General features: G+C 37.7%; 73 protein-coding genes, 5 tRNA genes and 1 pseudogene (1 of these 79 cut by a window edge). 36 read left to right on the forward strand and 43 right to left on the reverse strand.

All coding sequences use genetic code 11. The features are described 5' to 3' along the window. Window positions 1-14: 14 nt before the first annotated feature. Window positions 15-98: a DUF2080 family transposase-associated protein gene (locus AB1467_00005; GenBank protein MEW6294668.1), complete on the forward strand. Its 84-nt coding sequence runs from the start codon at window positions 15-17 to the stop codon at window positions 96-98. 53 nt (window positions 99-151) lie between these two features. Here the strand turns inward: AB1467_00005 and AB1467_00010 are convergent, their stop codons facing one another. The 7 genes from AB1467_00010 to AB1467_00040 form a co-directional block, all read right to left on the reverse strand. Beyond that, window positions 152-298: a hypothetical protein gene (locus AB1467_00010; GenBank protein MEW6294669.1), complete on the reverse strand. Its 147-nt coding sequence runs from the start codon at window positions 296-298 to the stop codon at window positions 152-154. Between the two features lie 33 nt (window positions 299-331). Beyond that, on the reverse strand, window positions 332-1,015 hold the full coding sequence (locus AB1467_00015; GenBank protein ID MEW6294670.1) for an eight-cysteine-cluster domain-containing protein: 684 nt from the start codon (window positions 1,013-1,015) through the stop codon (window positions 332-334). Window positions 1,016-1,067: 52 nt separating this feature from the next. After that, on the reverse strand, window positions 1,068-1,922 hold the full coding sequence (locus AB1467_00020) for an A24 family peptidase (protein ID MEW6294671.1): 855 nt from the start codon (window positions 1,920-1,922) through the stop codon (window positions 1,068-1,070). A 15-nt stretch (window positions 1,923-1,937) separates the two neighbouring features. After that, entirely contained in the window at window positions 1,938-2,678 is a 741-nt protein-coding gene (locus AB1467_00025; GenBank protein MEW6294672.1) for a class I SAM-dependent methyltransferase, read from the reverse strand. Window positions 2,679-2,707: 29 nt separating this feature from the next. Next, window positions 2,708-3,124, reverse strand: coding sequence for a HEPN domain-containing protein (locus tag AB1467_00030; GenBank protein ID MEW6294673.1), 417 nt, complete (start codon window positions 3,122-3,124; stop codon window positions 2,708-2,710). Then, window positions 3,111-3,677 (reverse strand): nucleotidyltransferase domain-containing protein, encoded by a 567-nt coding sequence (locus AB1467_00035; GenBank protein MEW6294674.1) that lies wholly within the window; start codon window positions 3,675-3,677, stop codon window positions 3,111-3,113. The genes AB1467_00030 and AB1467_00035 overlap by 14 nt, the downstream gene beginning before the upstream one ends. A 76-nt stretch (window positions 3,678-3,753) precedes the next feature. Further along, on the reverse strand, window positions 3,754-5,097 hold the full coding sequence (locus AB1467_00040; protein ID MEW6294675.1) for a signal recognition particle receptor subunit alpha: 1,344 nt from the start codon (window positions 5,095-5,097) through the stop codon (window positions 3,754-3,756). An 81-nt stretch (window positions 5,098-5,178) separates the two neighbouring features. Here AB1467_00040 and AB1467_00045 point away from each other — a divergent pair, with 81 nt between their 5' ends. Beyond that, window positions 5,179-5,583, forward strand: coding sequence for a hypothetical protein (locus AB1467_00045; protein MEW6294676.1), 405 nt, complete (start codon window positions 5,179-5,181; stop codon window positions 5,581-5,583). A 51-nt stretch (window positions 5,584-5,634) separates the two neighbouring features. After that, on the forward strand, window positions 5,635-6,171 hold the full coding sequence (locus AB1467_00050) for a hypothetical protein (GenBank protein MEW6294677.1): 537 nt from the start codon (window positions 5,635-5,637) through the stop codon (window positions 6,169-6,171). A 10-nt stretch (window positions 6,172-6,181) separates the two neighbouring features. On the opposite strand, the gene AB1467_00055 is transcribed toward AB1467_00050, so the two are convergent. From AB1467_00055 to coaE, 11 genes and pseudogenes are all read right to left on the reverse strand, one after another. Then, the gene (locus AB1467_00055; GenBank protein ID MEW6294678.1) at window positions 6,182-7,324 is read right to left on the reverse strand and encodes an RHS repeat-associated core domain-containing protein; all 1,143 of its coding nucleotides are present in this window, start codon (window positions 7,322-7,324) and stop codon (window positions 6,182-6,184) included. A gap of 3 nt (window positions 7,325-7,327) precedes the next feature. Further along, a complete protein-coding gene (locus tag AB1467_00060) occupies window positions 7,328-12,604 on the reverse strand; it encodes a DUF6443 domain-containing protein (protein MEW6294679.1) in 5,277 nt (1,758 codons plus the stop codon). Window positions 12,605-12,704: 100 nt separating this feature from the next. Beyond that, window positions 12,705-14,027, reverse strand: a complete 1,323-nt coding sequence (ftsY, locus tag AB1467_00065; GenBank protein MEW6294680.1) for a signal recognition particle-docking protein FtsY — start codon at window positions 14,025-14,027, stop codon at window positions 12,705-12,707. Between the two features lie 45 nt (window positions 14,028-14,072). Continuing rightward, window positions 14,073-14,534, reverse strand: a complete 462-nt coding sequence (locus tag AB1467_00070; protein MEW6294681.1) for a hypothetical protein — start codon at window positions 14,532-14,534, stop codon at window positions 14,073-14,075. Further along, the gene (rpl18a, locus tag AB1467_00075; GenBank protein ID MEW6294682.1) at window positions 14,531-14,743 is read right to left on the reverse strand and encodes a 50S ribosomal protein L18Ae; all 213 of its coding nucleotides are present in this window, start codon (window positions 14,741-14,743) and stop codon (window positions 14,531-14,533) included. Before rpl18a ends, AB1467_00070 begins: the two co-directional genes overlap by 4 nt. Then, the gene (locus AB1467_00080) at window positions 14,744-15,409 is read right to left on the reverse strand and encodes a translation initiation factor IF-6 (protein MEW6294683.1); all 666 of its coding nucleotides are present in this window, start codon (window positions 15,407-15,409) and stop codon (window positions 14,744-14,746) included. It lies immediately after the preceding gene. Window positions 15,410-15,415: 6 nt separating this feature from the next. Beyond that, entirely contained in the window at window positions 15,416-15,961 is a 546-nt protein-coding gene (locus AB1467_00085) for a 50S ribosomal protein L31e (GenBank protein ID MEW6294684.1), read from the reverse strand. Window positions 15,962-15,967: 6 nt separating this feature from the next. After that, window positions 15,968-16,192: a hypothetical protein gene (locus AB1467_00090; GenBank protein MEW6294685.1), complete on the reverse strand. Its 225-nt coding sequence runs from the start codon at window positions 16,190-16,192 to the stop codon at window positions 15,968-15,970. Continuing rightward, complete coding sequence (locus AB1467_00095) at window positions 16,189-16,509, reverse strand: DNA-binding protein (GenBank protein ID MEW6294686.1); 321 nt, start codon at window positions 16,507-16,509, stop codon at window positions 16,189-16,191. Before AB1467_00095 ends, AB1467_00090 begins: the two co-directional genes overlap by 4 nt. Before the next feature lie 76 nt (window positions 16,510-16,585). Further along, window positions 16,586-17,026: pseudogene (locus AB1467_00100) on the reverse strand (30S ribosomal protein S19e). A gap of 97 nt (window positions 17,027-17,123) precedes the next feature. After that, window positions 17,124-18,014, reverse strand: coding sequence for a dephospho-CoA kinase (gene coaE / locus AB1467_00105; protein MEW6294687.1), 891 nt, complete (start codon window positions 18,012-18,014; stop codon window positions 17,124-17,126). A 64-nt stretch (window positions 18,015-18,078) separates the two neighbouring features. Between coaE and AB1467_00110 the strand changes: the two genes are divergently transcribed. Then, window positions 18,079-18,270, forward strand: coding sequence for a hypothetical protein (locus AB1467_00110; protein MEW6294688.1), 192 nt, complete (start codon window positions 18,079-18,081; stop codon window positions 18,268-18,270). Beyond that, on the forward strand, window positions 18,267-18,593 hold the full coding sequence (locus AB1467_00115; protein MEW6294689.1) for a hypothetical protein: 327 nt from the start codon (window positions 18,267-18,269) through the stop codon (window positions 18,591-18,593). The genes AB1467_00110 and AB1467_00115 overlap by 4 nt, the downstream gene beginning before the upstream one ends. A 9-nt stretch (window positions 18,594-18,602) precedes the next feature. On the opposite strand, the gene AB1467_00120 is transcribed toward AB1467_00115, so the two are convergent. Beyond that, window positions 18,603-18,775 (reverse strand) — tRNA-OTHER (locus tag AB1467_00120). Between the two features lie 5 nt (window positions 18,776-18,780). Further along, a tRNA-Gly gene (locus tag AB1467_00125) sits at window positions 18,781-18,908 on the reverse strand. Window positions 18,909-19,055: 147 nt separating this feature from the next. Here AB1467_00125 and AB1467_00130 point away from each other — a divergent pair. Continuing rightward, window positions 19,056-19,568 carry a hypothetical protein gene (locus AB1467_00130; GenBank protein ID MEW6294690.1) on the forward strand — a complete coding sequence of 171 codons (513 nt, stop codon included), beginning with the start codon at window positions 19,056-19,058 and terminating at the stop codon, window positions 19,566-19,568. A gap of 3 nt (window positions 19,569-19,571) precedes the next feature. Here AB1467_00130 and AB1467_00135 read toward each other — a convergent pair. From AB1467_00135 to AB1467_00150, 4 genes are all read right to left on the reverse strand, one after another. Further along, window positions 19,572-19,643: transfer RNA gene (locus AB1467_00135), tRNA-Gly, on the reverse strand. 49 nt (window positions 19,644-19,692) lie between these two features. After that, window positions 19,693-21,396, reverse strand: a complete 1,704-nt coding sequence (locus AB1467_00140; GenBank protein ID MEW6294691.1) for a transglutaminase family protein — start codon at window positions 21,394-21,396, stop codon at window positions 19,693-19,695. Window positions 21,397-21,450: 54 nt separating this feature from the next. Continuing rightward, complete coding sequence (locus AB1467_00145; GenBank protein ID MEW6294692.1) at window positions 21,451-21,615, reverse strand: hypothetical protein; 165 nt, start codon at window positions 21,613-21,615, stop codon at window positions 21,451-21,453. 20 nt (window positions 21,616-21,635) lie between these two features. Then, window positions 21,636-21,708: transfer RNA gene (locus tag AB1467_00150), tRNA-Val, on the reverse strand. A 98-nt stretch (window positions 21,709-21,806) separates the two neighbouring features. Between AB1467_00150 and AB1467_00155 the strand changes: the two genes are divergently transcribed. Both AB1467_00155 and AB1467_00160 read left to right on the forward strand, forming a co-directional pair. Then, window positions 21,807-22,241: a hypothetical protein gene (locus AB1467_00155; protein ID MEW6294693.1), complete on the forward strand. Its 435-nt coding sequence runs from the start codon at window positions 21,807-21,809 to the stop codon at window positions 22,239-22,241. 41 nt (window positions 22,242-22,282) lie between these two features. Beyond that, entirely contained in the window at window positions 22,283-23,050 is a 768-nt protein-coding gene (locus AB1467_00160; GenBank protein ID MEW6294694.1) for a LamG-like jellyroll fold domain-containing protein, read from the forward strand. A gap of 1 nt (window position 23,051) precedes the next feature. Here AB1467_00160 and dnaG read toward each other — a convergent pair whose 3' ends face one another. After that, on the reverse strand, window positions 23,052-24,365 hold the full coding sequence (gene dnaG, locus AB1467_00165; protein MEW6294695.1) for a DNA primase DnaG: 1,314 nt from the start codon (window positions 24,363-24,365) through the stop codon (window positions 23,052-23,054). 72 nt (window positions 24,366-24,437) lie between these two features. Further along, complete coding sequence (locus AB1467_00170; GenBank protein ID MEW6294696.1) at window positions 24,438-24,719, reverse strand: DUF167 family protein; 282 nt, start codon at window positions 24,717-24,719, stop codon at window positions 24,438-24,440. Between the two features lie 134 nt (window positions 24,720-24,853). On the opposite strand from AB1467_00170, the gene hjc reads away from it, so the two are divergent. Continuing rightward, window positions 24,854-25,258: a Holliday junction resolvase Hjc gene (hjc, locus tag AB1467_00175; protein ID MEW6294697.1), complete on the forward strand. Its 405-nt coding sequence runs from the start codon at window positions 24,854-24,856 to the stop codon at window positions 25,256-25,258. 78 nt (window positions 25,259-25,336) lie between these two features. Further along, window positions 25,337-25,483, forward strand: a complete 147-nt coding sequence (locus AB1467_00180; GenBank protein MEW6294698.1) for a hypothetical protein — start codon at window positions 25,337-25,339, stop codon at window positions 25,481-25,483. Window positions 25,484-25,494: 11 nt separating this feature from the next. On the opposite strand, the gene AB1467_00185 is transcribed toward AB1467_00180, so the two are convergent. Genes AB1467_00185 through AB1467_00210 form a run of 6 tightly spaced genes read right to left on the reverse strand, consistent with a single transcriptional unit; the run spans window position 25,495 to window position 28,877 of the window. Next, on the reverse strand, window positions 25,495-26,199 hold the full coding sequence (locus tag AB1467_00185; GenBank protein ID MEW6294699.1) for a hypothetical protein: 705 nt from the start codon (window positions 26,197-26,199) through the stop codon (window positions 25,495-25,497). Between the two features lies 1 nt (window position 26,200). After that, window positions 26,201-26,689 carry a hypothetical protein gene (locus AB1467_00190; GenBank protein ID MEW6294700.1) on the reverse strand — a complete coding sequence of 163 codons (489 nt, stop codon included), beginning with the start codon at window positions 26,687-26,689 and terminating at the stop codon, window positions 26,201-26,203. Further along, entirely contained in the window at window positions 26,690-27,349 is a 660-nt protein-coding gene (locus AB1467_00195; protein MEW6294701.1) for a hypothetical protein, read from the reverse strand. It abuts the gene before it with no gap. A 54-nt stretch (window positions 27,350-27,403) separates the two neighbouring features. After that, window positions 27,404-28,162, reverse strand: coding sequence for a GTPase (locus tag AB1467_00200; protein ID MEW6294702.1), 759 nt, complete (start codon window positions 28,160-28,162; stop codon window positions 27,404-27,406). 35 nt (window positions 28,163-28,197) lie between these two features. Further along, complete coding sequence (pth2, locus tag AB1467_00205; GenBank protein ID MEW6294703.1) at window positions 28,198-28,551, reverse strand: peptidyl-tRNA hydrolase Pth2; 354 nt, start codon at window positions 28,549-28,551, stop codon at window positions 28,198-28,200. Between the two features lie 5 nt (window positions 28,552-28,556). Beyond that, on the reverse strand, window positions 28,557-28,877 hold the full coding sequence (locus AB1467_00210) for a hypothetical protein (protein MEW6294704.1): 321 nt from the start codon (window positions 28,875-28,877) through the stop codon (window positions 28,557-28,559). 260 nt (window positions 28,878-29,137) lie between these two features. Here AB1467_00210 and AB1467_00215 point away from each other — a divergent pair, with 260 nt between their 5' ends. From AB1467_00215 to AB1467_00255, 9 genes are read left to right on the forward strand one after another with little or no spacing between them, the layout of a single operon-like run. Further along, window positions 29,138-29,452, forward strand: coding sequence for a metalloregulator ArsR/SmtB family transcription factor (locus AB1467_00215; protein ID MEW6294705.1), 315 nt, complete (start codon window positions 29,138-29,140; stop codon window positions 29,450-29,452). 10 nt (window positions 29,453-29,462) lie between these two features. Further along, complete coding sequence (locus AB1467_00220; protein ID MEW6294706.1) at window positions 29,463-30,017, forward strand: hypothetical protein; 555 nt, start codon at window positions 29,463-29,465, stop codon at window positions 30,015-30,017. A gap of 1 nt (window position 30,018) precedes the next feature. Beyond that, window positions 30,019-30,210 (forward strand): hypothetical protein, encoded by a 192-nt coding sequence (locus AB1467_00225; protein MEW6294707.1) that lies wholly within the window; start codon window positions 30,019-30,021, stop codon window positions 30,208-30,210. Window positions 30,211-30,219: 9 nt separating this feature from the next. After that, on the forward strand, window positions 30,220-30,609 hold the full coding sequence (locus AB1467_00230) for a DUF302 domain-containing protein (protein MEW6294708.1): 390 nt from the start codon (window positions 30,220-30,222) through the stop codon (window positions 30,607-30,609). A gap of 4 nt (window positions 30,610-30,613) precedes the next feature. Continuing rightward, window positions 30,614-30,934 carry a hypothetical protein gene (locus AB1467_00235; protein MEW6294709.1) on the forward strand — a complete coding sequence of 107 codons (321 nt, stop codon included), beginning with the start codon at window positions 30,614-30,616 and terminating at the stop codon, window positions 30,932-30,934. After that, window positions 30,925-31,197: a thioredoxin family protein gene (locus AB1467_00240; protein ID MEW6294710.1), complete on the forward strand. Its 273-nt coding sequence runs from the start codon at window positions 30,925-30,927 to the stop codon at window positions 31,195-31,197. The genes AB1467_00235 and AB1467_00240 overlap by 10 nt, the downstream gene beginning before the upstream one ends. Then, the gene (locus AB1467_00245) at window positions 31,194-31,487 is read left to right on the forward strand and encodes a glutaredoxin domain-containing protein (GenBank protein ID MEW6294711.1); all 294 of its coding nucleotides are present in this window, start codon (window positions 31,194-31,196) and stop codon (window positions 31,485-31,487) included. Before AB1467_00240 ends, AB1467_00245 begins: the two co-directional genes overlap by 4 nt. Then, window positions 31,484-31,987, forward strand: coding sequence for a class I SAM-dependent methyltransferase (locus tag AB1467_00250; GenBank protein ID MEW6294712.1), 504 nt, complete (start codon window positions 31,484-31,486; stop codon window positions 31,985-31,987). The genes AB1467_00245 and AB1467_00250 overlap by 4 nt, the downstream gene beginning before the upstream one ends. A 10-nt stretch (window positions 31,988-31,997) precedes the next feature. Further along, window positions 31,998-32,402 carry a CoA-binding protein gene (locus AB1467_00255; GenBank protein ID MEW6294713.1) on the forward strand — a complete coding sequence of 135 codons (405 nt, stop codon included), beginning with the start codon at window positions 31,998-32,000 and terminating at the stop codon, window positions 32,400-32,402. Window positions 32,403-32,472: 70 nt separating this feature from the next. Here the strand turns inward: AB1467_00255 and AB1467_00260 are convergent, their stop codons facing one another. Genes AB1467_00260 through AB1467_00270 form a run of 3 tightly spaced genes read right to left on the reverse strand, consistent with a single transcriptional unit; the run spans window position 32,473 to window position 34,686 of the window. Next, window positions 32,473-33,045, reverse strand: a complete 573-nt coding sequence (locus AB1467_00260) for a DUF1405 domain-containing protein (GenBank protein MEW6294714.1) — start codon at window positions 33,043-33,045, stop codon at window positions 32,473-32,475. A gap of 39 nt (window positions 33,046-33,084) precedes the next feature. After that, window positions 33,085-33,870, reverse strand: coding sequence for a hypothetical protein (locus tag AB1467_00265; GenBank protein ID MEW6294715.1), 786 nt, complete (start codon window positions 33,868-33,870; stop codon window positions 33,085-33,087). A 48-nt stretch (window positions 33,871-33,918) separates the two neighbouring features. Beyond that, a complete protein-coding gene (locus tag AB1467_00270; GenBank protein ID MEW6294716.1) occupies window positions 33,919-34,686 on the reverse strand; it encodes a class I SAM-dependent methyltransferase in 768 nt (255 codons plus the stop codon). Window positions 34,687-34,810: 124 nt separating this feature from the next. Here AB1467_00270 and AB1467_00275 point away from each other — a divergent pair, with 124 nt between their 5' ends. The 8 genes from AB1467_00275 to AB1467_00310 all read left to right on the forward strand — a co-directional run bounded on the left by AB1467_00275 (window position 34,811) and on the right by AB1467_00310 (window position 40,168). Further along, window positions 34,811-35,911, forward strand: a complete 1,101-nt coding sequence (locus tag AB1467_00275; GenBank protein MEW6294717.1) for a DNA double-strand break repair nuclease NurA — start codon at window positions 34,811-34,813, stop codon at window positions 35,909-35,911. Between the two features lie 83 nt (window positions 35,912-35,994). Beyond that, window positions 35,995-36,231 carry a hypothetical protein gene (locus tag AB1467_00280; GenBank protein ID MEW6294718.1) on the forward strand — a complete coding sequence of 79 codons (237 nt, stop codon included), beginning with the start codon at window positions 35,995-35,997 and terminating at the stop codon, window positions 36,229-36,231. Continuing rightward, entirely contained in the window at window positions 36,232-36,606 is a 375-nt protein-coding gene (locus AB1467_00285) for a PIN domain-containing protein (GenBank protein MEW6294719.1), read from the forward strand. 10 nt (window positions 36,607-36,616) lie between these two features. Next, window positions 36,617-37,105, forward strand: a complete 489-nt coding sequence (locus AB1467_00290; GenBank protein ID MEW6294720.1) for a hypothetical protein — start codon at window positions 36,617-36,619, stop codon at window positions 37,103-37,105. Window position 37,106: 1 nt separating this feature from the next. Further along, entirely contained in the window at window positions 37,107-37,787 is a 681-nt protein-coding gene (locus AB1467_00295; protein ID MEW6294721.1) for an HAD family hydrolase, read from the forward strand. Beyond that, window positions 37,784-37,999: a hypothetical protein gene (locus AB1467_00300; GenBank protein ID MEW6294722.1), complete on the forward strand. Its 216-nt coding sequence runs from the start codon at window positions 37,784-37,786 to the stop codon at window positions 37,997-37,999. Before AB1467_00295 ends, AB1467_00300 begins: the two co-directional genes overlap by 4 nt. Before the next feature lie 160 nt (window positions 38,000-38,159). Beyond that, window positions 38,160-39,698: an ATP-binding protein gene (locus AB1467_00305; protein ID MEW6294723.1), complete on the forward strand. Its 1,539-nt coding sequence runs from the start codon at window positions 38,160-38,162 to the stop codon at window positions 39,696-39,698. A gap of 59 nt (window positions 39,699-39,757) precedes the next feature. Beyond that, window positions 39,758-40,168 carry a hypothetical protein gene (locus tag AB1467_00310; GenBank protein ID MEW6294724.1) on the forward strand — a complete coding sequence of 137 codons (411 nt, stop codon included), beginning with the start codon at window positions 39,758-39,760 and terminating at the stop codon, window positions 40,166-40,168. Here AB1467_00310 and AB1467_00315 read toward each other — a convergent pair. The 3 genes from AB1467_00315 to AB1467_00325 all read right to left on the reverse strand — a co-directional run bounded on the left by AB1467_00315 (window position 40,121) and on the right by AB1467_00325 (window position 42,216). Further along, entirely contained in the window at window positions 40,121-40,420 is a 300-nt protein-coding gene (locus tag AB1467_00315; protein MEW6294725.1) for a type VI secretion system contractile sheath small subunit, read from the reverse strand. The genes AB1467_00310 and AB1467_00315 overlap by 48 nt on opposite strands. A 33-nt stretch (window positions 40,421-40,453) precedes the next feature. Then, window positions 40,454-40,717 carry a hypothetical protein gene (locus tag AB1467_00320; GenBank protein MEW6294726.1) on the reverse strand — a complete coding sequence of 88 codons (264 nt, stop codon included), beginning with the start codon at window positions 40,715-40,717 and terminating at the stop codon, window positions 40,454-40,456. A 98-nt stretch (window positions 40,718-40,815) separates the two neighbouring features. Continuing rightward, entirely contained in the window at window positions 40,816-42,216 is a 1,401-nt protein-coding gene (locus AB1467_00325) for a radical SAM protein (protein MEW6294727.1), read from the reverse strand. Between the two features lie 254 nt (window positions 42,217-42,470). Here AB1467_00325 and AB1467_00330 point away from each other — a divergent pair, with 254 nt between their 5' ends. The 5 genes from AB1467_00330 (at window position 42,471) to AB1467_00350 (ending at window position 45,484) form a co-directional block, all read left to right on the forward strand. Next, window positions 42,471-43,979, forward strand: coding sequence for a hypothetical protein (locus AB1467_00330; GenBank protein ID MEW6294728.1), 1,509 nt, complete (start codon window positions 42,471-42,473; stop codon window positions 43,977-43,979). Window positions 43,980-44,014: 35 nt separating this feature from the next. Further along, a complete protein-coding gene (locus tag AB1467_00335) occupies window positions 44,015-44,860 on the forward strand; it encodes a DUF2080 family transposase-associated protein (GenBank protein ID MEW6294729.1) in 846 nt (281 codons plus the stop codon). Next, entirely contained in the window at window positions 44,827-44,994 is a 168-nt protein-coding gene (locus AB1467_00340) for a hypothetical protein (GenBank protein MEW6294730.1), read from the forward strand. Before AB1467_00335 ends, AB1467_00340 begins: the two co-directional genes overlap by 34 nt. Before the next feature lie 82 nt (window positions 44,995-45,076). Beyond that, entirely contained in the window at window positions 45,077-45,292 is a 216-nt protein-coding gene (locus AB1467_00345) for a DNA-directed RNA polymerase subunit K (protein MEW6294731.1), read from the forward strand. Then, window positions 45,293-45,484, forward strand: coding sequence for a 30S ribosomal protein S17e (locus tag AB1467_00350; GenBank protein ID MEW6294732.1), 192 nt, complete (start codon window positions 45,293-45,295; stop codon window positions 45,482-45,484). Between the two features lie 6 nt (window positions 45,485-45,490). Here the strand turns inward: AB1467_00350 and AB1467_00355 are convergent, their stop codons facing one another. The 3 genes from AB1467_00355 to AB1467_00365 are packed head-to-tail and all read right to left on the reverse strand — an operon-like array spanning window position 45,491 to window position 48,376. Continuing rightward, window positions 45,491-47,887, reverse strand: a complete 2,397-nt coding sequence (locus tag AB1467_00355) for an SMC family ATPase (protein ID MEW6294733.1) — start codon at window positions 47,885-47,887, stop codon at window positions 45,491-45,493. 54 nt (window positions 47,888-47,941) lie between these two features. Beyond that, window positions 47,942-48,208: a hypothetical protein gene (locus AB1467_00360; protein MEW6294734.1), complete on the reverse strand. Its 267-nt coding sequence runs from the start codon at window positions 48,206-48,208 to the stop codon at window positions 47,942-47,944. Between the two features lie 12 nt (window positions 48,209-48,220). Then, entirely contained in the window at window positions 48,221-48,376 is a 156-nt protein-coding gene (locus AB1467_00365; GenBank protein ID MEW6294735.1) for a zinc finger domain-containing protein, read from the reverse strand. Between the two features lie 100 nt (window positions 48,377-48,476). Between AB1467_00365 and AB1467_00370 the strand changes: the two genes are divergently transcribed. From AB1467_00370 to AB1467_00380, 3 genes are all read left to right on the forward strand, one after another. Then, a tRNA-Arg gene (locus AB1467_00370) sits at window positions 48,477-48,548 on the forward strand. Between the two features lie 168 nt (window positions 48,549-48,716). Further along, on the forward strand, window positions 48,717-49,397 hold the full coding sequence (locus AB1467_00375; protein MEW6294736.1) for a class I SAM-dependent methyltransferase: 681 nt from the start codon (window positions 48,717-48,719) through the stop codon (window positions 49,395-49,397). 37 nt (window positions 49,398-49,434) lie between these two features. Next, entirely contained in the window at window positions 49,435-49,719 is a 285-nt protein-coding gene (locus AB1467_00380; protein MEW6294737.1) for a DUF5661 family protein, read from the forward strand. Here AB1467_00380 and AB1467_00385 read toward each other — a convergent pair. Together AB1467_00385 and cca are read right to left on the reverse strand one after the other, a co-directional pair. Next, a complete protein-coding gene (locus tag AB1467_00385) occupies window positions 49,711-50,487 on the reverse strand; it encodes a spore photoproduct lyase family protein (GenBank protein ID MEW6294738.1) in 777 nt (258 codons plus the stop codon). The two genes, AB1467_00380 and AB1467_00385, sit on opposite strands and share 9 nt — an antisense overlap. Next, the gene (gene cca / locus AB1467_00390; protein MEW6294739.1) at window positions 50,487-51,851 is read right to left on the reverse strand and encodes a CCA tRNA nucleotidyltransferase; all 1,365 of its coding nucleotides are present in this window, start codon (window positions 51,849-51,851) and stop codon (window positions 50,487-50,489) included. Before cca ends, AB1467_00385 begins: the two co-directional genes overlap by 1 nt. Window positions 51,852-51,920: 69 nt before the next feature. On the opposite strand from cca, the gene AB1467_00395 reads away from it, so the two are divergent. Beyond that, a protein-coding gene (locus AB1467_00395; GenBank protein MEW6294740.1) for an ATPase, T2SS/T4P/T4SS family crosses the window boundary here: on the forward strand, window positions 51,921-52,543 show its beginning. 967 nt of this gene lie beyond the right edge of the window; the window shows 623 of its 1,590 coding nt (coding positions 1-623); it begins with the start codon at window positions 51,921-51,923; the stop codon falls past the right edge of the window.

The raw sequence follows: 52,543 nt of genomic DNA on the forward strand, positions 1-52,543 counted from the left end.
TACTAGAAAGAACCATAACGCCATTCGGAACATCAGCAAAAGCAGACGTTCCCAAAAAATATATTGGAAAAAGAGCCTACATCGTTATCCTAACCTAAAAACACACTAAAATTATGTCCCAAAGCCCTAACAATCGGGTTTTTTAGTAAATTTACCATTTCCCTTTATCGCACGCAAGGGAAGTGAAGGTATATTCTTCCTTCAGCCTGCACCAGTTCCTGTTCTCTTCTTTCCTGTGAGCTCTTCCGGACTGGCTTTCAGTGAAATAAAAGCAGCCTTTACAAGTTCTTGCAACCATTTCCTTTCACCTTCAATTAATTTTAATTTAATTTTATTTGATTTTGTTCAAGCATTCAAGATATGTGGGATTATGCTTCCAGGCACACTTTCCTTCAATGCAACTGCACGCGCTGAACTTCAAGCAGTCAAACTCAGGCTTCCACATGCACGTAGTAAAAACAGGATCTGAATTTTTGACCCTGCAGATTTCCCCTGAACAGCCGTCAGCAACGCAGTCAGCATCAGCCACGCACTCGCTTTTTTCAAAGCAATTCACTCCGCCTGAAAATTCCTTCAAGTAATCTTCAATTCCCTGAACTGCATTCATGTCAGGGCAGTGATAGCTCCTTTCAATTATGTTTTCATCAAAATACTCCATTGAAACAGTAATCCCGCCGGTATCAGTGCAGAAGCCTTCCGATGAAGGATGAGAAAGGATGAATTGCTCTAACTCACTCAATTCACTGCCTTCAATTGCCGCAGTGTAATTTCCGTCCCTTCCGTCTTTTGCATTACTGCAGGAATACTTTGCGATAATAGGCCCTGTGTCAATTCCAGTTTTTCCGCCTTCAATAACCAATTTTTCTGTTCCCTGAAGTCCTGCAATAGTAATTATCCCGTTTTCAATTGAAATTCTCTTTACCGAAATTTTTTCTTCTTTTTTCTGCGTGCAACCGCTCAACGCTATTCCCACGGCCAGCAAAAGCGCAACCGCAAAAAGAATTTTTTTGTGCATGATAATAATTAGAATGCAGGAAAATATAAATTACTGCTTTTATTGCAAGGCTTCAGGCGAAGATAAAAGCCAGGGCATTAGGCCAAATCAATGCAATTAAAACTCCTAAAAAAATGAAGGGCCCAAACCTTGGAAGATTTCTGTAAACAAGAACGCTTTTCACGTTTAATTTCCTTAATTTCTCCTTCTCTTTCTCCCCTATAACGCCCTTGGCACCCAAACCTAATTCCTTCAGCAATTTTTTGTCCATAAATTCTGTTGCAATTACCTCGTCCTCCTCCAATTTGCCCAAAGGAATTTTTTTGAGGAAGAATTCCTTTTTTATTCCCCTCTCAAATGCAACAAACAATAAAGCGCAGTAAATTGGAATCAGCAAAAAGGAATAATTCCTGAAAGGAAAAGAGGTGAAAGAGAAAAGAAAGTAAAAATACGAAGAAAAAATTATTCCGAGGAGCACAGCATTCCTTATCCCCGCATAATTCTCCTTTAATTCAATCCCTTTTTTTGCATACTTAACAAGAAAATAAACTGAAAGAAAGCTAACAGAAATCAAGGCAGAGAAAAATAGGGCCTGCAATATAAAAACATTAAATGGGAACAATTGCTGCCCGTAAAAAGGCAGTACAAGGGAAATTCCCAAAAAGAGCTTTACGTCGCCTCCCCCGAGCTTTCCTGAATAATAAAGGATGTAACCCAAAAACAGGACTACAACTGCAAGTGAGAACAATTCCTCAATTGATGCAACCCAGGTTCTCATCACTAAAACCTCAGTCACATTCAAGAATAAGCCCAACCCAATCATCGAATAAGTAATCTTATCCGGAATCAATCCAGTCCTGAAATCAGTATATGCCCCAATAAGGCATCCAACCAAAACAACCAAAGACCTGAACTCCAAAAAAAGCATTTTTGTTTCACCACTTTATTCTTTTTTTAATTTAAAGTAAGCAAATACAGGCACACCTGTTCTTTCTTTATATTTTTTGTCAATTTTTGCTACCTCTTCAGAAATTGGCACTTCAATCATTTTTTCTAAAAATAAATGGTTTTCCTTAAATTCATTCAAGTAACGGGAGAGGGGCCTTCTATAAACAGTGAATTTGCCGAAGCCAGGAATTGTGCCAACAAGAATTCGCTCTTCTGAAGTATAACGCCTTAATCTTCTTGTAATACTTTCAGTTTTTGCTTTTATGTCATTAAAGAAAAGATTGTACAAGGGGTGAACAATTACTATATGAATTTTGCCTCCTTTTTTGGTCACCCTACTTAACTCTCTGGTTGCCGTCTCAATTCTTGGGAGATCCATAAATACATTATAGCAGATTACACAATCAAACTGCCCTTCCTTGTAAGGTGTTTTTTTTATAAGGTCTGCCCCCCTAAAATCAACAAAATCATATCTTTTTCTTGCAATTTTGATGAGCTGTTGCGATATGTCAAAGGCAAATATTTTTTTAGGTTTTAATTTTGATAAATACTTTATAAAAAAGCCGTTCCCGCAGCCTGCATCAAGGACATTTTTGCCTTTTAAGTTTCCAATCTCTTCCAAAAGAATTAAATTCATCATTCTTGTTCTGAGTATATCTTCATGGGCCCCCAGATATTTATCCCATGCTGCTGCAAATTCCCTGCTTTGATAAATAATACTGCTTTTGCCCGCCACCTATTTTCCCCCGATTTTTCTTTTTGCAATTATCTTGATTTTTTCAATGAATCCTTCAGCTTTATTGTATAGATAATCAATTTTTTTGGGAATTCTGTTTTTATTACATTATATTGGACTTCCTGCCTTAACCCGCGCAATAAGTCGAACATTGAAATATCTTCTCTTGAAAGCATTTTGCTTGAAACATAATGTGTTTCAAGATACTTTTGAAGGCAGTAATGGCTTTTTTCTTTAATTTCATCCAGATAAAGAAGGGCTCTTGCAGCATGAAAGACAGAATTATACAATGCAATTAATGCCATCTCCTTCTTTTTTATTTCAATTAAATCATAAGCCTCATTCAAGAAAAATTCAGCCTGCTTCAAGTCATCTGAAGCAAAAGCCTTGTTTTCAGGAATCTTCTTTAATTCGCCTTTCCTGAAGCACTCTTCAAGTTCTTTCAAGGCGCTCACCATACAAAACAATGCTAGAATAAATTATTTCTTTTAGTATGTTTGAATTGCTTTTTCGCATTTCCTCAATTTTTTTGGGGGTCAAAATAATCAGCTGTACTTCCCTGCCCAAGGCTTTCTCCACATCCATTTTAATTGAATTGACTTTAAGCAAATCAAAGATTTTCTCAAAGTAAATACACAAATCTACATCGCTTTTCTCTGAAAAATTGCCTTCAATACTGCTCCCAAACAGATATGCCCCCCTAGGCTTTAACTCAATTAATTTCTTGAATGCAGCCAAGTGCAGGATCTTGTTCGTGATGGAAAAAGAAACAATCCTTCTGGCCAGCACAGAATCAAAGGAAAGACAAAGCGTTAGCCTGTTCTTTTCCCTCTTAGAAAAAATAACACCTTCCCTAATCAAACTTTTAGCTATTGAGAGGATAGTGCTTGGCGCCATATTTAATTCTTCAGCAAGCTCCCTTACATAGTAAGGCCTTGAACTAAGCTTTTCAACAACCCTTAATGAATTTGCCCCCAAAAAATCAAATTTTTGAACCATGTAATAAAAATAGTTTGTTCGAATTTAAAAACATATTGTTTTATTTAAAAAACATTTTGTTTGATAAATCGAACAGTTACCTTATCTTGAATTTCTTTTTTTTGCCAAACTTCTTCATCAGCTTTTCCATTGCACCTTTTTTTTCCAGGAATTTTGGGTCGTCCAATTTCCTGAAAGACTTCCAGACGCGCTGCATTTGCTTGAAGTGCTTGAGGAGTTCCCTTACTTCTTCTTCCTTTTTGCCTGAGCCCTTTGCAATCCTTGAAATCCTTGAATGACTCAGTAAATCAGGATTGAGTTTTTCTGCTTTGGTCATTGAATCCATTATCACCTTGAATCCATCCAGTTTTGTTTCGCCCACATCCAACTGCTCTTTTGGGATCTGCATGCTCAACCCCATCATTTCTGTCACCTTGCTTAATGGTCCAAGCTTCCTTGCAGCCTTCAATTGCTTGTAGAAGATCTCCAGATTAAATTCCTTTCTCATTAATTCCTCCAAGTCAATTTCTTCTTCCTCTGAAGCCTCCCTTGCTTTTTCAAGCAATGTTTGAAGGTCGCCGTAGCCCATTATCCTTCCCAAAAACCTTTGAGCGTCAAATTCCTCTAGGTCATCCAGCTTCTCCCCTGTTCCAATAAAATACACTGGAGCATTAGTAATAGTGCAGGCAGCAATTGCCCCCCCGCCTTTTGCTGATCCATCCATTTTTGTTAGGAGAACGCCATTCACTCCAACAGCTTCATGGAATGCCTTGGCCTGTTTTCCTGCAATCTGGCCAATGTCTGCGCCCAAAACCAAAAGCGTGAGGTCAGGCTTTAATTCAGAATTAATTTCCTTTATTTCCTTCACTAATTCCTTGTCTAAAGCGCTCCTTCCTGCTGAGTCAATAATAATTAAATCAAAGCCTTTGAAGTATTGAATTCCTTCCCTTGCAACCCTTGCTGCATGCTTTTCTTTTTGGTTGCCATAAAATTGTACGCCTGCTTTTTCTGATACCTGCTGCAATTGCTCGAATGCTGCTGGCCTGAAGGTGTCAGCGCAGATCACTCCAACCTTTTTCCCTCTTTTCGCGTAATACTTTGCCAGCTTTCCAACACTCGTCGTTTTCCCGTGGCCATAGGTTCCAACCATCATAATCCTTTTAGGTTCAGCAATCTTTTTCGGCTTCTCTCCACCCAGCAATTTCACTAATTCGTCATAAGTGCTTTTTATCATGAATTCCCTTCTGTTGATTCCTTCAGGAACTTCCTTGAACGCGTTCTCCTCGATTTTTTTTGAGAGCTGTAAAACTAATTCAATTTCCACGTCAGAGGAAATCAAGGCTCTCTGGATTCCCTTCACTACCTCTTTTACTGTGTCTTTATCCAGAGGGCTTGTCCTAAGCCTTTCAATCGCATTCCTGAGCTTTTCGCCTAAACCCATTTTTATCCCCTATAAAAATACTAAAATAAAAATAATTATAAATGGCGGAGAATCAACATATTAATAAGGCAGGGTAATTGAATGACAGCTAAGAGGAAAGTTCCTTTAAGGAGGCTGAAAAGGATTTCAGAAATAGAAGGCAGAGTAAAAAATTTCCGGGAAAAAATTAAAAGAGAAAAACTAGATAACAGAAAAATAATTGGACTAATAAAACATTATAATAAAATTTTACGGCCCCCAGAAAGATTAAACTTAAGCACGTTGACTGAAAAGCAATTGCTTTCCTTAATCTGGGATGCAAACAAGAAAGCAGCATTTCTTGAAAGAATGCAGAATTTCGTTAAGCCAATAAAATCCCGCAAGACAGGAAAAATCTTGCCCATAAAAGCAGAGCTGAGGAGGCTTGCAAGAATTTATGGTGATAAGGCATTCCAATTAGAAGAATACTACAGGAGAAACTTTAAAGCAAAAAAAAGGAAGAATTAAAAAGAAGGTTTTCCAATTAATTAAATTATAAAATCATAATATTTTTGGAAGGTGAAGAAGATCAACCCTAAAATCAAGCGCGCTGGAAAAATAGGCATAGCAATAGTTGCTGGGGGAATTTTATATTACTTAAACTTAAATAAGCCTCTCACCCCAAGAGAACAAAAGAATGTTTCAGAATACTTAAATAAAGTGGTAATCCCTTCACCTGAATTCAGAAAAAAATTTGATTTAGTTCCGGTTGATACCTCAACGCTTTACGCTAAAGATACTCTTTATGGCAAAGTCCTCAAAAATTCATTGGTTGCTTTAGAAGATACTTTGCCCAGGCAGCCACTAGAAATTCTTTCCAGAAGAAAAGAATTTATTGATTCTTTAACAACCTACCTGGAAGCTAAAATCAGGGAAAATAAACAACTGCCACACCGCATGCGCCTGAAACCAGAAATATATCCATTCCTTCATAAAGGACCGCCGCAAATTTTCCGCGGGAAAAGCTACCCTTACTTAAAGGGGCGGGATGGGGTTGTTTTCACTCAGAAAACAAGATGGCCTTACCAAAAAAAGGTGCCAAGGCACGGAAAATAAAAACCATTGATTATTTTTTTTGCTGTTCCCAATATTTTATTTGGCTCTTGATGTCATTTCTTCTTGCATCCAGAAGCTGATTGACAAAATCATACTGCTCTCTGTTTAATACATTATTTTTATAGTCATTTAATACTTTCTTGGCTAAAAAATTATTAATAAAGGCGAGTTCTGCTTTATGCCCTAAGATTTCAATGTCTGCCTTTGAAATGCTGCCGCCGGTTTTATAGAAGTCGCTTGAGTGGGCATATTCATGGGCGATTGTATAATAACTAGCATAGTAGTAAGCTACATCCAGCATACTCGATGAAGGGCTTATGTTAAATGTTTTTGTTAATGAAGGCAAGAGCGTAATATCACTTTGTATTAATGTGTCCAGTACTGTTACACTTGTTGTTGAATCGCTATTTAAAAGGTCTACTACTCTTCCAATATCTGCAATGCTATACCCTTTCATGTTAAGCAGGGTCTTCTGGTTAGTTGAATTAAAACGCACTTCAAGAAATATTGAGCTCAATGTTGCTCCAAGCGGTTGCAGTGAATCTTTTATGCCACCATAAGAAACCTTGGGAATTTGGCCTTCGTTGAATGAAATGAGCAAATCGCTTTTTAGTGAATCAAAGTTAACGCCCGCAGATTTATAGTAATTTGAAACCTCTTTCTGCTTGTCTTTATAAGTTGAGGTTACCTCTGCGTTCCCGCTTGGGTCAACGAACTTCAAGGGATTATTGCTCACATAAGAATACCTATTCAGTGTCTGCGGTTTCTCTAATTTCCCTGAAACCTTGTCTGCTGTAATGAACCTTCCAATTAATGGGTCATAGTATCTTGCGCCGTAATAATACAAATTGCTTTTTGGGTCCAATTCCTTTCCAGTAAAGCCGTAATTGGTTGAAGAAGTGCCTGAGACCTGCAGTGTGTTGCCGTAAGGGTCATAGGATTCCTGCATTACTGAGGCACCAGAAGAGTTTGTCATCAAAGAAGTGCTTCCCAGCTGATCCGAATGATAGTATTCAACACTGCTTCCATTCACAATTCTTGCAATCCTCTGGCCGTTGGCGTAAAAATAGGTTGTGTTTGTTTCAGTGAATGCTGCAGCTAATTGAATGATTAAAAGAAAAGCAAAAAATGCAATTAATTTTTTATATTTCATTTTTTATTCCACCGTTGTAACTAATCCTGTCTTGGGAACTGTCTTCGTTAATGGTATTGTTGCAGTGTTGCTTGAAATGCTTAAATTGAATTCTAATGCCTTTTCATCTATAACTTCAATTTCATTCAATTTAAGGCTGCTCAAATCAATTGAACTGAAATTTGCAGGCTTTACACTCAGCACAATTATTTCCCCTGAACCTGAAGAAATGCTCTTGCTTCCGTCAGGGCTTATTAACCCTGCAACAAATTTGCCTGAATTGCCAGAGAAAGCCAACTGCATTCCATTCGTCCTTACTGTAGTTGAAGCCCCCTGAATGATTAATTTTTTTGCGTCATAATTCAATGAAATTTCCACTGCAGAGGCATTGGAGTCAAGCTTTGCTGTAATTGGAACAAGGACTGTCTTGTTCAAGGAATCAATCCTTCCAGAGCCAAAGCTTATTCCCGCATTTCCAGCCTTCAATAATGCCTGCCCTTGGCCTGAAATTTCATTGTGACATCCAGGCAAAGGCTGATGGCCTCCTTTGAATAAATATGAAACCAGATAAACAACATCTGCTACAGTTTGCTTGCAGTCTCCATTTGGATCTGCAGCAAGCAGCAAAGCAGGTACATTCCCTCCCTTGAACAGGTAATTCACCATGAAAACTACATCTGCGATAGTGCTTTTGCTGTCATTGTTTGGGTCTCCTGCTGTGTAAGCAATATTCCTTTCATACAATGCATTTCCTTTTAGGTCATATAAATAATAGGTTACATTAAAGGAAATAGAATTATTGCTTCCCTCAATTTTTTCTGCCCTCAAGCCTTTGTAATTGTAAATGAATTCAGAGAAGCTTCCGTCTGAAAAATCAATCCTCTCCAGCCCGTTCTCAGAATCATAAGAGTAAGAGGCACTACTGCATTCAGGGCCTGAACAATTCTTTCCTTCAAGGTTTCCTGCTGCATCATAACTTAAATTAATTAATGGAACTCCTGCCTTTTTTACTTCAAGTAATTCTTGTGATTGCCCAGCTGTTTCATAGGCATAACCGTAAGAATAATCCACCCCTGAATCATTCATTGTCTGCCTGTTTCCGGCCTTGTCATAAGAGTAATTCAATGTTTTATTGACGGGATAATTTATTGTTGCACTCAAAAGCCTGTCAAGGCCATCATAAGAATAGGAAGCACTCAACTGCCCTTGCCCTGGCGCTGCACTCATATAAGTTTTCTCTAAATTCCCTGCTGCATCGTACTCAAAATAGCGCTGGAACAAAGCATTATTACCCGGATCTTTTATGTCAATGCTTTTCATCCAGTCCCTGGGATAATAATCGTAAGAAGCTTTCACTTGGTTGCCGTAATCCACTTCCTTCACTGAATTGTTCGGGTTGTAAGAAAAGGAAGCTAACTGTAAACTTAAAGTCAAATTGTCTGCGTGGTCGATCTGGTTCAATTCATTATAATAAAATTTAAGGGTTGTTCTCTGCGGGTCAGGGTATTTAATTGTTTCAATTCCGTCAGCAGAATTATAAGTGTATTCTGTGACATATGCCTTTCCGTCAATTTTCGCCGTCTCTTTTGTTAGCCTGCCTCTTTCATCGTACTCAAAGCTTGTAATTCCGGATTCATCTGTTACTTGGCATAACTTGCCTTTTCCGTTCAAGCAGGAGTCATAGGCATTTATTACATCCGTTCCTGAGGGATAATCAATTTTAGTCAGCCTGTTTAGTGCATCGTATTCATAATTTATTGTTCCTTTAGGGGTAATCTTTTGAATAAGGTTGCCTTCATCATCGTACTTTAATTCAGTTGTTCCAGTGTCTGGATGCACTTCCTTTACAAGCCTTCCGAGGGTGTCATAATAGTATTCAGTCTTGTGACCTTCTGCGTCAGTAACAGAATTAAGGTCGCCAAAATAATTGTACTCATAGGAATTTGCATTAGTGTAAGTTCCACTGCAGGCGCTGTCATTAGAGCATTCCTCCACTTTAACCAGTTCCCCGAATTCATTGAAGGAACTTCTCTTGTCGTGGCCTTTCTCATCAATTAAGGTAGTATTTCTAATTCCATTGTTTACCCCAAAGTTTGTTGTTATATTGCTGCTTGAGGCAGGCGGAATTATTTTATTGACTCTGTTCAGGGGGTCAGCATAATATTGTGTTTCAGTGAAATAGTTTTGCCCTTCTGATTCCTTGTACGGCTTAAACTGCTTCCAAGCCCTTCCAGCCAGGTCGTATTCAGTTTTCGTGAGGATGTCATTCCCGCTGTTCAAAGTTCTTGTTCCAATGCTTCTCCCTAAGCCGTCAAAGTATTCAATGCCAACAGAATTTTTTGTTTCATCAATCTTTTGGGTTTTTTTTATCCAGTCGCTTTCAGTATTGCTTATTAGATACTCATAATTTACTGAAGGCCCTGCATCAAGAGGCTTTTGTATTGATTTAAGCCTTGAAAAATCGTCATAATAATAATTTGCAGTGAAATTGTTAGGGTCAGTAATTGAAGACAACTGCTGTGTTAATGAGTCATAAGAATACTGTGTCACCAAGTCAATTCCTGCAGGGTTTTTTCGTGTTATTTTCTTCAGGTAAGCGTAATTGAATGCAGGGTCATACTCCATTATTGTTTCATTTCCGTCAGGCGAAACAATCTTTCCAACATTCCCGTAATTGTCATAATTCAGGTACTGTGTGGTAATCCATTCGTCTGCTTCCTTTAAACCGTTTTTGTTCCTGTCAAGCCATTGAAGCCCTTTACTTTTATACCACCTGTTGCCGTACTTCTCGTAAAGGGTCCTTTCCTGCTTGTCAAGCCATTTGCAGGCCTCAGTGCCACTGTTGATTTTGCAATCCAAATACCATGTTTGATAAGGATAGGTATAAATGTGAGCCTGTTTCATCCCGCTAAAATCGTGTTCATCAAATGGAGGTCCCCTGCCAGTGTCCCACGCATAAACAATTTCCTTTTTTCTTATGCTTGAAATAATTGGAGAAGAGTATTTGAATTGTTCTTCCTCGCTTAAAATCCTGATATATTGCCAAGAGTCTTTTGCTGCAGGCCCCATGGCATAATCAAACCTGTTCAATATGTCCACGCTGTTCCCGCTTTCATCGTAATAAGTTGACCTAGTGCTTGTAAGGCCGTCCCAGTAATAAGTGAACAAAAGATAGCTGTCCGAGGAAGTGCCGAAGTACTTAATTTCATTTATTAAATAAGGGTTTCTTGAGTAAGTTATTTTTTTCACTAGCTTGTTCTGGCTGTTGTAATATTCTTCAGAATATTCATTTCCCCTCATTCCTGAATTCTCTGAGTGCTGGAAAGAATAAATCAAAAAATTCAGGCCCCCTGCATTCTTGAAAGGAATTTGAACACACCAGTAACTTGACGCGCACACCTGGTTTGATCCTCCGGGATACTTGACTGGATCAGGGATAATATTTGTTCTGTCAGGCCTGTTGTAGAGGGCAAAATTCCTTCTCGTCCTCCAGCCTTCCCCTTCAAAAACTTCATCTATTTGGTCATAGTAAACAAAACTTTCTTCTTCAGCAATAGGATAAAAATAATTGACTGAATTAGGATTTTCGTATGGATTATAAATGTGATATTTATGCTTAAGCCAAATTATTGGCGTAGAACTCATGAAACCCATATTAGGGATTTCCCCACTAGCACTGTAAGAGTAACTGTACGCATAATTGCTTTCCTCATCATCTTGAATTTCAATTTTCCTTATCCTTGTGCCACCCAAGGCATAATATTTTGCTCCCTGCCCAAAATCATGCCAGATTGTGTCATCTCCGTAAGTGAATTTCTTTTTTGCTCCACTCGGATAAGCAATTTCAGCTAAACTCCATGCTTTCGCGTCATTGAGCGGAATTTCCTGGTACAATAAATCCAATCCATTTTCAAAGGTGCTGTAATAACCAAACATGTCCTCGTGCAATAAAATCCAGCTATTTTGTGAGTCATAGGCAAGATTGTAGCACGGATAAGATGGATTATAGTCAGACATGGATTCATTGTAATCAAAAGAATAAGGAGGCAGGAAAGAGCCATCACTTCCCTTCAAATAAATATTTTTCAAGGTAGTCTTTGCCCCGTAAGTATTTCCGCTGACAGTGCAGTGTGCCAGGCTTGCATCTTTTAGGGCATAATTAAAGTCAATTCCCTCAATAATTTGGCCTGCAGGATTGCTTCCAGTGCCTGAATACTTGAAAAGCTTTATTTCTTTCAGCCTTTTTGTTTTCTCTCCCTTGAGGCTATCGCCGGACTCAAAAGGGTTATTCCATTCACTTAAGGTCTCAGGGTTAACAATGTTTTCTCCTGCAAATTCGTCCTCCAAAACAAATTCTGCTACATTGGTTGGGGTAACAATCCTGTAAAGATAAGTTATTTCTTTGTGGAATAAGGGCGGCACATAGTTTGCTGGGTCTGCATTATATGCCTGCCAGTCAAAATCGTGAGCATAATGGTATGCTTTAACAGGATAGTATTCTATTGCAACCCAATTCCCCTTGTTGTCTGCGGCAGGGCTAGTGGAATTTAGTGGATTTAAGTCTTGGGGTGAACTGCCATCCACATAGTCTGGAGAAAGGATTGCTGTAAGAAGCCATTTAACATTATGGGGCTCTTCAGGGCAAGAAAATTTTTCTTCATCTCCATTCCAGAAAAGGTCAATGCCATTGCTTTTCAAGCCCAGTTCATAAATATATCTTGTTCCGTCAGGGGCATAATAAATGAATTTGCTGTAATCAAATGCGTGATGGCCCAGGCTTACTCGAGTCCCTTCAAGGTCTTCTCCGTTGTCAATTGGGGCAGAAACAAATTTTGGGTTGAGATGTATTTGGTCGCTTGCTGTGCCCCCAGATGAAGAAGAAGTAATATTACTGAAATTTATTGAAGAGGTCGGAGTGGTTACAACAAATTTGTCAGGCAAGGGGTCAGCAGAATCCTTATAACTGCTGCAGTCCCAGGTTGGGGCATGAAAATCGTAAATATTAATTGGAATTCTTGTAACAGAACCTATTTCTAGGTTCCATCCTAATCCAATCCAGGAAGCTGGCTGCCTTACTTTAATTCCTGAATGGTAATAAGCAATCAAAGGAAAATCCAATCCATTCCTTCCTTTTACAGTCATCAAAGGAATACTGAGGCTTAAATCGCCCCTATAATCAACACCTTCTCTTCCAATTGAAGGCATTGCAAAAGGCTTTGGCGCCTCAATTAATTCATTGGTAAAGGTTACTTCTTGAGGCAGGGCAAAAATGATCTGGAAAAAGCTAATAAAAAACAGCATTGAAAAGAGTAAAATAAATTTATCATTAATCTTTTTATTTTCCGTTTTACCCCACCATTTACTACTTAAAGGTAGCAAATATTATGTAGCAAAAAGTATTTTAAACAATTACCCTGTCAATGATATAATCTGGGGTAAACTCAATCAGGTCATCATATCCTTGGCCTGTGCCCACAAAAAGAATTGGCTTCTTTAGCTTGTGCAGGAGAGAAATTGATGTGCCTCCTTTTGCATCGCAGTCAATTTTTGTTAGAATAAAACCATCTATTTCAATCCATTCATTGAATTGAGTTGCCTGCTCCAGCAAGGCATTGCCTGCCATTGCCTCTCCAACAAAAATTTTGAGGTCAGGTTTGATCACCCGGTTAATCTTCTTTAATTCATTCATTAAGTTGACGTTCGTATCCTGTCTGCCTGCAGAATCAATTAACACTAAATCAATTTTTGCTGCTTCAGCTGCTTTAACTGCATCAAATGCTACTGCTGCAGGGTCTGCGCCATACTTGTGCTTTACTACCCTCATGCCCAATCTGCCTGCGTGCTTCTCCAATTGCTCTATTGATGCAGCCCTGAAGGTGTCTGCTGCTGCAAGCACAGCGCTCTTCCCCTCCTTCTGCATTTTATGAGCAATTTTTGCAATGCTTGTAGTCTTTCCTGCGCCATTAGGCCCCAAAAATAAAATTACAAAAGGCTTCTTTTTTTCAGCCAAAAAGAAAAAATTTATTTGCTCTGTCTTCATTACCCTTTCAAGTATCCCCCTTATTTCTTTCTTAAGGAATTCATTTACATCTTCCCTTCCCTTAATTTTTTTTCCTACCAATTCTTTTCTCATCTGACCTGCAATCTCTTTTGCTGTATCCTGCTCTACATCGCTTTCAAGCAATGCTAATTCCAATTCACTCAAAAAATTCTTTATGTCTGCTTCCTCTATTACTACTTCGCCTGCAAAAAATTTCCTGAGTTTTGATTTAATACCTAATCTTGCTTCAGGCTTCCTTTCCTTTAGTTCGTACTCAACCAATTTCTCCTCAAATTTTTCTTCTCCAACTTCCTCCAAGGCCTTTTCTTCAATTATTTTTTCTTTTTCTTTTTCAATTTCTTTCAGCGCTTTCTCTCTTTCTTCTCTATCTTTTTCTGCAAGTTTTTCTTTTTGCCTTGCAACTAATTCCCTTAATTCTCTTTCATCTTTCTCTCTTAACTCCCTCATTATCTCTAGTTCTTCTTCTGTAAGTTCCTGCTCCAGAACTTCTTTTTCTTTGGGTTCAAGTCTTGTCTTTTCCTCTAACTCCTCTTTCTTTTCTTCAATTATTTCTTCTTTCAGTTCTTCAGGCTTTTCTGATTCTTCTGCTTCCCCTTTTTTTTCTATTGAATTCTTTATTTTTTCAGTGAAAGAGGAAATCTTTTTCTTCAAGAAATCGAACATTATGCAAAACCTTACAAAAATTCCTAAAAACTAATTTTCAGGCAATTATCTCTTCCTGCTTCTTGCAGCCTGTGCCTGAACTGCATTAATAATCCTGCTCAAATTATTCAAATTAGAATAAATCCTTTCCCGGTCTCTTAAAAGCAATTCCAATGTCTTCTGCGCGTTTTCCTTCCTTTTCTTTAATTCCTCTGAAACCTCTTCAGGCGAAACATCCAAGACAACATTCCCGGGAAGGCTTTTCTTGAGTTTCTTTGCATTAGAAACAGCGCCTTCAATAAAGACACCTGAACCCAAATTAACAAGTATTGGGCCCTCAAAGCCTTCCTTGCTCAACTCCTTTAATGACTCTTCAGCGAAAAGCACTTCAGTCAATGCAGTCTGAACAGAATTAATCTGCATTGAAATGGAATCAAGCTTTGCTTTCTCTTCCTGAAACAAAGCAACAATCTGTTCCCCTGAAAGCTTTACTTGTTTTGCCTGCCTTTCTTCAACCATTTTTTTCATCCCCTTACTTCTTCCACTTCAATTATTTTAATGCTTCTCCTTTTAAGCCCGTTCTTTGAACCGAACAGGCTGTAAGCCAATTCCCTTGCGTGGCCTTCATTGAATGCATGAATCTTTTTTGAGAACTTCTTTTCGCCTTTATTAAAAGAAATCATTCCCTTTACCTCAAATTCCTTTTCCTCAAATTTTCTTTCTTTTATTTTCTTCATTTATTCTTCACCGCTCAATCCTTCATCAATCCTGAGCATTTCATGAGGTGACGTCTGCTCTCCAATCAATGCCCCCTTGCTGTTTGCAATAACATCATTTGCAATGAAAGGATTGCCATAATTTGCAGTGCTTGTAGTGCCCTTCACCTTCAAGGCCTTTTTTATTAAATTGAATTCCTTTTGCGTTACATTGGGGTGCACAACAAAGCCCTTGTTTGAGGCAACAATGCAACTGCCTGCAATCTCGGTGTTTGCAATTAAAGTCCTAATAAATTCTATCCCGAAAAACCTTTTAATATCTTGCACTAAACCCTCAGGCATTAGCGGGCTCATAATGCCCCCAAAGTCATTCAATGCAATCAAGTTTCCCAAGGCATTAATGCCTTGAATCACTTTAATCTTCACTCCATTTCCTTCCAGTTCCCTTAATTCCCCTTCCTCTATTATTTCAGGTACAATAAACCCTTTGCTGTTGCCTTTTGCAAGGATTCCTATTAAATCGCTGTCCGCAATGCTTGCCTGTATTGCCTCCACTTCAAGGAGTTCTTCAATTCCCCTTAATTCTCTTGCAGAAATTGTTTTGGGCAGCAAAGCAATTTTTTCTGTTACAGAAGCAAAAACCCCAATGAAAGGGCTTCCGTTAATAGCCTTCTTTTCTATTCTCATCTGCCTTTACCTGCTTGTTTCGTGCCTTTGAGTTTTTCTCATCCTTGACTCAATCTCAAAGCCTTTCTCTTTTTCTTTCTTTTCCATTCTCTTTCTCTCTTTGTCTTCCTCTATTTCCCCTTCCTTCTTCAACCTCTCTTTTTCCTTTTCTTCCTTTTCTTCTCCCTTTCCCTCTTTTTCGTCTTTATTCTTTTCCTTTTCAGCCTTTTCTTTCTCTGCTTTCTCCTTTGCTTTTTCTTCTTCTGCTTTTTTCTTTTCTTTTTTGGCTTTCTCCCATTCCTTTAATTCTTTTTCGCCTTTCAAGAAAGCAATTACTTTTCCCTCTTCCTCAAGCAGTTCAATTTCAAGCCTTCTGGGAATATTATGGATGCCTCTAGACCAAATGCTTTCATTTAATTCCTGCGAAAGGCTTATGCTCTCCAAATCCACTCTCTTATGTTTTCTAATGAATTTCTTCAGGAAGGCAATTGCCTTTTTTGCTCTCTGGCCCCTGGAGCATTTCACGAAAACCTCCTTTAAAGGAACAATATAACTTGAAGAACCTGCGGGCATTATCTTTCACCTTTTACCCTTCTTTTTCTGGCTTTTTCTCTGTTTTTTCTTGTACATTTTTCCCAAATCAATCTGCCTCCAGGTCCTCTTCTGCTTTTTGCTGAAAATCCTTTTGCCCCTCTTCCTCACAGCCCATACTGGGGCATTGGTTATAGAGGAGCCAATCTTTTTTCTCTGGGAGATAAAGAAGTCCTTTTTTTCTTTGTCTTTCACTCTTGCCATTTTTTTCATTTCCTTTTTATTTTTATTTCCCTTTTAACATTTAATTTCTCAAGCAACTGCTTCATTTGCCCTTCCGAAACCTTTTGTTTTATGTAACCGTTTTTTGCAAGCCAGATCAGGTTCTGGACTGCAGCAGAATAAAGCTCCCTGTTCACAAGCCTTACATTGCTCAGCCTTGCTTTTGCTTCCTCTGAAAGCAACTGCATTAAGGCTGAATTAATTTTTGATTCTGCTTCAAGCGCCTGCTGTTCTGCAATCTTCTGTTCTACAAGCCTCTTTTTTAATTCACTTAGTTTTTGCTCCCTTGCCTGCTCGTCCTCGTTCATCTTTTTTCCCTTTCTTGGCTTCAGCTGCCTTGGGTTCTGATATTTTCTCTTCCTTGAATGAAAGCCTGTAAGCCTTTTTCTTCTCTTTCTTTGGTTGTTCCTTTAATTTTTTTGCTAATTCCTTCGAAACCTTGTTTAAGAATGAAGTTCCCTTTGCTGTAATTGCCCTTCCCTTCTTTTCTTTTTTAGTGAAGCCCAATAAATCTAATTGCTGCAGGCAGCTCCTAACAATTTTTCCTGAGGCCCTGTAAACCTTTTGAGGCCTTACCCCCCGGTTCTTTCTTCCTCCATAGTAAGTCCTCAGGCTTTGAACTCCCTGAGGACCATCAACATAAATCCTCCTCAAAATTGAAGCCATTCTCAGGTAATACCAGTCTTCCTGCTGTGGTGCTCTCTCCCTGCTCACGCCAGTCTTCACAAACTCAGTCCAAGAAGGCTTTTTTACGCCTTTCTGCTTTAACTCAAGTGCTATTTCCTGCACTAAGTCTGTTCCCGGCACATCAAAAACTGAAGCCATATTTTAACCTCAAAAACTCAAAAAAACATAATCAGAGTCAAATCAGAACTCTTTTGTTTATTAAAAACTCTTTTGAAAGAATGTTTTTAAACCTTTATTAATTGGAGCTCAATTCAATCCATGCTTTTGCCGCTTTCTCCCTTAATTCCTGCTCCGAGGCATTGTTTTCAATTGCAATGTCTGCCTTCTTCAACTTCTCTTTTACTGGAAGCTGAGAATTAATCTTCTGCAGGGCCCCTCTCTCGCTCAGCCCTTTTTTCTTGAGCCTCTCCAGCTGTTTTTCTTTATTGCTCCACACGACCACAAGCTTTTCAGTCAACCCCAAAGCATTTTTCTCTTCCACCAATAATGCTGACTCAATTACAACAAAATCCTTTTTTGATTTCTGGATTAATTCTTTTAATTTTTTTATTGTAACAGGATGCACTAAAGCATTCAGTTCATGCATTTTCTTTGGGTCAGCAAAAACAATCCTTCCCAATTCACTGAAATCAATCCTCTTTTTTCCCGCAATTTTTTCTCCAAACTTTTCCTTCAGCAATCCATTCAATTTCCTGTCCTTCACCATCAATTCCTTTGCAATATCATCCGCCTTCAAGACTTCAGCTCCATTTTTCTCAAAGACTTCAGCCACAATGCTTTTACCGCACGCAATGCCCCCAGTTACCCCTATTACAATCTTGCTTTTTTTTCCTTCTAGAAAAATCTTCTTTACTGTGCCGCAGCCCTTGCACTTCAGCCATAAAGCTTTTCCTTTCACCCTTACAGTGGAATTGCCTTCAAGGAGGGCAAAACACTTCTTGCAGTACTTTTCCTTCAATTCCCTTGGAATTCTCACCCTGTTTCTAGTGCTAATCCTCTTCATTAATCCAAGGTAATCCCTGCTCCTTTCCTTATGCTCCTTCCAGTTCTCCAAAGCCAAATCCATTAACCTGTACATGCGCTCTAACGCAATCTTTTGAACGAATTCCTTATCTCTGCCCTTCATATATGCCCTAAAAACTAATTAAATGGAAAACCATATAAATAAGTTTAGCCCACAAATAATGCTTATGAAGAAAATTATGATTGCAATTGCATTCATATTATTATTTTCCGTAATGGTAAAAGCAGACGTAGCTGGTCCAGAAGCTTACTTGCCTTTAATAGCCTTAATAATTGCCTTCCTCTTAATAATTGGTCTAGTATTATATTTCATTCTAAAGAAATCCAAACAAGCAAAAAAAATCAAAGCGGTAAAATGACCTTCACCTTCACTCAAGCATTAATTCTTACATGCATAATTGAAACCATAATTCTTGTTCTATTCTTTTACAGAGAAATAAGAATACAGAAATTGATTATCGCATCCTTTGTAGTGAACTTAATTACCCTGCCGATTGCTTGGATTGCACTGCCATTAATTCCACTCAACTTTCTACTTAATTTCATTTTAATTGAAGTATCAGTATTTCTAGCAGAATCACTTATGCTGAAAGTAATCTTTGAAGAAATCCAGACAAAAAGAATTATTATTGCAGCCTTTGCAATGAATTTTGTGACTGCAGTAATTGGACTGCTCTCATAAAATTTAAATCGAGCCCGGGGGGATTCGAACCCCCGACACCTTGGTTAAGAGCTACGCTCCTGCCAAACCCAAACTTTTCTTTTCTTTGGGCTTGTTTTCTTTTTTGGGCAACTTGCACTTTTTTCTTTTCCCAAAAGAAAAAAGGGCAGGTCAAGTGCTCTGCCAAGCTGAGCTACGGGCCCCTGTGTGCGCCCGCCGGGATTTGAACCCGGGTAATGAGCTTTCTCTCCAGCAAAAGATTACTGTAACGCTGGGCGTTTTCGTAAGCTTCCACTAGATGGAAGGCTCATGTCCTAACCACTAGACCACGGACGCAAACCGTCACGCCCGGTTTACGTGCGAATACTATTATTGCCCTTTCAGACCAATAATAGGATTTCCTCGCTTTAGCTCGGAAAACATCCAAAGAAATTGTTTACTGCAAAATATTTAATAATAAAAGCACTCATTAATGTAATTGATATGGCTTACAGACCTCAAAGATTAAGGCCGAAAAAAAGAATTGGGAGAAAGATATTAATTGGAGCTACAGTGGTTGGCTTAACTGCTGGAAGCATTCTTGGAGGCAGAGCAATATATAAAAAACACCAGGCAACAGTCAAGGCTAGAATTGAATTCAAGAAGCAGATTTCAGAGAACCCCTTGACTCTCACTAAGAGATGGCCTGAATTTAACACTTCTTATGTAATGTCCTTGGATTCAATTGCAGTAAAAACAAAATTGCCCCTTCCAACAGTAATAAGGAATCTGGCCAGATATGGTGGCAGAGAAGATTTATATAAATGGAAGAACTTGCTTCAACATACAAAAGACCCTGTCATGAGAGAAAGAGCTAGAAAAATTGTCTTACTGCTTGAAACAGTGAATGAAAACCAAAGCACAGTGCTCAGATGGACTCTTGAATTTATCAGAGACCCAAAAAACAGAGGAATACTCAAGGAAATGGACAAGATATCAAAATTAAAAGGAAAATAAGTTTGCGATCGCCGGGATTTGAACCCGGGTTACGAGCTTGGCAAGCTCGTGTGCTAACCACTACACTACAATCGCTTTTGCAAGGCGTAAATAATTTCTGAGCAAAGAAGCCTTTTATTCCTTTTTATTTTCTTGTGCCCCTAAGAAAAAAACCTATTATAATAACAAAAATTAATATTGTGCCTAAAACCCCCGCAATAAAGTATTTGCTGGAGAATATTTCCTCTAATGACTGCAGTTCTTTTCCAGCATTGCTTGCAGGAGGCTTTGCTGTCTCTTCCGGGATTTTAATTGAGTAAGGGTTTTCCACATCATTTGCTGTGATCACAAGGTAGACACTTGTTTCAGGCACAGCGTTTTTGACTGTGTAAGACAGTTTCTTTTCCTGTATTGCAGGAACTGTCTCACTGTAATGTTCTTCCTTTCCGTTATAATTCAAGTCAATTAGTACAGTGCCCTCCTTGCTTCCAGTGTTCTTTAATTCTATTTCCAGTTTCATTTCGTTGCCTGAAATGAAAGGATTGACGTTCAGGATTGAAATATTGCTCTGCTGTTCTCCGGAAAAAGTTTTGTCTGTTACAGTAATCTTTTCTTCAAGGCTCTGGTCTATTGACTGCAAGGCAAAAGAGTAAATAAAGTTCTTTCCTTTCTCCCCTTGGCCCGGACTCAAGGCATTCCACTCAATTGCCTTTTCTTCTCCTGCCTCAAACAATTCAAGCCTTTCAGGCCTGTCAACAGAGAAATCAGAATGCATTCTAAGGCTTAAAGGCGCGATCAAGGGAAAAGAATTCAGGTTCTTTGCATTCAGTTTTATTTTGAAGGGTTCGCTTAAATCCACTTGTAATGGAAAATCCAATTTCAATTCGAGGAACCCAGAAAAATTATTTTTTGAATTAATCTCAATTGAGGGCTCATCTTTTATCAGTTCAACACTAATTCCTTCAGGATAGACGACAGAGTCAGTTGCATCAGAGATGTCAACAACCTTTGCAAGCGTCAAGTGGGTTGCGTCAAGGAATCCTGCCTCACCATAAGTTGAATCAACACCAATCCAGCCTGTTCCAGGAAGAAAGACTTCAAGCCAGCCGTGGTTTCCCCACCTATCCCCATCAAAGGATACCCCAACATTATATCTTGCAGGAATTCCTTTTGCCCTGAAGAATGCTGCAGTAAGGTTTGCGAATTCATCGCAGACGCCCCCCCTTACTTCATAGACTTTTTTTGCGCTCAATACAAGAGGATAGTAATTAAAGTCATAGACAACATTTGAATGCACCCAGTCAGTAATGCTTCTAACGCTCTCAAGAAAGGAATTGCTCTGAAAGTCCAGTGCAACCTTGCTCTTTATTGCGCTGTCATCTGACTCAATGTATTTTGAGGGAGCAAGGAATCCGCTTTGTTCTGTTATCGCCCTGCTTAAATCATAGTCTTTGCCTAAAACAATAGCCGAACTGGTAATTACATTTGCCTTTATTTCGTAATTGAATGAAGGAGTATTTGCATGGCTTGCAAGGTTTTTAATTGAAAAGACAGCGTACCTGTTTCCATTAATTGTCTCGTAAGTCGGCGCAATAACGTCATTTCCAATGTACAGTTTTTCTGTTATGCTCTGCACTTTCTGGTTTTCTGTACTGCTCAAGGTGAGGACTTTAACCTGAATTTCATTGCTTGCCCCGACATTCCCGTAAAAGCTTCCGTGGCCTTTAAGGCTTACATTCAAATTCATTTCCTGCACTGTGTTGGGGTCGAAAAGGAATGCACTGGAAAAAGGAATTATAATTAAGAGAAAAAAGCAGGCAGACAACAGCAAAAGCGTGAACTTCTTCATATAAAAAAAAGGAAAGGCAATCAGTATTTTAATTTAATTAATTTCAATTTGATTTCACTCTTTTTTCTCTTCTTCTGGGAACATCCATCTCTCCTTTAAAGGCTCTCTTGTGGTGAAGCCGCACTTAGGGCACGCCCACACCTCAGCTAAAATTTCCCCCGAAGTCTCATTGTACTGGAACCCCATTTCTGCTCCGCACCTAAGGCAACGCATGATCATTCAACCCAAAAAAATTTAATTGGGCCCGAGCGGAATCGAACCGCTGACCTCCACGGTGTAAACGTGGCGTCCTGACCGCTAGACGACGAGCCCAAGAAAACAAAATTGCTCTCAAAATTAATTTTTGCAGCAAACATTTAAATATAATTAATGTGTAATAAAATTGGATTGCCAAAAAAAGGCTGAAAAAAATGAGGAGAATAATTTTCTTTAGGTTAGGCACAAGAAACCTGCACTTGCCCAAACTGATTGGTGCATTCATTTTCTTTGCTGCGCTGCTTTTGGTGCTTCAATCAATTTCGACAATGTTTGAGACCTGGCAGATGGTTGCAGACTTTCCCAGCTGTATTTCAGATGCGGCAGGGACTGGTCAATTGAGCTTCATGAAGTACGTTGACTGCAAGGACGCATTATACAAGACTACAGGAATTGTGGTGAGAGGCGGGGAAACGCAGTTAAGCATGAAGCAGTACTTTGTTGCTTTGACAGCACCTATTGTGTACTTGTTCTTCTGGCTTGCAGTATTCCTTGCAGGCGTAATGGTATACAAGTCCGGCTCATTGGTAATTCCAATTGAAGAGTCTGTGAGGCAGCTCAGAGAAAAAATCAGGAAAAAAAGCAGGTAAAAGCAAAAGTTAATTAATCTCTTTTTTTATTATTGTTTAACATGAAAACAAAGTTTAGTTTTAGAGGACAGGGCGCTTTGGAATATCTTCTGCTCATAGGAGGGGCAGTGCTCATAGCAGCAATAGCAATAATGGTTGTAACAAATCTCAGTGGAGGAGGGCAAGAGCAAATAGAGCAAGGCGAGCTAACCTACTGGGAGCAGATTGGAAGAATTGAAGCTTTAGGCGATCCAACCTTGGTAGGATACTGGCAGTTTGAAGGATATACAAGAGATTCATCCCAGTACGGAAATAACGGAACAGCTTATAATAATCCAATTTATGTTTCAGGCTACCAAGGCAAAGCAATAGAATTTAACGGAAGCAACCAGTACGTTCAAGTTAATGATAATCCTTCCTTACGTGGAATGCCTCAGTTAAAAATTGACTTGTGGGTTTACCCTCATTCTTATCCGTCTATAAATCCAAGCTGGGCAGAGCCTCTAAGAAAAGGATCAGATTATGTGATAGTTTATGAAAATAGCAGTTCATGTGTCTTGCAGTTCTGGGTTTTTAATGAAACTGGTGTTAGCGCAAATAGTAATATTCCTTGTACTGAAACACCCCTTAATCAGTGGAGTCATTTGACTGCTACATGGGATGGAGCAGTACAAAGATTTTATGTTAATGGAGTAGAGAAAGGCACAAGAAATTTTAGTGGAACAAGCGTTAATTCAGACACTGCCCCTCTCTACTTTGGAGATTTTGTTGGTTTGGGAAGACCTTTTGATGGGGTAATAGATGAAGTCAAAATTTACAATAAAACCTAATTTATTCCCTGATTATTATTACTTTGACTCCTTCTACTGTGCCTATTCTGCCTTTCCTGATGCCAACCAAGTTCTTTATTCCTAAAGTTCTGGCTTCCTCTGCGAGCCTTTTTGTGACAATGCCGTCAAAGACAATTGAATTCACGTTATTGTATTCTTTCAGTGAAGTTAAAAGGTCCCTTACTTTAACTCTTGTTATTTCATTGTTTGATTGGTCCAGTAAAACTGCTTCAAGTGATCCTTTCAATTCCTTTATTTTAGGCTCAAATAATGCCCTGTCTTCTTCGCTTACAGGAAGCTCTTTTTCTATTGGCTCTTCAAAGGGCCTGAAAGGCTGCCCGAATCTTCCAACAGGCCTTCTGCCTCTGCCTGGACCAAAACTTCGTCTGCCAGGAGAGAACCTGCCTCTAGGCCTGCCAAAGCCTTTTTCTCTTAATGGAGGCCTCCTGAAGCTTCTCCTGAAAGGCCTTTCCCTTTCCATTCCTTCCGGTTGCCTGAAAGCAAGAGAGGAAGGAATCTTTTTCTTTAAGGCCATTACCAATTCTTTTCTTGTTAGCTCTTCAACCTCTTTTCCGTCCGGGGCACGTGCAAGGAAGTCGATTTTTGTCAGTTGCATTAGCTGCCTTTGAATTAATTCTCCGCCCCTGTCGCCGTCAGCGAACAAGGTAACAGTCTTGCGCCTGCACAAGTCAATTATTGTTTCAGGAATCTTTGAACCGTTAATTCCAATAACATTCTTTATATTGTTTCTAAGCAGGTTCAGCACATCTGCCCTTCCTTCAACTATTATAATGGATTCTTCTTTCTCGATGTCCGGGCCGCAAGGCAGTTTTTCTGGGCCGTAAAACTGTAGTTCTTCTGTTCTCACATTCTCTCTGACCTCTTCCTCTAATTCCTGTGTTGCAGGCATTTGTTCATGAAGAAATTTCTGCAGCAATTCTTTTGCCCTGTCCTTTATCTCCTTTCTTTTATTGGTTCTTGTGTCCTCAATCTGTTCTGTAGCGAATTTTGATTCATAAGGTCCAACCTTGTCTATTGATTCAATTGCTGCTGCAAGAAGAGAGGTCTGCACCATGTCAAGGCTTGAAGGAACTATGAGCTTTCCCTTTGTTTTTCCTTCTGCCTGTTCGGGAATTATTTCAATTCTCCCTATCTTTCCGTTCTTCTGGAGCTCCCTTAAGTCCATTTCCTCCCCGAGCAGGCCTTCGCTTTGCCCGAAGATTGCTCCAATTACGTCATGCTTGTCAACCAAGCCGTTTATTTCAAAAGAGCACACTATATTGTATTTCACTGTGCTCAAGTATGTTTTTGCCATTAAATACCACCTTTAATTAATATTTTTTTCCTTTATTTTTTTTAGAATCAGAGTTATTCGGAATTTTTTAAATTAATTCTGCTTTGTTTTTTGTCTTATTATTCCTTTTATCTCTTCCAAGGACTTGTTTTTTATAAGAACTTTCTTTTTCCTTGAACTGAAGCCTTTTACTATATTGACTTCAGCTCCAAAGATTTTGCTTAATTCTTTTTCTAGCTCGAGGTTTGCTTTTCCCTTCAATGCAGGGCTCCTGCATTTTACCTCGATAAAGGAATTCCATTCATTGAATCCCTTGAGTTCAAAACCGCTTGAAGCGGGCTTTACATGAACATCCAATAAAACATTATTTTCCAAAAATAATTCCTTAAAAGAAAAATATTGATTCAAAAAAGCAAAAACTTTTTTGAAAAAATAACTCTAATTCAATATAATTTATTAAAACAAAAGTATATTAATCATTATGTTAAAGAGAATTCTTAGTGAGCATTATGACCTATTACGCGAAAGGAGCGAATGCAGAAAGGGAATTAATCCACATCTTATTCGAGAAAGGCTTTTCTGTTGTGCGGGCAGCAGGGAGCGCTGCAACAGCCTTGCCCTGCCCTGACATCATTGCATTAAATAAGGAAAAGAGGCTTGCCTTCGAGTGCAAGGCCTGGAGTTCAACCCACCTGTCAATTCCCTCTGAGCAAATGAAGGAACTGATTTCATGGGGCGAGAGGGCAGGAACTGAAACCTATGTTGCGTGGAAGATTCCAAACAAGGGCTGGCTTTTCTTGAAGCCCCAGGCATTCAATAAAACCCCAAAGCACTTCATTATCTCAAAAAAGAAGGCTTTCACAAAATCCCTTGAATTGAATGTAATAACAGGACGTCAGGCAGTCCTCAAATAATTTTTTTATAATGTCAAGCAAGGCTTGACATATTTCAATCCACTGATTGAAGATCAGTGGAATTGAAATTATTTCAAAGTGAACGAAATGCAGGTAATACTGGAAGAGTTGATTGCAAAAATGGAATTCCTCCACAGCAAAGAGAAAAGCATTAGGAACAGGATGCTCTTGGAGAACGCAATAAAATGCTTAAAAGAATACGACAAAGCCACAGTAAAAATATAGCCCTATTTAATTCATACAATCGACGCAACGTATAAGAGTGCTGCGGCAATAAGGCCTGATGTTAAGGTCATGAACACTGTTTCAATGCTTGGGTCGCCCCTCAGGAAAGTGAAAATCAAGTACAAGGAGAGCGCAGAGAATATTACGCCGAAGGTGTAAAGCCATTTCTTTGTGTTCCTGTTCTGCACAGCAAAGCCTTTTACTTTTGCTTCAGTGATATCCAATTCAAACATTCCAAGCTTCTCCCTCAGCTCATTTGTGTTTGACTCGATTTTCTGGATTAGAGAGGAAACCCCAGTAAGGGTTTTTTCTGCCCTTGACTGGAAGTCATTCTGCCTGCTCAACTGCATGTCCTTGAATATGTCCAATTCTTTTGAAGCACTTTCCTTGAATACAGAAATCTGGTTGTTCAGTTCAGCCAGTATCTGCCCTTGGGTTTTCTTTGCTTCAAGCTGCGCCTGAGCTGCAATAAAATTATTCAGAGAGTCTTTTTTTGCGTCCAATTCCTCGCTCACTAGCTTCTTTATTTCTGTTCTAAGCAGATTGAAGGTGTTTGCTTCTCCTAAGAGAAGGAGTTTTTTTGCCTGGTCTTCGTTTATTCCAAGCGTCTTCAGGGATGCAATTATTTTTTTTTCTGGCTGGCCTTCGCTGACCATTTTTTCTATTATCTGGATTACGCTTAGGTCTTTTACCTCTGCCCTCCTTTCTTCAGGCATCCTATAACTTCACTTCCCTGAATTTTTTTTCGTACTCTTTCTTTTTCTTTTCGTCCGAAACCAGGTCGTATTTAATTCCGTGCGTTGTTTCAGGAGACTCAAGTATTCTCATTATTTCTCTTAACTTGCTTGACTTTGCTTCAGTTGACTGTTCTTCCTTCAGTTTTACTTGTATTGCTTCCTTTAATTGCTGCATCTCTGAGTCCATTTTCTGTTCCAGCTTCTTTTCTTCTTCCACTATAACTTGACGCACTATCTGCTTTAATAATTCTTCTTCTTTTGTCATGTCTTCATGGACAATTTTCCTTATTTCGTTCTTGAGCAGGGTGAAAGTGTCTGATTCTCCTAATAAAAGAAGTTTTTTTGCCTGGTCTTCCCTTACCCCCAATGCCTTCAAGGATGCAAGAATTTTTGATTCAGGCTGGCCTTCTTTGACCATCCTTTCAATTATTCCTATAATGCTTTGTTCCTGTGTTTGCTCTGCTGCCATTCAAGACACCATAATCTTATGTTCTAATTTCCTTATAATGTTTTGCGCTTTAATATTAAAACTTATTTGTGTTTCGCCCTTCATTTTAGGGGTGAATTCAAAGAACAGCTGGTAGCACGAATAGGGCTTCATTGAATAACTTTTTTGGATGAATGCCCTCTCAAAGAATTTGGTATTATGCTCTTCTTCAACAGAAACACCTTTTTGTTCCCTGCTTGAATTGCATAACTCTAATTCCAAGTCAAAAGATTTACCTGCAGTTGCAGTATCAGGGCCGAAAACTTTTGCTGTCACAGACTTCTTCATTAACTCTCTTGTGTCTATCTGCTCCACTATTTCTGGGGTGAATTCTGCTCTCACGATCAATTCAATTTGGTCTGCAAGGTTTTCAGGCAAGGTTAATTCTGAAATCTTTTTTGGCCCGAGCTCAGAAATTTCTTTTATCAGTCTTTCCTGCCCGTTTTCTTTTAGGTAGACTTCAATATTCCTTACTGTGTGGCTGCTTGCATTTTCTATTATTATGCCTGTTCCCATAGGATCTTCATAAACCTTCAAGCTGGCGGCCAGGAAATTAAAGTAAAAGTGCAGGGAAACAAAGATAAGCGCAATAACCGCAATGAACAACACCATATAATTAAACTTTAATTTTGCTAGCCTCATGATTGCATTACACCATTAAATAAAACTCCATTAAAATATTTAAAGAAAGGCTTTTTAATAGCAGATTTTCCCTTTCTGCCACTGCAATAGAATTTCCTTTGCTGTTGCCTCAGTGTCAGGCAAGCCTTTTTTTAAAAGCCTTTTCTTCTTCAAGGCGATCTCTTCAATTAATTGCCCTGCACTTTTATTATCCAATTTTATTCCAAATAATTCCTCCAATTTCTCTGGCATGGCCTGCTTCAAGTAATCAATCAATTTCTCTGCCGCGCTTTCTGCGTCCTTCAGCTGCCAAGGGCTCTTAGCTGAAATTAATGCCAGTTTCACTTCACCCTTTTCATTGAAAGGAATTACACCCGGACTGTCAATCAATTTTACCTTTGAACTCAGGGAAATGAACTGCTCTCCTTTGGTGAAGCCAGCAGAAATTGAAGTGCGTGCAGCCTTCCTTCCGCTCAAGGCATTAATCAATGAACTCTTTCCAGTATTAGGGTAACCAATTACCCCCGCAATCAATTTTTCTTTTGCTTTCGCCTTCCTTAATATAAGGCCCCTCAGATTTTTTATTCCCAGTTTCTTTTTCGAGGAAACAAATACTGCCTGAAAATCTTTTCCAAGTTCTTTTTTCTTTTTTTCAGCGAAATTCTTGCTCACCAAATCGCTTTTATTGAGTACAAGCATTAATTCTTTTTTTTGTTCTTTTACTTTCTCTTCAATCCATTCATTCCTTGTCTCTTCAGGAAACCTGGCATCCAATACCTCTAACACTAAATCCGAAGACTCAATTACTTTTAAAGCCCTGTTCAGGAAACTCATAGTAAACAACAAAAGATTAATGCAAAAAAAGAATTTTAAAGCAGCTTCAATTTTCCTGTGTACTTGTCTATTTTTTCTTCTGGTGCAGGTCCAATTCCAATGCAGGTGATGCTGCCTTCTTTTACCTGGGTTCTGCCCGCATCCCTAATTAAAGAAGCAGGCAATTCTTTTTTTGCCTTCTCAAACAATTCAGTTAATTCCCTCTCGCTTGAAACTTTAAGCACGACCTTCTGCATTCCCTGTTCCTTCCACTCTTCAGCCCACTCAGGAAACTTCTTCTGCGTTTTAATAAAGGAATCTATTGCCGCATGTGAGCATTGTGAGGCGATTTTTCCTTTTCCCATCTTCAAATCCGTTCTAACAACAATCGCCTGCTTGAATTCAGTCATAAAATTCACTCAATCAATTCAATCAAAAGCAGGCTTTTAGTTATTCCGTTGCTGCTCCATAAAGCGCAAAAGCTTTTTGCTTCTTCTTTATCTACCCACACCTGCCTTGATTCTACGTGCTCATGGCCTTTGGTTGAATAGCTTCTGTCATGTTCCACCAAAGCCTTGTTTCCATCCAATTTTATAAGCTTAAAAATTGGAATACCTTTTTCGTTCAACTCAAAGCCTTCCCCTAAATTAACTTCAACGTTTTTCACATTTACTTTTTTCTGGAAGGGGGGACTCCAATCTTGTACCACCTCTTTTACTTCAAACACTGCCTTCACTTGAAACCACCTCTAAAAAACTTTTCAAGCTTTGCTTGAAAATTTTCAAAGCTTGCTTTGAAAACTTTTTCAAAAAAAGTTTTATCAAAAATATTCAAAAATATTCAGAAAATTTATTCTTTCAGTAAAAGAAAAGATAGAACATATTTATTAACTTTATGGCGCAGGAAATCAAACCTGTCGAATTCCACTGCCAAAAAACACGGGTTGCAGATTCAATCAAAAGCTATTTAAATATTAGCATATTCTAATAATTTATTATGAAAGAATTTTACAAGATTCATGCTGAAATATGCAAGGTATTCTCAAATCCCACTAGATTGGAGATCTTGAATTTTCTAAGAGACAAAGAAATGTCAGTAACAGAGCTCTTAAAAAAAACAAGGTTGAGCCAAGCAAATGTCTCCCAGCATTTATCCATAATGAAGTCCAAAGGAATTGTTGCATCAGACAGAAAAGGAAAAAACATTTTCTACAAGCTCTCAAATCCAAAAATCATCAAAGCATTTGATATAATAAAAGAAGTTTTAATAGAGAGATTAAAGAAAAACGGAAAGGTCATCAAAAAATTATGAGGAAAGAAGAATGAGAAAAATATTATTGATTATTACCATGACTTTGTTGTTAAGCGCTGGTTTAGTTAATGCAGTCACCCAAGAGGAAATAAGCCAAGCAAAAAGCTTGGTTGATTCAAAGGTTGATTGTAAGGTTTTATCTGATTCTCAGCTGGAGTTAATTGGGGAGTATTTCATGGAGCAAATGCATCCAGGCGAAGCTCATGAATTAATGCATAAAATGATGGGCTTAAAGGAAGGTTCTCAAGAGGAAAAACAGTTCCATGTTAACATGGCTAAAGCAATGTATTGTAATGAATCCACAGGAATGATGGGTTCTGAGGGTATGATGGGGATGATGGGTTCTACTGGAATGATGGGCATTATGGGAGGTGGAATGATGTCAGGGCAAGCGCCCATGTCTTCAGGCATGATGCAGGGAATGACAGGAAATTATTGGAATTATGGGTTTGAACTTAGTGTTTGGAATATACTGTATGTAATTTTAATTATTGGCCTGATAATTCTCACTTATCTTGGAATCATAAAATTATGGAAAGACTTATTCAAAAGCAGGAGAAGATGAAATGAAGAAAAATGATAATACTACATTAATAATCGTAATTTTATTAGCCGTATTGTTTCTTTTTAGCATTGGTTTAGGCTTTGGCTGGGGTTTTGGTCACATGGGCGGCATGATGTTTTTCGGGCCAATCTTCATGGTGTTAGTGTTGGTACTTATAGTTTGGTTAATTGTATCTTTGACTCAACCGAGGTAAGGCATTAACATGAAAATAGAAGATTTTGCATTCATTGTTGAAACCAAAAAAGGCTTTGATGAAGCAGTTATTTCAATAAGAAAATCCGTGGAAACTAAAGGATGGACAATATTCCAAGTATATGATTACAAAGAAATATTAGCAGTAAAGGGTTTTGAGCAGAAACCATTAAAGATCATTGAGATTTGCTCTGGAAAATATGCCAATCAATTCTTAAACAAGAACAAGCTAACTTCTCTTTGCATGCCTTGTAAAATTAATGTTTTGGAAGAAGACGGAAAAGTAAAAATAATTGGAATGAATCCAATAATAATCTCTCAATTCTTTCCGGAAATAAGCAGGAAAGAAACTGAAGAGGTAGAAAAAGACATTAAAGAAATTATTGATAATGCTAAGTGAGAGAATGCAAGGCATTCAAAATTTAATTGATGAACTCGTGAGCGGGTATATTCAAAGCAAATATGATAGAGAGTATTTGAAGGAAAAAATAAATGAAATTTTAGAATTTATACTACCAGAGATTGCTATCCTTATTAAGAATAGAAAAGAAAAAGACCCAGTTAAGTTATGGAATGCTGTAAAAGAAGACGAGAAAATAAAGAATTTATTTAGGAAAACCCTTAAAAAAGTAGAAAGACCTATTGTTATTTATGTTGCAAGTAAATTTGAAAACAATCAATATTTTGGCGTTAAAATAATTGAAGAGGCTTTAAGATGGAAGTAAAGGTTTTGGATTTTACAGGGAAATGGTGTTCAACCTGCATTATTTTAGATGAAATACTAGAATCCGAAATAATTCCAAAATATAAAAATAGAGTGAAATTTATTAAAATTGACGTTGAGGAAAATGAAAAATTAACAAAGCAATACGAAATTCTTTCTGTGCCAACTTTAATTCTTCTGAAAGACAGCAAAAAAATTTGGAGAAAAAGTGGTTCAATATTTAAGGATGAAATAATAAAAGAGTTAGAGAAGACGATAAAATGAATGATGAACTAGAGACTATAAGAAAAAAGAAAATTGCTGAAATGCTTAGTAAAATGAGTAAACCAAAAATTAAAATTTATACAACATCTTCCTGTCCGTATTGCCACACGGCTAAAGAATTTCTAAAACAAATAGGTGTAAAATTTGAAGAGGTAAATGTAGAATTCAATCAAAAGGCTGCTAATGAAATGATAGAAAAATCAGGCCAGATGGGGGTTCCTGTTATCGACATAAATAGAACGATTGTTGTTGGTTTCAATAAGGAAGTAATTCTGAAGGCATTGAAATGAATGACACAAAATTGTGCGGGGTTATCTCAAGAAAATTAAATGGTGTAGGCAATCTCTTAGATATTGGTTGCGAGAATGGCTTGGTTAGCTGTTTGGCTAATAAATTAAACAAAAAAATTATAGGTCTTGACATTTCAGCAAAAGGATTCATCAAAGCACATAACCATTGCAAAAAATTTGAGGCATGTAATTTAATTGATTGTATTAAGGGAAATGCTCATAACATGAAAATCTTCAAGAATAGTGAATTTGATGCTATAACTTTAGTTTATGCATTGCATCATATGAACAAACCTGAAATTGTACCAAAAGAAGCAAAACGTATTTTGAAACCTAATAAAAGAATTATAATGGTCGAACATATTATTAGAAAGAGAAGGAGTAAATGTTATAAGTTTGTAAAAGAAGAAATTAGTAAGATGTTGGAGAATGTTGGATTTAGAAATACAATTATTCAAAGATCAGAGGAGGATATTATTTTAGTCACAAGCAAAAAATGAGGTTAAGAATATGATTAATGACAAACAAATCATAGAAATTTTGAAGGAATCCAAGGCAATAGCTGTTGTTGGTTGTTCTAGGGATCCAGAAAAGGATGCACACAAGGTTCCAAAATATCTGAAAGAACACGGTTATAAAATTGTTCCCGTAAATCCATTTGCGGATGAAATTTTGGGCGAAAGAGTTTACAAAACCATATCTGAAATTAAAGAACCTATTGACATCATAGATATTTTCAGGCCAAGTGCAGAATGTTTTCAAATTGTAAAAGAAGCTCTTGAACTAAAACCTAAAGTGATATGGATGCAGCTTGAAATCAAAAACATGGAAGCCGCAAGATTAGCAGAAGGTAGTGGAATTAAAGTTATTATGGATAAATGTATAATGATTGAACATAAACGTTTAATCAAATAATGATTATGAACGCTTACATAGAAAAATTTGTAAGATTTTGTGATCGATTTCAGAAAAAAGTTTTAGAAATTCAGAACACTTGAATTAAAGGCTTAGGCCTCTTCCTTAGAATCCAAAAAGAGAAAAAGGAAAAAAACAAAGTCATTGCAATTGTTGCTGGGAACATAAAGGAAAGAGCCAAATAAGGCATTGGAGGATTGGTGCTTAACACATAATCAGAGAAATCAAATACCAAAAACAGAATTAAGGTAATAATCAAAAAAATTTTTTTTGCTTCAATTTTATTTAAGAGAATGAATTGCTCTGCGAAAAGAAGGATATGAGAAACAAAAAGCACTGAGTAAAGAAAAGAGGCTTCAGGAGTAAAATAAAACCAATTATACTTCAATAAAACGAATACAGTCCAGAAAGCATACTTTAATGCAAAAGCAAACGAAAAGAAATAAAACCACTGAAAATTCTTTTTGAACTTAATTCCAATTAATGTTACTGCAAATAAGAGTGCTGCAAGAGGACAATCAGGGACAAAAACCCAGAGAAAAAGATTTGTGTTCATTAACTGCTGCCAATAATAGAAAAAAACCCCATAAATAAATCCAATCAAATTGCCTATTACTATAACCCAGAAAAAATTCCTGTTCACACAAAAAAAGAGAGGGAAAAAGAAAATAAATCAGACTGGTTATCCTGTTTTTAATGGAATTTTTTTGATTTCATGTATTCCTGTGCCGGGAATTCTTCTTATCCTAAAATAGCACCTGGCCTTTTTTGGAATATTGCCGCCTCTCCCATAATAATCGCTAATGATTTTTTTTATCTTTAAAACATCTTCTGCAAAAACTTTCGTGAAAACAGCCCCTTCAGGTTTCAATAATGTAAAATACTTGTAAAGAACTCTTTTAGTAAAATCAGAATATCTCAACGGCCCCATAAAATCGACTATTATGTCATAATACTTTTTGCTTGAAAAATTTTCAATAACGCCAACCTTGTATTCATTTATTTCTTTTGAACGCCTTTCAACTTCTTTTAGCTCGTTGTATTGTGCTTCAATCAATTCTTTTTTTCTTCTGAAAGGAATTTCGCCAGAGTTCTTGATCAAATTCATGGCTCTCTTTTTTGGCTGGAGGAGGACAGGGCTTATCGGATTCAGGGCAGTCACGAAAACTTTTGAGCCAAAATACTTCTTCAAGTCAGAAGAGACCCCCAAATATCCCGCTCCTGAATCAAGAACGAAAAGGCGCCCCTTTCTTTTAAGCATTGAGCCGACTGCCTTTTTAATATCAAAAGATTCCTCGTTTATAATTGATTGAAAATCCCTGTTTTTCGGGTAAGTACTAAAAGCAAGGAACTTCTTTCTATGCCCTCTAATTTTATTTGCAGTTAATTTTCTTTGTTCTTCCAGGAGAGTTCTCTTAAGCCATGAGCCGTATCTCCTGTCTATTCTGCCATTAATTCTCTTCTTCATAATACAAAAAAGAAAGAAAAAGAAAATAAACCAATTGCTGGGTTTTGATCATTTGATGCAAACGTACTGGCGGAAATCTGCGTTCGGGTTGTCTCCTTTTTTGTAATCAGAAAATTTTTCAATTTTATTGAATCCTGCTTCCTTGAGCAAATTCAAAAGCTCATTTCTTTTGAAGGGGTATACAATAAGATAAGCTTTTTTTCCTGTTCTTTCGTCCGTATATTGCATTCTAACCTTATTCTCGGAAATTTCGATTGGCTCTCCGTGGACTTCGTTGCCGCAGTAAACGTATTTTTTGGAATAATTAAATTTTCCTTCTTTCAGTATCTCTTTTCTTTTGTCCAGCACATATTGGTAGTTTCTCTCGTCGATAATCAGGACCCCTTTTTTTCTCAAAATAAAAAAGAAATTTTTGAGTGTTTTGAGTTGATCCGCCTTTTTGAATAAATAAGTTAATGAATTCCCAAGACATAAGACAGCATCAAAGCTCTCTTGCTTAAAGTGCTCTTCAAGTTCGCGCCAGTCTAACTCAGTAATGTTTAATGTTACGCCTTCCAGTACTGCATTTTTTTGTGCTTTTTCTATAAACAACTTATCTATGTCATTAGATACAACTTCAAAGCCATTTTTTATCAAATAAATAGAATCTGCTCCCTCGCCCAGAGAAGAATCAAAGACTTTTTTGCATTTAAATTCTTTTAATTTATTGAAAAGGAATCCTCTCTCGCCTTCTCTTCGTTTCTTCCAGTCAATGAAGTCGCCCCACATTTTAATTAAGGCCTTTGAATTATAATTCTCTGGATAATCAAGAACCATACTTAATTATGGCTTCCAAGTTTTTAATAGCTTTGCATTGATGGTTTGGTTCAATTTAAGGAAGAATTCACAGGCACTCAACCCCAGCAATTATTTAAAAATCGTTCAATTCTTCTTTCATTATATGAACGTGAATTCATTGATTTCAGAGGCTGTTGCTGCAATAAAAGAGGCTGAAGGCAGAAAAAGGCTTACAGCAAAGAAATTAGCTGAATTGAAGAATGCTTCACTCAAAAAATTTGATTCAAATGAGCTATTGGAAGAAGAATTCTGCTTTAAAACAAAGAAAAAGGAATTGAACGAAAGGGTTGCCGGCGTTGATTCAGGATTTGCAGGAAAAAGAATGCATTCAATTGACATAATTTTAGTGAAAACAGTAGGAGCAATATTTGACTTCGAGAAAAACAAGCTCAAGAAAGCCCAGTATCATCCTGCACCCTCACAATTTCCTATTCCATTCATCTCCTCAAATGTATTGGAGAACGACGAATTCCAGTGCAATAAATCCTTGCTCAGGCTGAAAGAAGAGATTGAGTGCGCAAAAAAAATAATTTCAGACTTTAAGCCCAAATTTTGTTTTCTGGACGGAAGCATTATACCCCAGCACGCAGACAAGCCAAGGGCTGACTCAAAATTATGCTCTTCCTACAAACAGTTAACTGAATTGTACGAGCAATTATACCAGACAGCAGAAAAAAATTCCTGCTCGCTAATTGCAACAGTGGAAGACTCAAGGGGCTCAAGGTTCAGGAGCATAATGCAGAAGGAAATACTCGAAAAAGAAAAAATAGTTGAAGGCAGTGCACTTGAAAACTACTTTGACTCAAGCCTTTTAGGATACATCCTGGAAAAAAATGAGAGGAGCTTCTGCTTCAATTACTCCACTTCAGCAAAAGAGCACCCTATACTGAACGACTTCACAAAGAAATGGGCTGAGAGAGTGAAGGTATTCTACCTCAAGCCAACAGAATACGACAGGCCTTTAAGAATTGAATTCCTGCATAACGGAAGGAACATCACGGAATACTGCAACGAAATTGCCTCTGTTTCCTTGACGCTTTCTTCACTGCACAAGGAATACGCTTTCCCCTCAGTTCTAATAGAAGCAGACCTCAGGGCAAGGCTTAAAAGCAATGAAATAGAAATACTTTTTAACAAAATCGCAGACAAATTAGGTAGAGAGAACGCCTATCTGGCACTCAGAAGAGAAATCAGGCCGTTCTGAAAAAGGGGGAAATTGGTAAAAAAACAATATTTTTGGCAAAATTTATAAATTTTTGCTAATATGATATTTTTTGGGTGAAACAAATGGTTTATGTAAACCTTGACAAACTGGGAAAAATATATTTTCCAAAAATATTAAGAAAAAAAATGAAATCAAAAGAATTTATTGCATTAGTGCTACCAGATGGTGATATAGTGTTGCACAAATTAGAGAAATCAAAAGACCCTTTGAAAGAATTCCAGAAACTGCCAAAAATTTCAAAGTCATTAAAGCAAGTCAGAAAAGAAATTCTTGAAGAGGCAATGAAAGAAGTGGGCTGAATGTACGCAGAAACAGACTTTTTTCTTGCACTAATAAAAAAAGAAGACAGGCTTAAAAGAAAGGCTGAAGAAATCTATGAGAAATACAGAAAACAGATTTGGACTTCCGTTTTATCATTGCAAGAACTAATGCTTTACTTTCACAGAGAAAAACTTGAAGCCGTTTCATTGATTGAAAAATTAATCAATCTTGTAGAAATAAAGCCCCTTAATTTAACTAAAGAAGACTGCCTTACTGCATCATATTTAGCCAAAAAATATAATTTAACGCCGTTCGATTCACTTCATGCAGTAATTAGCCAAGGAGATACCATAATAAGCTCTGATGCAGTTTATGATAAAATAGGGCTGAAAAGAATAAAATTAGAAGAATAATGGTTTTTTTATGGATAAAAAAACATTAACCAAAAAAACACTATTGCTTGCAATAGGAATAATTTTCTTGTATATTGCAATCGATTCAAAATTATTTTTTTTATTCAAAGGAATTTTTAATTCAATAAAAGAATTTGTTTTTCCTTCAAATTATTTGGAATATTTTATTGTAGCGATTTTTTTGTTGTTTCTAATAGCATTTTTTCTTAAATTAAAAAAAATTATTTCAGAGGAAACCTACAAAAAAATAGATTTTTTTTATAAAAGCCACACCAGATCAATGCATTGCTATATATTTCTTTTATATTGTGCAATAATTGTTGGGCTTGTAATTTTTTCAACTAGTTATATGACAAATTATCCATCTGACATCCATCTAATTAGTGAAGAGTATCCTTTGATTTTTGTTCCAACAATAATTTCTTTATGGTTTATTAATAAAGCAATTCCTTTCATAGATTTTATTGTAGAATTAAGAATGAAAAGGTACGAGGGATAAAATGAACAACAACAAAATAGAAGGAAAAACACTGGTTTTTGATTTATGGGGAACAGTTGCTTTGGGTGAAGAGGCAACGCATTTGTTTGAGAGAATACAGCAAAGGCTTGGATTAAACGAATTGACCCATCAGGAATTCACTGACGGCCTCGAAAAATCAATTATGACTAAAAAATTTGAGACAGAAAAAGAAATGATGAAGGCAGTATGCGACTACTTCTCAATTATTCCAGCAGACATTACAGTCAACGACCTAATCCTTCTAATCAGAAGAAACGACAACCTAAGCAAACCTTACGACGACGCAGTAAAAACAATTCAGGAACTGGATTTCAAGTCAAAAATAGGGCTTATCTCAAACACAACCTGCTTTGGGCCAAAAAAATTACTGCAAAAATTCAGCTTGGACAAATACTTCAAGGGAAAGGTTTTCTCTTTTGAGGTTGGCCTTCTTAAACCGAACCCGAAAATATTCAAGCTCGCATTAAGCAAGCTTGACTCAAAGCCAAAAGACACAATAATGATTGGAGACTCACTAAAAAAAGACATTATCCCAGCAAAAAACTTAGGCATGAAAACTATATTGGTGGACAGAAACAAGAAATACCCCCAAGTAAAAGAAGCAGACGCAACAATCAATTCCCTGAATGAATTGAATGCACTGCTGGAGACAGAAAAATGAATAAAAAGAAGGAAGACTTCTTCAAGTTCTGCCCCAACTGCGGTTCAAGAAAAGTTCGCCTCACAAGGCTCATAGCAGATGTAGTGCTCGCAGACTTCAAGTTCTATGAATGCGAGAACTGCAAGTGGAGGGGCACACCCCTTGAAGGCACAGAAGAATTTATAAAAAAATTCAAGCAAAAAATTAATGCAAAAAACAAAAAAAGGAAGTGAAAAAAATGAGAAGGGCAAGAAGAGCAAAAATTCCGAGAAAAATAGGAGAATTCACTTTACAACATTTAGGACCAAAAAAAAGAGGAAAAAGAAAAATCATATCAACATTTGACTCAAAATTATAAAACAAATTATTAATTCGCTTGAAGTGAAAAATTTAATGACAGAAAAAGAAATAGGCACTGTTATATCAACCCTTGACTCGCCGAGCCCTTCACTTGTAAGATTCGTGGTGAACGAAGGAATAGTGCACAGGGGCCAGTTCGTTGAAATGCAGTACAGCGAAGGCACACTCATTGCTCTTGTGTCAAATGTAGTAAAAACAAACAGGTATTTCGAAAGGGCTGACTCAGTGAAAGAATTCGAGTCAGACGGAAAAGCATTAATAGAACAGTTCCCCACAACAGAATGGGAATTCCTTGTAGCAGAAACAAAGCCTTTAGGCGTATTCACAGAAAAGCTGACAAAAAGAAGCACTTATCCCCCGAGCCCGGGCACAAAAGTAAAAATTGCAACAAAAGAAAACCTGAAGAAGTTTTTTTCCTTTGACGAAAAAAACGGCCTTCACTTGGGAGAAATAGAATACCATGAAAACCCAGTGCAATTGAATATGACAAAACTCCTGCAAAAGCATTGCGCTGTTCTTGCTCAATCCGGTTTCGGAAAGTCGTACCTTATTGGAATTTTACTGGAAGAACTCCTTGAAAGAAAAAAAGACGAGGGAAGAATTGCAACAATTGTATTGGACGTGCACGGAGAATACACTTCCTTCGCTGAACCCATAACAGACAAAAAACACAAGGACTACAGCAATAAAACCAGATTGGTGAGAGCAAGAGAAATAAAAATTGGCGTTCCAAAAATTTCAGCTGGAATGCTTGCATCAATTCTCCCTGGATTAAGTGCCCCACAGAAAAGGGATTTAGGCAAGGTAATAACAAAACTGCAAAAGGAAATGAGGGAAGGACTGGGCCCATACAACCTGAACGCAATAAAATCCGAACTCCTCCAAGACGAAAGCATAAAAGAGAACACCCAGAAAGCACTTATAGGATGGATAATGGAATTAGAAGAACTCCATATCTTCTCAGAGGTTGATGCCCCAAGCATTGAAGATGTTGTAGGCTCAGGCCTGCTTACAGTAATAGACTTGAGCGACATAATAAACTTAAAGAAAAAACAAATTATAGTGAATTATCTTGCTCACAAGCTCTTTGACCTTAGAAGAAAAAAAATTATTCCCCCATTCCTTTTGGTTTTGGAGGAGGCCCACCAATTCATCCCAGAAAAGGCCGGAAGAGAGTCAGCCATAGCACGATACATCCTTGAGACAATTGCAAGGGAAGGAAGAAAATTTGGGGCCTCACTCTGCCTTATATCACAGAGGCCAATTCAATTGAGCACCACAGTGCTTTCACAATGCAACACTCATATCATATTGCGCATTACAAACCCTTACGACCTAAAACATATTGGCGAAAGCTCTGAGGGCTTAGACCAGAGGGCACTAGAAATGATTACAGTTCTAAGAGTGGGAGAAGCATTAATGCTAGGAGAAGCAACAGGCTTCCCCTTATTCTTTAAAGTGCGAGAAAGAAAATCTCTTGAGAGCAAGCACGAGAAGCCCTTAGAGAAAGCAGCAGTAGAATTCGAAGAAGGCAACCAAAAAAAAGAAGACGAAGCAAAAGAATTTCTGTAAAATTCAAGGGAATTCTACTTCAGCAAGCATTTAATAATCAAATTAAAATCAAATTTTTAATGGCTGAAAGAATTTACGTTGATACCAATATTTACTTAGATTATTTTGAGGAAAGAAAGAACGGTTTCAGGCCGTTAAGTGAATTTGCTTTCCAGGTATTCAAGAGAACCTTGGAGTGCGAATTTGAAATAGTGATCAGTGACTGGGTAATTGAAGAAATTTTTAGGCAAAAATTTCCCGAAATAAAATTTGATTTGCTTGTAAAAGAACTTTTATGCAAAAGAAAAATCATTAAAGTTAGAAAAACTGAACAAGACTTAATTAATGCAAGGAAGCATGAAAATTTCAGCGATGCTCTTCATGCAATCATTGCAAATAAAGCTAATTGTAAAAAGATAGTTACAAGAAACCTTGAGGATTTTTTAGGCGTCAGGCACCTTGTTGAGACCGTATTTCCTGAAAATCTCTGAAGGATTCTTTTTTGCATATTCCTCGAATAACTTGTTTCTTTCTTCTTTTGTCATTCTTTTAATCCCTTTAACGCTGCCCTTAAGTTTTTCAAGCCTTCTTACAGCCATCACTGTTTGAAATTCTTCAACCTTTTTTCTTACGGCCTCCCTGATAAACTCTTGAATTGAATTGAAGCCGTTTTCCCTTACAATCTCTGTTGAATCCTTGTACAATTTATCAGAGACCCTTAAGTGAACAAGTTTATTTGCCATGATACAATTTGATACCAAATGATATAAAAGACTTTACCTCAGCCCTAATTTCCTGAGCCTCTCGTGGGGGTCTTCATTAATGTAATCAATCAATGCTTTGTCCAAGTCATTTGAAGAAATTCTCTGAAGACCCGGGCCTTTCTCTTTCCCAAGGCCTGAATGCTCCTGAATATGATTCCTGACTGCAGACCTCACAAACTCAGTGCGCGAGGCATAAAAGCCTTCCTTTACCATCTTGTCTATTTTTGCCAAATCCTGCTTGGAGAAATTAATCAGCACGGCTTTTACTTGGCTCACAAAAAAAACCTCACTAAAATAATGCGTTCCACCTTAATAAACTTAACGCAAAAGCAATACAAAAAATATATATTTAATATATAAAATAAATATATTTACTAAGAACCTTTTTCTTTCAATTTCTGCCATTCCTTTTCATTTAAAATGCATCCGGGGTCTGAGCGCCTTACATCCTTGTAGTAGCCGTAAGCTCTCGCCCTGCAGCCACCACAAATGTTCCTGTGCACGCATTTCTGGCAATTGCCCTTGAAATTCTTTCTGTCTCTCAGTTCCTTCATTGTTTTATTGTTCTGCCATACATCAATTAAGTCATCTTTCCTTATGTTCCCGCAGACTATTGGGATAAAAACGCAGGGCTCAATGTTTCCGTTTGGTTCTATGGCGCAGTAAAGCCTTGCTGTGCCGCAGCCTCCGATGAAGTCGGCCAAAAATTTTGTTGCAGCAGAATCATAGGACTGGCTGAACACATCAAAATGGGTTAAGGAAGATGCTGCGCCGAATGCACTGCAAACCTTTGCGTACTGTGGTGCAGTGGAAAGTATTGAAAGCTTGCCTCTTTTCCCTATCTGGGAAGCAAGATATTCCAGCAGTTTTTCCCTTTCCTTTGGGCCTATATCAAGATTTACTATTCCCTTGCCCCTTCCAGTTGGAATAAAATTGTAATGCATGAAAAGGTCAACGCCTAATTTTTCTGCCAAGTCAATTGCTGCAGGGACTTCCTTTAGATTATGCTTTGTTATGGTCATTGCAATTCCAATTGCCATTCCTGAGCCTACAGCATTCCTTATTCCCTTGATTGTCTTTTCAAATGCTTTTCTGCCCCTAAAAGCATTATGAGTTGAAGCCTTTGCCCCGTCCAAGGAAACCTGAATGTAAAGGCAATTAGCTGCCTTCAATTTCTTTACCTTCTCTTTCGTGAGCAGGGTTGCATTAGTTGCAATGGAAAATCCCATTTCATTTTCTTTGATTCTTTTCGCAATCTTGAAGAGGTCAGACCTTGCAAGAGGCTCTCCGCCTGAGATGGCAATATATGCAACACCCCAGCCTGCCATTTTATCCACTGCATGCAATGCCTCTTCTGTTGTGAACTCATCAGGGGCCCTCTTGTGGGCGTCCTCATAGCAGTGCTTGCAGGCAAGATTGCAGGCTTTTGTAACATTCCACACAATCAGAAAAGGGGAATAAGAAGTAAAAGGTTTTGTTGGGCCGTATTTGGCTATGCCTTCAAGCACGGCTGCAAGGCCTTTCCTCCAGACAGGGTCTTTAAGGGTCAAAATTATGTCAGCCTTTTTTGTTTTGGTGGTGCCCGCAAAACCGTCCAGAATTTTTCCCACAATAAATCTAGCTGTCTTGCACCTAATGCATAATTCCTGTTTTTCTCCTGCATAATCTTTGAGGATAAGTTCAATCCTTCTCCCGCAAGTGCACCTGTTAGTGCAGAAACTCAAAATTTTTCTTGTTACAGGATTGCCTAACCAACCCTCAATCAATTTAGCCATTTTTTGTGCATCATGCTCTTCGCTACCATGATGTCTGGCTATATTTATCATTAAATTTTTTGCCAGTAAAATTCCCCCAAAAAATTTTATGTAGCAATAACATTAAAAACAAAACATAGTTATGTATAATTTAATGTTTTTTTCTGCATAATGCTTGTGCAACACATATATTAATTGTATATATTTTTTATATATTTCACGGGAGTTGTGCCCTTGGATTCTGCTTTATAAAGTCCTCAAAGTTCTTTGTTTGTATGGAAAAAAAATTCTTTCTGGAGAGCGCCTGCTATAATGAGGGCTTAAGGCAGGTTGCAGTGAAGTTTTCCAATAACGAGAATAGCGAATTGGTAAGGCACAAGTTTTTTCCTTATTTTTATGTTCCAGTCAATTCTAAAAAAGAGTTTTTGCTTCTCAATGAGCTGCTTAGGGCCTTTGGAACAAAAAAATTGAAGTTGCAGAAGATTAAGGGTGAAAATTTTCTTGTGAAGGCTGTTTCTTTTTCTGCACTAAAAGAATTTCATTCCCTCTTGTGTGCTTCAACCAGCCTGCGTCCTTTGCTCCCGAAACCCGAAAGGCAGTTTTTGATTGAAAAGGACTGGAGCTATTTTGATTCCTTCACTTTGATTGAATCGAATGCAGAAAAAGTGAATGAATTTTGCTTCCCTGAAATTGAATTGGATTTTCTGCCCTCAAAACTGAAGGAATTTGTTTCTGGTCTTCTGCTTTCAGACAATACCGCAGCAAAAAAACTGCTTGAATCCATTGCCCTCTCAAATCTTTTGTGTCTTCATGTTACAGAGCTCCCAAAAAATGAGAATGAAATCACTGATGCCCTCCTAGAAAAAATTTATTTCAAGAATGGAATTGCCTTCAATGAAAGAAAAAACCTTTTCTTTGGAAATGAATTTGAGAAAAAGAAATTTTATGAGAGCAAAAGCATTAAATGTGAGCTTGATTTCTCTCACGTACTCTCAACCCTGCTGTGTTTTCCGTTCTTTAACGCGAGCATTGATTCAATGGACTGCGATTGCTGCAGGCCAGAATCGCTTGAAGCAAAAAATTTGAGCCCAAGTTCTTTAATTGAAGTAAAATTCTTGTCTGACGGCTTCTATTTTGAGTCCATGAACCCTTATTATTCTTCTGCAATTCACAATTGCCTTGAAGGCAAGCAGAAGAGAATGAAATTAAAGCAGGAATGGTTTTTGAATTCAATTCCTTTGGGGCCGTTCTATAGGAATCAGGTTCTCAGGGTTTCATTATGTGACATTTCCCCTTTGATTCATAAAAACCAGGCTGTAATAATGCAAGACCATGAACTTCACTGGTTCTGCAGGAGCAAAGAAAGCTTTCTCTCAAAAGAATTATTTGAATTGAATAATTCAATTGTTCAAACTGAAAGAAGGATTAACGAATCAGAGGCAGAAAAGGCAATGAAGTCCTCCTTGAGCGCCTTCACTGAATTAGAGTACAGCGCTGAATTCAATTACCTTAAGGTGTTTAATTCAAAGGCAAAGCATTTGTTTGAGGGCATTCCAAAAAATCTTGCTTCAAAGAACTCTAAATTCTTTTCTTTGGATTTGGCTGAGGCAATTGAATGCATCAAAAACCAGACACTCCAAAAATTCAGGGAGCTCACAGTACAGAAGGGAGTGAAAATATTTAATTCCCAAAACATAAAGACAGTTGTTTCCTCTCCCGTTCCCCTTCTCTTGGCTAAAGAATTTGCAGAAAAAGAGAAGCTACCTCTGCCTGAAATAAAATAAATTTTTAAATGTTAGTATATACTAACGTATATACTATGATAAAAAATTATGACATTTACGAAGAAGTAGTAAAACAAGTTGTTCCGTTCGGCAACGGCAGCATTGTTTACACCCCTAAAAAGTGGATTGGACAAACTGTTAGAGTAATTCTTGAAGGGGAGCCTGTTAATATTAAGGAAAGCGTGGTTGAATTGCTTCAGCCTTTCTTAGAGAACATTAAAGGGGTCTTTCTTTACGGCTCCTTTGCCAGAAACGAGCAGGCGCCAGACTCAGACATAGATGTATTAGTTGTCGCTGACAAAAAATTCAAGTTAGAAAAAAAAAGCAGGTTTGATTTCACAGTAATAGAAGAAGCCACTCTAAGAAAAGAACTGAAAGGAAAAGACCCTTTTTATACTTATTTAGTTCTACAGGAAGCAAAACCTATCATAAATAAGGCTTTACTAAAAGAATTAAAAGAAATAAAAATCAATAAGTGTGATTTCAAATGGCTTTTAGAGGAAGCTGAAAGCGCTTTAAAGATTGCAGAAGAATTCCTGAAATTAGATAAATTACAAGAAAGAAAAAAACTTGACTCAACTGCAATAGTTCACACAATAGTTTTAAGGCTCAAAAATCTCTTCTGGCTCCAATGCATTCTAAAAAACGAAAAATACTCAAATAAAGAATTTAAGTCTTTTCTTCACAAAAAAGGCTTGCCTAAAGAATTGATAGAAAAATTTTATGACTTGTACAGGGCAGAAAGAGACGAAAAGGGCACTCCAGTCAAAGTTTCAGTTGAAGACACCGAAAAACTATATGAAGTTGCCAAAAGAGAATTAATAGAAATGAGAGAGGTATTGCACAAATGTCTTCAAAAAAGAAAGCATTCAAAGGAATAAAATCTATTGAGAAGCGAATTAAAGAGCACGAACAAAAACTTGCTGAAGCAATATCAGAAGATGGAAGACAATACCTCTTCAAAGACATTGCCAGACTGAAAAAACAGAAAGAGAAAAAAGAAGAACAGCTTTAGAGGCTAAGCTTTTTAATTCTTTTCAAGTAAAATTCAGTACTATTGCTATTGAGTTAAAACTATTTTTTTTGCGTGAAACTGAATGGAAGCACTGACAAGGTTTGAGAAGGCAAGAATAATAAGCGCGAGAGCCCTTCAATTATCGTTGGGGGCGCCCCCTTTGGTTGAAGTGCCCAAGGCTTCTTCACCAATAGATGTTGCTGGAGCCGAATTCAACGAAAAAATGATTCCATTGGTTGTGCTGCGAAGATATCCTAATGGCGAAGTAAAGAAAGTAAGCTTGAGTGAAGGGGATTGAATGGGCAAGGCTGTGCCGAGAGGCGTTAAATCAAGGGCTCACAAGCTCATGGAGCTGCATGAAGGAAAGTTCTCTCCAGATTTCGAAAAGAACAAGGAATTCATCAATTCCTTAAAGCTTCCATTCCCAAGAAAAATCCGCAATCTCATTGCAGGCTTCATTACAAGGGAAGCAAAGGCAAAAAGCAGTTAATTTTTTTTATTCAATCTGTTGCATTCTTGGAATTGTAACACCGTTATTCGCTTTATCCCTTTCAAGGACGTAATAGTAAGAGGTTGCAGCCTTCTCCAATTCAGGGTCATGGGTTATAACAAAGATTTGTTCCACCAATCCAGGGAGATGGTGCTTCATCAATTTAGCCAGTTCCTTTACTGCGTTCCTGTCAAGGTTATGCGTTGGCTCATCTAATATCAGCCAGCCCAAATTCTGCGCGAGCACAAGGGAGAAAGCAACCCTAATGCATATTGCTGCTGCGCTTCTTTCGCCTCCACTCAATATTCCTTCAACCCTCACCCATTCATTGTTCCTGTTCTTTACTTTCAATTCATAGCTTCCTTCCTCTATGTCCATTTTTGCTGAAATGAAGTCATGGTAAGGGTAAAGCCTTGGCCACAAGTCCTCCATTGCCTGATTAATTGTGTTTATGAGCTCTTCCCTTAGTTCTGACTGCGCAACCTTCAAGGCATTATTGAATAGGGAAAGCTCTTCCTCCAAGTTTTTTCTCAATGAAATTTCTTCTTCGAGCTCAAGCAACTGCCTCTCGATTGCCCGCAATGATTCAAGCTGCTTCTTTAGTTCTACAATAGATTCTTCAATTGAATTCAATTCAATTTTAATTGAACTAATTGATGCCTCAGTTTTTGTAAGCAACTGTTTTTCATTTATTAGCTCGTCTTCCTTGTAATTCAGTTCCCTTATCTTATTTTCCACTGCAATAATTTCTTCTTTTAAGGAATGCATTTGCCCTTCTTTTTTGATGCATTCAAAGAGTTTCTCAAAATTTTTGTTTTTTTCCTCAAGGTCCTTCAATAATTTTTCATCTGCCTCTCCCTTGAGCGCCTCAACCTCTACAGTCTCCTTTTCAATGCTTTTTGATGTCTCCTTCAGCAGATTTCCCTGTTCACTCAAAGAATCAATCACTGAATAAAAATGCTGCAGCAAGGCTTTTTCCTCGAAAAGCTTTTTTATTTCCTTTTCCAGTTCTTCAATTCCTGCACTTAATTTCTTTTCTTTTGCTTCTTCTTCCTTTCCTTCCTTTTCGCATTCAATTATCCTCTTTTTGTTTTCCTCGTTTTCTTTCTCTTTCTCTTTAATTAGTTCTGACTTCTTTTTTGTGCTCAACTCGGCCCTGCAGAGTGGGCAATGCGCATCGCTTTCCTTCAATTCATTCAAATGCTTTTCAATTTCCTTGTTTTTATTTTCGCACGCAATTATATTGCACTTTATTTCATTGATTTTTTCCTGAATTTTTTTGAGTTCACTGCATTTTTCTTCTTTTTCATTTTCTTTCTCTTTTTTTGTGCCTTCAATCTTTTTTGTTTCCTCCCCCAGACCCACTTTTTCTTCAATTTTTTTGGGGAGAATCCTCTTTTTTGATTGAATCTCCTTTTCAAGAAAGGATTTCCTTTCATTCAATGATTCAATCTTTCTTTGTTTCTCTTTGAGTTCCCCGATTTTTTTCTCTAACTCGCTTTTCCTCTCTTTTAATTTCTCCAATTCTGCCGCAATCTCTTTTTCTTTCAATTTTTCTTTTTTTATTCCTGTCTTTTCCTCAATCTCTTCCACTTCTTTCTCTATTTCCTCAATCATTGCCTTCTTTCTTATGCTTTTTTCATTCAATTCCTTGTATTCCTTGTCCTTTTTTTCTATTGCCCCGATTTTTTTCTTTATGCCCTCAATTTTTTCTTCTTCGCTTTCCTTTTTTTCTTTCAGCTCAATTTTTTTTTCTTCTTTTTTTCTTATTTTTTCTTGTGCTTCTTTCATGTCCTCTTCCTTGAATCTCTCTTTTGTCCTCTGATAAAAGGAATTTTTTTCTTGCACAGATTTTTTTATCTTGTTTATAAGTGAAGTTGTGTTTGACCTCACTTTCTCGTACTTGTTTATGCCCAATAATTCGTCGAATTTCTCTTTCCTCTGCTGAGGGCTCAAGCGCAGGAAATAATCAATCTGGTTCTGCTCCGAGTAAACTGCCCGCGAAAATAATTCATAGTCAATTTCAAGTAGTTCACCAATCTTTTCTGTTACCTCGCTTGGCTTTGGGCCAGCAATCAATTTTTTTTCCCTGAACAGTTTTGCCTCGCTTGCCTTAGCCCTGTGAAGAATCCTTTCAATGCAGTAATTGCCCCCATTGAAATCGAATTCCAGTTCAATTTTCGCTGAATCCATTTTGTTAGGCTGGGCCATTATGATTTCCTCTGAATTCAGCCTTTTAGCGTTCAACGCAGGAAAAGTGCCAAAAAAAGCATAGCTTAAAGCATCCGTTACACTTGATTTTCCCGCCCCAATAATTCCCACTAAGACATTTGTTCCCTTGTAGAATTCCAGTTCAGTGTCCTTGTGCGAGCGCCAGTTGGAGAGCCTAATGCATTTAATCATAAAAGGATTTGTGCATGCAAAACCTTAAGAAAAAAATAGTTTAATTCAATTAATTTAAAGCAGGGTCATTCCCTCTACTTCAATTTGGTTGACGCCCTTCAATGCCTTTATTCTTTCCTCGATTTTTTCTGTTAGGCCTTCCTCTTTGTCAGGCACAACAATTCCAGCCCTCACCAACTCCAAGCCGAAAGCAATAGGCTGCCTTTTGACATCCTTCAATTCTCCCAAGCCTTTGACTGCCTCGCCCAAAGAGGCCTCAATCAATTTCACGTCCTCGAGCTCTTCAGGGTAAATCCTGTAAATTATAAGCAGTTTTCCCAATTAGAACACCTTTTAGGGGCCCTCAAAATTGCATTCAATGCACTTGTAAGGAGTGGAAGTAACCTTGCAGTGGGCGCACCTTATAATTCTCGACTTCCCGCACTTAGGGCACTTGAATTCAGTGAAATCCTTTGTTACCTCTCTGCCGCAAGAACTGCAATACCTCAAAATTATTCCTCCAAAATTGTTTCATAACTTAAGCTTAAATAAATTAGGATTAACATATATTTCTAACAAAATCCATTTAAAAACCTTTGAGGTGCTCAAAGGGCCCATCCGCTAACGGACAGGCGACAGCGCTTCGGACGCTGCAGTGAGGGTTCGACTCCCTCTGGGCCCGAGCCTTTCTCTTTTTCCAAAAAAGAGAAATGCTACGGTCTACCGAAAGAGAAAAAGGAGAAAGTCTACGGTCTATCCAAAGAAAGAAAAGGAGAAAAGTGTTAGGTTATCCCAAAAGAAAAAGGGAGAGAAAAGTCTACAGTCCATCCAAAAGAGAAAAGGCGGTTGAATGAAAAAAATAATAAAATCTTGCGGGCCCGACATTAAAAGGCGCATACTTACTGAAGGAATAAACTATTTTACTACAAGTAAGAAGTCGATTTGGGGGAAAGGGGATAAAGAAACACTAGAACTTTTAGAGAAAGAAGAAATTAACGGAAAATGGTTGAACCTAGCTGCCGGCGACGGTCGTTACAATCTGAACTTATTAAAGAAAGCTGACTTTGTTGTAGCTTCTGATATTGATAAAAGCGCTCTTAGTAAATTATACCATACAACACCCAAAAAATTTAGCATCAAATTAGACATTAAGGTATTTGATATAACTAAAAAATTCCCATTTAATGACGCCTCATTTGACGGTATTTTTTGCGCAGGTTTTTTGCATCTTTTTCCTAAAAATATTTTTAGAAGAATATTTCTTGAAATGGGCAGGATACTTAAACCAAATGGGAAAATTATAATAGACTTTGCAACAGACATCAAGAGGGTTTCACCAGACGGCAAACTTATTGTGTTTGGAGATGAACCTCAATATTCATTGGAAGAAGCCAAAGAACTTCTAAAAGAAACTTTTAGACAATATAAAATTAGAATTCAAGAGTTACAGGTCTTTGAAGAAGAATTTAAAGCTGCTAATTCTCCGTATAAATTTAGTTGCAAGGGTGTTTTATTGGTAGCCGAAAGGTGATTGAATGAAGCTGGCAGTTAAAAAGAGAGGTGGTTTAATGCCCAAAAAACATTTCACTGCAAAGGAAGCAAAAAGAATTGGAGAAAAGCTAGAGATTAAATGGAAGGAATTCAATGTAGAGCAGTTCAGGATGGGATTGGATGTGGAATTAGAGCACGGCAAAAGAGACAATAAAACAAATGTAAGCAATGACAACCCAGTTATCACAGGCAAGATTGCTTTGGCGCACTTGAACGAGTTCCCAGATTATTACACGAGGCTATACAAAATGGAGAAAGAAGCTGAGAAATTCCACAGCAAGAAAAATAGAAAATCAAAATAGCAATTTCAATTTAATTCCGTTCTCTCTTGCCAGTCCAATTATTTCCTTTCGCGTTTCGTTCCAGTATGATTCAGAAACCAGAATTTTCCTGAAGTCTTCTTCGCTCAGCTTTTTTTGCATGAGCATTTTCACCCAGTAGTACAAGTTAAGCTTGTCCACGAAAGCGTAATCCACTATGCCTTTCAGGTCAGAGAAAACTTTTTTTAGGTCAGTGAAATTTGGTAGGATTGGCCCAATGAAGGCATAGTTCTTGATTCCTGCTTCATGCAATTTCCTTAGTGCCTTAATCCTCTCGCTGTGAGGCGAGGTAAGAGGCTCGAATTTCCTTTGGTTGATTTCATCCAAACCTGTGATTGTAAGGCCTACTTCAATTGAATCAAGCTTCTTGAGCAAGTCAATGTCCCTTAGAACCAACTTGTTTTTTGTGAGGATTGAAAGGGGGAAGTTTTTTTTTGCAAGGAGCTCAAGGATTTTTCTTGTTAGCATGTATTTTGCTTCAATTGCTTGGTAAGGGTCTGTAACAGAGCTTAGCATTATCTCTCCAGGCTTCCTTTTCTTTAATTCCTTTCTGAGCACTTCAATTGCATTTGCTTTGACGTGGACGAATGAGCCCCATTCCATTTCTTCCTCAGAGAATTTTCTCATGAATGTAGCGTAGCAGTAAATGCAACCGTTCATGCATCCCATGTAAGGATTTATTGCGTAATCGCAGCCGGGAATTCCGGATTTATTCAAAAGGCTCTTACACTGGATTTCTTTTACCTGCATTACAGATTCTTTGAAAGGAACTCTTTTAGTTTTTTGTTCTTGCAGGCAGAAAGGATTCCTTCTTTTACAAGAACCTTGTATTTCTTTTTTATCTGCTTTGAGATGAAGCCCTTTTTTCTTTTCCGTTTTTCCATGAATTCTCTTGCGAGAGAGGAAGCGTGAACGTGCTTTCTTGGGATTATAACGTGAATTCTTCCCTTGATTATTTTTTCTCCTGTCCTTGCAGCGTGTTTTTCCAGGAACTTTTTCTTGTGCTTGAGCATTTCTATTGGTGGGCCTGCATGCAGTCTTGTTTTCTTTAACTTCAATTTTTTTAGTTCGATTAGGATGGCCATTGATTTCTGCTGGTCGCTCCATGTGTGCTCGTTCAAAACCTTGAATTCGTGTTTTTTTAGTTCTGCTGCAAGCTGCCCTGCAATCTTTTTTAATTGCCCGAAAACAACGTCTTCATGTATTTTGCTGTAAGGGATTTCAATTAGCATTAATTCTTTTTTTTCCAGTTTTTTCTTTAATTTTTTTGAACTCAAAATTTTGGTTGGCTTCGGGAAAAAGAATTCTGCTGAAGGCTTTTGAATGAATTTCTCGGCATTTTCCTTGAATTTTTGGAACTGTTTTAGTGAAACAGCTGCAGCAGCATTTCTTTCCTTGTCTGTAGGGTCAATTACAATTAAAGGTGTGCCAAATTTTTTTCTTAGCGCAGGAAAATCTTTTTTTGTGTAATAATGCTCCAAGTCTATTACTTCCCCCTTCTTCCATTTCCCTGAGGCTTTGAGGACATTCAGGAAATTCCCTCTATTTAGTACAAGCAATTCTGTCAGGTATCCAGAAAACCCCTGCACTTTCAGTTCTGCTCCGTAGCAGTCAATTGCCTTCAGGAATTTTTTTAAGAGCCTTATTTCGTCTTTCATTTTTTCTGTTAGTCTTTCCTGCAGATAAGAATTATGGAAGGGCGTCCTGTCCACTGCAGAAATTCTTTCAGTTGCTTTTCCCACCTTGTATGCAGGAATCAATTCTATTTCCAGGCCCTTGAATTTTGCTTTAAGGTAAGGGTGCTGGCCGAAATCTATTTCATATTTCAGGCCTTCAACTGTTTTTTTTGCAATCCTCAGGCCTTCACTTTCAAGTTCTTTATGGTGAAGGCTTTTAGGGAACAGGATGAATATGTCAATGTCTTTGTCTTCCTTTAATTGCGTGCCTCGCGCAATAGAGCCTGCCACAATCGCCTCCAAATGTTTTCCTTTCAATTTCATTATTCTCTGAATCATTTTTTTTGAGGCGTAATTCTCTTTTTTTATTTCTTCTTCTGTTGGCCTGATTCTTTTTATTGTTTTTTCCAGCAAGGCCCTAATTCTTGCGTTTTGCATATAAAATCAATTAATTTATGGAAAACATTAAATATTATCTTTTTCAATTAATATAGGTGTTGTTTTAAAATGGAAATCTTAAAGCCAAGAGAGCCCGCTAAACCTGTTGCTCCAGAGAAAACTGACATTGCTGATTCTTACGGAGAAATTGTAATCCATGAAAGATATCCCTGCTTTTATTACCAAGTAAAAAAGGCTTCTCTCACTGAAGATGAATTAAAATTTGCTGACCTCTTAAGAAAGGTAATCATGAGAACCCTCACTGTAGGGGAAATCCTTTCTGCTTACCAGAAGACAATATCAAAAAAATTCCTGCAGGAATTCTCTGACCAGATAATTAAGACAATTGAATTGAACGAAGCAATTCAAAGGATTCCTGACATTGAAACGCTCTCCACACTAAAAATGAATTTGATTGCGCTCATAAAGGAATACCTTCCGTTCATTCCCCACGAGAAATCCTTTGTTGATGAAGTCCTTGATTTCACTATTGGATATGGGCTTCTTGCGCCTTTAATGAGGGACGACTGGCTTGAAGAAATAATGATTAATGGTTACAGCAAGCCTGTCTTTGTATTCCACAAGCGCTTCGGCATGTGCGAAACAAACCTTGAGATAAAGCAGGACGGCGAAGTAAACAAGCTGATTTTAAGGATAGCAAAAACTGTTAACAAGGAAATAAACGATAATTC

It is taken from the genome of Candidatus Diapherotrites archaeon, assembly GCA_040755695.1.
Taxonomy (GTDB): Archaea; Iainarchaeota; Iainarchaeia; order Iainarchaeales; family 1-14-0-10-31-34; genus JBFMAK01.

Excerpts from the sequence above, each read along its gene's own strand:
- coaE (MEW6294687.1), bottom strand. The coding sequence starts at position 18,014 with ATGAAGGGCAGAGATAAGGAATTCGTTCAAAAGATTGCGTTAGAGCGC.
- AB1467_00160 (MEW6294694.1), top strand. The coding sequence starts at position 22,283 with ATGAAAACAAAGTTTAGTTTTAGAGGACAGGGCGCTTTGGAATATCTT.
- AB1467_00255 (MEW6294713.1), top strand. The coding sequence starts at position 31,998 with ATGATTAATGACAAACAAATCATAGAAATTTTGAAGGAATCCAAGGCA.
- AB1467_00310 (MEW6294724.1), top strand. The coding sequence starts at position 39,758 with ATGGCTGAAAGAATTTACGTTGATACCAATATTTACTTAGATTATTTT.
- AB1467_00325 (MEW6294727.1), bottom strand. The coding sequence starts at position 42,216 with ATGGCTAAATTGATTGAGGGTTGGTTAGGCAATCCTGTAACAAGAAAA.
- AB1467_00315 (MEW6294725.1), bottom strand. The coding sequence starts at position 40,420 with ATGGCAAATAAACTTGTTCACTTAAGGGTCTCTGATAAATTGTACAAG.
- dnaG (MEW6294695.1), bottom strand. The coding sequence starts at position 24,365 with ATGGCAAAAACATACTTGAGCACAGTGAAATACAATATAGTGTGCTCT.
- AB1467_00140 (MEW6294691.1), bottom strand. The coding sequence starts at position 21,396 with ATGAAGAAGTTCACGCTTTTGCTGTTGTCTGCCTGCTTTTTTCTCTTA.
- AB1467_00300 (MEW6294722.1), top strand. The coding sequence starts at position 37,784 with ATGAATAAAAAGAAGGAAGACTTCTTCAAGTTCTGCCCCAACTGCGGT.
- AB1467_00010 (MEW6294669.1), bottom strand. The coding sequence starts at position 298 with ATGGTTGCAAGAACTTGTAAAGGCTGCTTTTATTTCACTGAAAGCCAG.
- AB1467_00250 (MEW6294712.1), top strand. The coding sequence starts at position 31,484 with ATGAATGACACAAAATTGTGCGGGGTTATCTCAAGAAAATTAAATGGT.
- AB1467_00155 (MEW6294693.1), top strand. The coding sequence starts at position 21,807 with ATGAGGAGAATAATTTTCTTTAGGTTAGGCACAAGAAACCTGCACTTG.
- AB1467_00070 (MEW6294681.1), bottom strand. The coding sequence starts at position 14,534 with ATGAAAAAAATGGTTGAAGAAAGGCAGGCAAAACAAGTAAAGCTTTCA.
- AB1467_00375 (MEW6294736.1), top strand. The coding sequence starts at position 48,717 with ATGAAAAAAATAATAAAATCTTGCGGGCCCGACATTAAAAGGCGCATA.
- AB1467_00060 (MEW6294679.1), bottom strand. The coding sequence starts at position 12,604 with ATGCTGTTTTTTATTAGCTTTTTCCAGATCATTTTTGCCCTGCCTCAA.
- AB1467_00295 (MEW6294721.1), top strand. The coding sequence starts at position 37,107 with ATGAACAACAACAAAATAGAAGGAAAAACACTGGTTTTTGATTTATGG.
- AB1467_00110 (MEW6294688.1), top strand. The coding sequence starts at position 18,079 with ATGAAGAAAATTATGATTGCAATTGCATTCATATTATTATTTTCCGTA.
- AB1467_00035 (MEW6294674.1), bottom strand. The coding sequence starts at position 3,677 with ATGGTTCAAAAATTTGATTTTTTGGGGGCAAATTCATTAAGGGTTGTT.
- AB1467_00080 (MEW6294683.1), bottom strand. The coding sequence starts at position 15,409 with ATGAGAATAGAAAAGAAGGCTATTAACGGAAGCCCTTTCATTGGGGTT.
- AB1467_00350 (MEW6294732.1), top strand. The coding sequence starts at position 45,293 with ATGGGCAAGGCTGTGCCGAGAGGCGTTAAATCAAGGGCTCACAAGCTC.
- AB1467_00090 (MEW6294685.1), bottom strand. The coding sequence starts at position 16,192 with ATGAAAAAAATGGCAAGAGTGAAAGACAAAGAAAAAAAGGACTTCTTT.
- AB1467_00230 (MEW6294708.1), top strand. The coding sequence starts at position 30,220 with ATGAAAATAGAAGATTTTGCATTCATTGTTGAAACCAAAAAAGGCTTT.
- AB1467_00190 (MEW6294700.1), bottom strand. The coding sequence starts at position 26,689 with ATGGCAGCAGAGCAAACACAGGAACAAAGCATTATAGGAATAATTGAA.
- AB1467_00355 (MEW6294733.1), bottom strand. The coding sequence starts at position 47,887 with ATGATTAAATGCATTAGGCTCTCCAACTGGCGCTCGCACAAGGACACT.
- AB1467_00145 (MEW6294692.1), bottom strand. The coding sequence starts at position 21,615 with ATGATCATGCGTTGCCTTAGGTGCGGAGCAGAAATGGGGTTCCAGTAC.
- AB1467_00330 (MEW6294728.1), top strand. The coding sequence starts at position 42,471 with ATGGAAAAAAAATTCTTTCTGGAGAGCGCCTGCTATAATGAGGGCTTA.
- AB1467_00015 (MEW6294670.1), bottom strand. The coding sequence starts at position 1,015 with ATGCACAAAAAAATTCTTTTTGCGGTTGCGCTTTTGCTGGCCGTGGGA.
- AB1467_00275 (MEW6294717.1), top strand. The coding sequence starts at position 34,811 with ATGAACGTGAATTCATTGATTTCAGAGGCTGTTGCTGCAATAAAAGAG.
- AB1467_00340 (MEW6294730.1), top strand. The coding sequence starts at position 44,827 with ATGTCTTCAAAAAAGAAAGCATTCAAAGGAATAAAATCTATTGAGAAG.
- AB1467_00385 (MEW6294738.1), bottom strand. The coding sequence starts at position 50,487 with ATGCAGGTAAAAGAAATCCAGTGTAAGAGCCTTTTGAATAAATCCGGA.
- AB1467_00290 (MEW6294720.1), top strand. The coding sequence starts at position 36,617 with ATGGATAAAAAAACATTAACCAAAAAAACACTATTGCTTGCAATAGGA.
- AB1467_00235 (MEW6294709.1), top strand. The coding sequence starts at position 30,614 with ATGCAAGGCATTCAAAATTTAATTGATGAACTCGTGAGCGGGTATATT.
- AB1467_00345 (MEW6294731.1), top strand. The coding sequence starts at position 45,077 with ATGGAAGCACTGACAAGGTTTGAGAAGGCAAGAATAATAAGCGCGAGA.
- AB1467_00240 (MEW6294710.1), top strand. The coding sequence starts at position 30,925 with ATGGAAGTAAAGGTTTTGGATTTTACAGGGAAATGGTGTTCAACCTGC.
- AB1467_00270 (MEW6294716.1), bottom strand. The coding sequence starts at position 34,686 with ATGGTTCTTGATTATCCAGAGAATTATAATTCAAAGGCCTTAATTAAA.
- AB1467_00200 (MEW6294702.1), bottom strand. The coding sequence starts at position 28,162 with ATGAGTTTCCTGAACAGGGCTTTAAAAGTAATTGAGTCTTCGGATTTA.
- AB1467_00055 (MEW6294678.1), bottom strand. The coding sequence starts at position 7,324 with ATGAAATATAAAAAATTAATTGCATTTTTTGCTTTTCTTTTAATCATT.
- AB1467_00040 (MEW6294675.1), bottom strand. The coding sequence starts at position 5,097 with ATGGGTTTAGGCGAAAAGCTCAGGAATGCGATTGAAAGGCTTAGGACA.
- AB1467_00220 (MEW6294706.1), top strand. The coding sequence starts at position 29,463 with ATGAGAAAAATATTATTGATTATTACCATGACTTTGTTGTTAAGCGCT.
- AB1467_00265 (MEW6294715.1), bottom strand. The coding sequence starts at position 33,870 with ATGAAGAAGAGAATTAATGGCAGAATAGACAGGAGATACGGCTCATGG.
- AB1467_00215 (MEW6294705.1), top strand. The coding sequence starts at position 29,138 with ATGAAAGAATTTTACAAGATTCATGCTGAAATATGCAAGGTATTCTCA.
- AB1467_00085 (MEW6294684.1), bottom strand. The coding sequence starts at position 15,961 with ATGCCCGCAGGTTCTTCAAGTTATATTGTTCCTTTAAAGGAGGTTTTC.
- AB1467_00225 (MEW6294707.1), top strand. The coding sequence starts at position 30,019 with ATGAAGAAAAATGATAATACTACATTAATAATCGTAATTTTATTAGCC.
- ftsY (MEW6294680.1), bottom strand. The coding sequence starts at position 14,027 with ATGTTCGATTTCTTGAAGAAAAAGATTTCCTCTTTCACTGAAAAAATA.
- cca (MEW6294739.1), bottom strand. The coding sequence starts at position 51,851 with ATGCAAAACGCAAGAATTAGGGCCTTGCTGGAAAAAACAATAAAAAGA.
- pth2 (MEW6294703.1), bottom strand. The coding sequence starts at position 28,551 with ATGACTGAATTCAAGCAGGCGATTGTTGTTAGAACGGATTTGAAGATG.
- AB1467_00280 (MEW6294718.1), top strand. The coding sequence starts at position 35,995 with ATGGTTTATGTAAACCTTGACAAACTGGGAAAAATATATTTTCCAAAA.
- AB1467_00380 (MEW6294737.1), top strand. The coding sequence starts at position 49,435 with ATGCCCAAAAAACATTTCACTGCAAAGGAAGCAAAAAGAATTGGAGAA.
- AB1467_00130 (MEW6294690.1), top strand. The coding sequence starts at position 19,056 with ATGGCTTACAGACCTCAAAGATTAAGGCCGAAAAAAAGAATTGGGAGA.
- AB1467_00020 (MEW6294671.1), bottom strand. The coding sequence starts at position 1,922 with ATGCTTTTTTTGGAGTTCAGGTCTTTGGTTGTTTTGGTTGGATGCCTT.
- AB1467_00045 (MEW6294676.1), top strand. The coding sequence starts at position 5,179 with ATGACAGCTAAGAGGAAAGTTCCTTTAAGGAGGCTGAAAAGGATTTCA.
- AB1467_00185 (MEW6294699.1), bottom strand. The coding sequence starts at position 26,199 with ATGCCTGAAGAAAGGAGGGCAGAGGTAAAAGACCTAAGCGTAATCCAG.
- AB1467_00285 (MEW6294719.1), top strand. The coding sequence starts at position 36,232 with ATGTACGCAGAAACAGACTTTTTTCTTGCACTAATAAAAAAAGAAGAC.
- hjc (MEW6294697.1), top strand. The coding sequence starts at position 24,854 with ATGACCTATTACGCGAAAGGAGCGAATGCAGAAAGGGAATTAATCCAC.
- AB1467_00245 (MEW6294711.1), top strand. The coding sequence starts at position 31,194 with ATGAATGATGAACTAGAGACTATAAGAAAAAAGAAAATTGCTGAAATG.
- AB1467_00335 (MEW6294729.1), top strand. The coding sequence starts at position 44,015 with ATGATAAAAAATTATGACATTTACGAAGAAGTAGTAAAACAAGTTGTT.
- rpl18a (MEW6294682.1), bottom strand. The coding sequence starts at position 14,743 with ATGAAGAAAATAAAAGAAAGAAAATTTGAGGAAAAGGAATTTGAGGTA.
- AB1467_00095 (MEW6294686.1), bottom strand. The coding sequence starts at position 16,509 with ATGAACGAGGACGAGCAGGCAAGGGAGCAAAAACTAAGTGAATTAAAA.
- AB1467_00115 (MEW6294689.1), top strand. The coding sequence starts at position 18,267 with ATGACCTTCACCTTCACTCAAGCATTAATTCTTACATGCATAATTGAA.
- AB1467_00305 (MEW6294723.1), top strand. The coding sequence starts at position 38,160 with ATGACAGAAAAAGAAATAGGCACTGTTATATCAACCCTTGACTCGCCG.
- AB1467_00195 (MEW6294701.1), bottom strand. The coding sequence starts at position 27,349 with ATGAGGCTAGCAAAATTAAAGTTTAATTATATGGTGTTGTTCATTGCG.